Origin of the sequence: Rhodovulum sp. MB263 (assembly GCF_002073975.1) — a bacterium.
GTDB lineage: Bacteria > Pseudomonadota > Alphaproteobacteria > Rhodobacterales > Rhodobacteraceae > Rhodovulum.
The window spans coordinates 113,297-170,967 of sequence record NZ_CP020385.1 but is presented as its reverse complement, the minus strand read 5'-3'; the positions used below and the strand labels follow the sequence as shown (position 1 = coordinate 170,967).

The following is a 57,671-nucleotide window of genomic DNA, read 5'->3' as shown; positions in this document are numbered from 1 at the left end:
GAGCCATCCGCCCCGATCCCGAGCCGGCCGCCGGTCACATCCGCGCTGCCGCCGACCGCGACATCGACATCCGCCGCGCCGCCAGAGACCGCGAGATCGCCCGAAAGCGCCCCGCCTTCCAGGCTGGCACTGCCGCCCGAGACCGTCAGGCCGGTCAGGCTGCCCGCCGTCACCGTCAGCGTCCCGTCCGACACCGTCACATCCTGCAGGCTGCCGCTGCTGCGCGCCGTCCCGCCGGTCACGCTCAGATCGCCCGAGATCGTCCCGGCATTCTCGAGCGTACCCGAGCTGCTGACATCGGCCGCGATCTCGGCGCCCGCATTGTTGGTCAGGCGGCCCGCCGAGGTCACGGTATCGGCCTCCAGCCGGCCGTCATTGGTCACGCTGCCGCTGGCCGAATTGTCGAGCGCGGCCAGCTTCAGCGTCGAGCCCACACCGATCGTCACCGTTCCGGCATTCTCGAGCGTGGTCGCGGCGCCGATCATGCTGTCGCTCGCGCCGATCCCGAGGCTGCCGGTCGCGGTATTCTCCAGCACGTTCGGGGTCGCGCCGCCCAGCGTGATCACATCATCGCCGCCATCATCGGTAACGATCCGACCGGCATTCCGGATCGGCTCGTCGCCGCTCTGATCGCTGTCCGCGGCAATCGAGCCGCTGCCGGTGAACTCGATCAGCCCGCCCTCGCGGTTCTCGATCGCGCCGGCATCGGTCACGCTGGCGCCATCGCCCACGGTGATCGTCCCGCTATTGTCGAGCGTGTTGCCGGTGCCTTCCAGCGCCGCCCCCGCGCCCAGCCTCAGCGTGCCGGCATTCCCGATCCGCCCGGCCTCGAGCCGGCCGCCCGCACCGATCTCGACCGTGCCGCTGTTCGACACCTCACCGATCCCGGTGAAGGACAGGCCCGCGCCAAGCTCCAGGCTGCCGGCATTCTCGACATCATGGCCCGCCCCGTCGAGCGAGGCCACGATCCGCGTCCGCCCGCCAGTGTCGGTCCGGAGCGTGTCGTTCAGATCGTTCTGAAGGTCGAGCTCGCCCTTGTTCACCACCGTCCCGACGAAGTCGATATCGCCCGACATCGAGGCCCCGTCGCTGATCGTGATGGTCCCGGCCGTCACCGTCAGCGCCCCGTCCTCGGCCGCGATCCGGCCATTATTGGTGAAGCCGCCGCCATCGGTCAGGGTCAGTGCGGTCTCCGACCCGCCCCGGGTCTCGATGCGGCCATCATTGGTCACATCCCCCGCAACCGTGGTCGTGCCCGACAGCCGCAAGGTCCCCTCGCCGCTGCCCGTATCGCCCTCGATGGTCAGATCGTCGCCGAACTGCCCGCCCTCCGAGACCAGGACCCCGCCGCTGCCGACGGTGCTCTTGCCCTCGACCGAGCCGCTGTTGCTCGCCGTGCCCCCGGTGACGTCGAGCGAACCGCCGATGCTGCCCGTATTGTCGAGCCGACCGCCCCCGACCGAGATATTCCCCGAAAGCCGCCCCTCATTCGAGAGCGACCCGCCCTCGACAGAAACAGCGCCGCCAATGGTCCCGCTATTGCCGACCGCGCCATCGGCAAGCTGCAACCCGCCGCTGACGCTGCCGCTGTTGTCATAGCGCCCGCCGGTGACCGAGACCCCGCCCGAGACCGTCCCGGCCGTCCCGGCGCTGCCGCCGGAGACCGCAAGCCCGCCCGAAAGCGTGCTGCCCTCTCCCGCCTCGAGCCGCCCGCCCGTGACGTCCACCGCTCCGGTGACGGTGCCGTCGATATCGGCCTGCGCGCCTTCGGCATTGACCAGATCCGCTTCCAGACGGCCCTCCGCGCTCACGTTCAGCTGGCCGCCGTCGCGGTTCCGGAAGGTTCCGCCCTGAAGCGTGCCGGCGCCGATGGTGGCGCTGCCGTCATTCACCGCCGCGGTGCCATCGGCCAGCGTCAGCCGGCCCGATTGCAGGTCGAACCTGCCGCCATCCGCGATCCCGAGACCGCCGCCGAGCGCCAGATCGCCCGTCACCCGCGCCTCCGAGCCGCTGCCCGCGGTCAGCGCCCCGTCGATCCGGCCCGAAACCGAGGCCAGCGCCCCGCCCGTCGCCGCCACATCGCCGGAGACCGTGCCCGAGGACAGGAAGCTCCCGCCCGAGGCCGCCACCGAGCCGCCGATCGTGCCGCTGTTGTCGGTCCGGCCGCCCGTCACCGTCACATCGCCGGTGATCGTGCCGCTGTTGTCGGCCTGGCCCGCGCTGCTCAGCGAGGCCAGCCGCCCCGCCGTCTCGAGCCGCCCCGCGCTGCCGACCGTGGTCTGCCCCGCGACCGAGCCATCCGCCCCGATCCCGAGCCGGCCGCCGGTCACATCCGCGCTGCCGCCGACCGCGACATCGACATCCGCCGCGCCGCCAGAGACCGCGAGATCGCCCGAAAGCGCCCCGCCTTCCAGGCTGGCACTGCCGCCCGAGACCGTCAGGCCGGTCAGGCTGCCCGCCGTCACCGTCAGCGTCCCGTCCGACACCGTCACATCCTGCAGGCTGCCGCTGCTGCGCGCCGTCCCGCCGGTCACGCTCAGATCGCCCGAGATCGTCCCGGCATTCTCGAGCGTACCCGAGCTGCTGACATCGGCCGCGATCTCGGCGCCCGCATTGTTGGTCAGGCGGCCCGCCGAGGTCACGGTATCGGCCTCGAGCCGGCCGTCATTGGTCACGCTGCCGCTGGCCGAATTGTCGAGCGCAGCCAGCTTCAGCGTCGAACCCACACCGATCGTCACCGTTCCGGCATTCTCGAGCGTGGTCGCGGCGCCGATCATGCTGTCGCTCGCGCCGATCCCGAGGCTGCCGGTCGCGGTATTCTCCAGCACGTTCGGGGTCGCGCCGCCCAGCGTGATCACATCATCGCCGCCATCATCGGTGACGATCCGACCGGCATTCCGGATCGGCTCGTCGCCGCTCTGATCGCTGTCCGCGGCAATCGAGCCGCTGCCGGTGAACTCGATCAGCCCGCCCTCGCGGTTCTCGATCGCGCCGGCATCGGTCACGCTGGCGCCATCGCCCACGGTGATCGTCCCGCTATTGTCGAGCGTGTTGCCGGTGCCTTCCAGCGCCGCCCCCGCGCCCAGCCTCAGCGTGCCGGCATTCCCGATCCGCCCGGCCTCGAGCCGGCCGCCCGCACCGATCTCGACCGTGCCGCTGTTCGACACCTCACCGATCCCGGTGAAGGACAGGCCCGCGCCAAGCTCCAGGCTGCCGGCATTCTCGACATCATGGCCCGCCCCGTCGAGCGAGGCCACGATCCGCGTCCGCCCGCCAGTGTCGGTCCGGAGCGTGTCGTTCAGATCGTTCTGAAGGTCGAGCTCGCCCTTGTTCACCACCGTCCCGACGAAGTCGATATCGCCCGACATCGAGGCCCCGTCGCTGATCGTGATGGTCCCGGCCGTCACCGTCAGCGCCCCGTCCTCGGCCGCGATCCGGCCATTATTGGTGAAGCCGCCGCCATCGGTCAGGGTCAGCGCGGTCTCCGACCCGCCCCGGGTCTCGATGCGGCCATCATTGGTCACATCCCCCGCAACCGTGGTCGTGCCCGACAGCCGCAAGGTCCCCTCGCCGCTGCCCGTATCGCCCTCGATGGTCAGATCGTCGCCGAACTGCCCGCCCTCCGAGACCAGGACCCCGCCGCTGCCGACGGTGCTCTTGCCCTCGACCGAACCGCTGTTGCTCGCCGTGCCCCCGGTGACATCGAGCGAGCCGCCGATGCTGCCCGTATTGTCGAGCCGACCGCCCCCGACCGAGACATCCCCCGAAAGCCGCCCCTCATTCGAAAGCGACCCGCCCTCGACGGAAACAGCACCGCCAATGGTCCCGCTATTGCCGAAGCTGCCTTCTTTCTGGGTCAGCGAGGCGATGGTGCCCGCATTCGAGCTGCCGGTCCCCGAATTGACCACCGCCCCGGCAGAGCCTTCCTCCAGCACGAAGCGCCCGGCCGAGGCGATCTCGATATCGCCCAGCCTCCCGCCTCCGGCCAGGGTCAGGCTGCCGCCGGTGACCGAGGTGCCGCCGGTCAGGCTATTGTCGCCGGTCAGCCGCACCGTGCCATCGGTCTCGAGCGACAGCCGCCCCGCCGCGCCATCGGCCAGAACGCCGCCGAAATCGGTGCCCTCGCCCAGCGAGAGGAGCGCATCGCCGCTATCGGTCAGGATCCTGCCCGACCCGGTCAGCGCCCGGATCCCGACATCGTAACCGGCGAGATCCAGCGCCGCCCCGGCGCCGAGCCGGGTGCCCTGCGCTGCGGCGAACATCCCCGCCGCGGCCTCCGAGCCGATCTCGAACCGGGCCAGATCGAAGCCGAGCGAGACGCCCTCTTCCAGCGTCACCGAGGCCATGTCGAGCCCGATCACGGCATCCTCGCCCTCGGCCGAGAAACTCAGATCGCCCGACAGCGCCATCGCGCCGGTCAGGCTGAGGGTCGAGCCCGCAGCCGCACTGATCGCGCTTTCGCTGCCCGCCTCGGTCGTGACACTGCCGCCGAAGCCATCGGACAGATCGGCGACCAGCGTGCCGCCCGCCAGCGTGAGCGCATTGTCGTTCAGCGCGCCCCCGGCATCGGACAGGCCCAGCCGTCCGGCCTCGATGCGGAACCCGCCCCGATAATCCGAAAGCGGCCCCGACAGCGTGAAGTCGCCGCCGCCGGTCAGTGCCAACAGGCTGTCGGAGCTTCCCTTAAGGCTGCCCCCGAAAGCCAGGGTCTCGGCCTCGGACAGGGCGATATCGAGCCTGTTTCCGCCCAGATCGGCCGTGCCCGTGCCGTCAAGCCCGCCCACGGTCTCGTCGCCCGCCAGCGTCCAGAGCCCGCCACTGCCCAGGGTCACGTTCTGTCCCGCGCTCAGCGCCGCGCCATTGGTCATGAGGCTGCCCCGGTCAACCGAGACATCGCCCGAACCGAGGTTGCCGCCCGCCGCGACCGTCAACGCTCCGCCCGAGACGCGCGTGCCGCCCGCATAGCTGTTCGCCGCGCCCAGCGTCAGATCGGTGCCGTCCCCGACCGTCAGCCCGCCCGAGCCCGAGATCGCAAGCCCGAAGCTCAAGGCCGGGCCGCCCGCCACCGTCAGGCTGCCGCCCGCAAGCTCGAGCCCGCCGCGCGCACCCTCGGCCGAAGCCAGCCCGCCCACGGTCTCGTCCTGCTCGATGCGCAGCACCGAGGCCGCGCGGCCGTCGATCCCGCCCGCAAGGGTCACGCTGCCGCCATCCGACAGCGCCGCACCGCCGGTCGCGACCACCGTTCCCGCCTCGATCACGGTGCCGCCGGTCTGGCTGTTGGTACCCGACAGCGTGATCTCGCTGTCCCCGGCCGCCCGCAGCCGCAGCGCCCCGGCGCCCGAGATATCGCCCGCCAGCCCGGTATCGACCGAGGCCTCGACCAGCAGATCGTCCTCCAGAACGAAGGCCAGCGTCTCGTCCATGAAACCGCCGCTGCCCGCGACGGTCAGGCGCGCCGCCGTCTCGGACGCATCGTCGGGCAGGGCAAAGGTCAGCGTGCCATTGGTCAGAACCGCATCGGAATTCCCGGTCAGCTCAAGCGCGCTCAGCGTGGCGCGCCCGGTCTCGAGATCGAGCGGCCCCGTCGCGGCCTCCTTCAGGACGACCCCGACCGGCACGCCGTCAAGGCCCGGCGCATCGCCCTCGATCGGGTTGTCCTCCCCATCGGCCCAGTTCTCGGGATCGGCCCAGATCCCCTCGTCGCCCTGGCCGCTCCAGTAAAGCGTGCCGGCCCCGGCCGCCGCCGCCCCCAGCGACAGCACGGCCGCCAATGCGGTGGTGCTGCGCAGGGCCTGCCTCAGAAAACGCCGAAATTGCGGCTGAAACGGCTGACTATCGCCCTCGACCCGGCTCAAGCCGGCCTTCTTTACAAATACCATAACAACCCCTTGGTGAACCGACCGAATTACAAATCCCTGGACCCTGTGGACCACCGCGACATTTTGCTCCGGTCTGGTCTTAATCGTTAAGGCGGCGGGGACAACCCATCGCCCGAATTTCATCTTTTTTATGACCTTATTTGCCTACAATATACTTTTGCGCGAGCCAACTGCGTCAAACTCAACGCAGTTAACCCCCCCTCTCCCGGCCCCTCGGCCCGGGCTTTCAGCGCAGGTCGAATCCCACCAGCGCCAGCGCCGCAGCCCCCAGCGCGGCCCGGCGCCCCGGCGGAAAGACCTGATCGGCGCGCCGCCCGATCTGGGCGCGCAGCCCCGGCACCGGCCCGTCGCTCGCCACCGCCAGCAGCAATTGCGAGGTGTCGCGCGCGGGCCCGGCCAGCGTCACCGGCACCTCGAATTTCGCCCGGTTCCCGGCAAAGGACAGGAAGCGCTGCAGGTCCTGCACAACGCCGTTATTGTCGATCAGAAGCAACAAGACATAGCGCCCGCCGACCCCGCGCAGGCTGCCGGTCAGCCGCCCGCCCGACACGATCTCGGCTCGGTCGAGCCCCAGCCCCAGCCGCGTCGCGGGATAATCGGGACTGTCGCGCAGCAGCTCCAGAACCGGGCATTGCCGCGGATCGATCAGGCGCCGCCGCTCGGCGGTTCCGGCCAGATCGCCCGTCAGAAGCCGCCCGGCATAGTCGGCCATGCCCGCCTCGGAGGCCGCGATCAGATCGACCCCGGCCCCGCCCTCGGCATCGCGCCGGGGCAAGGCCAGCAGGCAGTCCGGGGCCGGGGTCTCACGGATACGGCGAATCAGCGCCGCCGCCGCCAGATCGCGGGCGCGCGGCTCGGACGGACCGGCGGCCGGACGCTGCGCGATCCCCGTCCCGGATCCGGCGCCCGTCTCGACACCGCCACCGGCGCCATCGCCGGTCCCGACCGGGGTGAGTCGCTCGGGCGCGACCGCGACCGCCGCCGCTCCCGCGCGCGCCATCACCGGCGAGAGCCGGTGCGAGGGCACGGGTTGCGGCAGGCGGCCCGCAAGCGGGGCCTCCGCTGAGGATGCGGCAGGCGGCGGGCCTGCCTGCGAGGAAGCGGGCGGCCTGCGCGCGGCGCGGGGCTCGGGACGGTTGTCGGGTCCGGTCGCGGGGCTCGGGCCTTCCCCGCTTTCAGGGTTCTCCTCGCCCGGCCCCAGCGCCGGATCGGCGGCATTGGCGCGGCCCTCGCTCAGCCGCAACCCGGCCAGCGTGTCGCTGTCCAGCCGCTCCAGCGTCACCTGAAACCGCGGCGCGGGCCGGGCCGGCGCCACCGGCTCGCGCCCCAACCAGACCGCAAGCGCCGCCCCCAGGACGCCATGCGCGGCCAGCGCAGCAAGCCCGGCCAGAGCCCAGCCCCGCCGGGGCTCGGGTCCATAGGGCAGATAGCTCATTGCCCCGCCCTACCCGCGCGCACCGTCACCAGCACCACGTCGCGCCCCTCAAGCCCGGCCGAACCCAGCAGATGCAGCAATTGCCGCGCCGGGGCGCTGCGATCGATCAGCAGATGCACCCGCGAGGCACCCGCCAGCGCCCCGGGCAGCCCGGCCAGCGTCACCGCCTGCCCGTCCAGCGCTAGCCGGCCATCGGGCGTCAGTTCCAGCAGCGGCCGGGGCAGCCGCGCCGGGTCGAAGGCGCGGGTCTCGGCCAGCCGCACCCCGGTCGGCGCGTCGCGGTTCCAGAGCCCGCCGCTGACCAGAAAGAACAGGATCAGCAGCAGCACCAGATTGACGATGGCAATCGCCGTATCGGGCCCGCTCCGGCGTCGCCGCACCGGCAGGATCGTCCGTCCCCGCATAGGCTCAGCCCTCCCCGCCAAGGCCGAGCCGGACCTCGGTCAGCCCCGCCGCCCGCAGCCGGTCGAGCGCGGTGGTCAGATCCTGCACCCGCGCGCCCGGCCCCGCCAGCAGCACCACCGGCGGCACCGGATCGCGCGTCGCCAGCGCCCGCGCCAGCGTACCGATCTCGTCGAAACCGAAGCGCTGGCCACCCGCGGTCAGGCTGCCCGGCCCGATCTGCCAGAGCCGGGTGCCCGCGGGCAGCACCGCCCCCGCCGCCTCGGCGCCCTCTCCCCCCGGCACCCGGGTCTCGGCCAGCCGGTTGCCCGCCGCCTGCGCCAGCGGCAAGAGCGCATAGGGTGTCAGCCCCGAGGACAGCATGAAGAAGATCAGAAGCTGGAACATGGTGTCGGCCAGCGCCGTCAGCGCAAAGCGCGGGCGCCGCGCCCTGCGGGGCCCCCCAAGCAGCGGTGGCCGCGCCATCGCGGTTCAGACCCCGCCGTCAGAATCGACCCGGCCATAGATCGCGGCCGAGATCGCCGCCTCGAGCAGCGTGCGCTCGGCCTCGATCCGGCCCTCGAACCAGGTCGCCAGCGCATTGGCGATCAGCGCCAGGGCAAGCCCCGCCGCAGTCGTGGTCAGCGCCGTCCAGATCCCGCCCGCAAGACTGGCCGGATCGGCCGCATCGGCGGCCAGCGACAGCGCCGAGAAGGCGTCGATCATGCCGACCACGGTGCCCAGCAGCCCCAGCATCGGCGCCGAGCTCACGATCAGTTCCAGCGCGCGCATCCGCTCGCCCATCCGCGCCAGCTCGATCAGCGCGGTCTGGCGGCCCAGCTCCTCGGCATAGCCGGTCTCGCCCGGCCGCGCCTGCGCCGCCGACATCACCGCGCGCAGCACCCGGCCCAGCACGGCCCGCCCGGCCACGGCCCGCTCCATCGCCTCCTCGACCCGGCCCGACAACCAGCAGTCCAGCACCGTCTCGGCCAGCGCCCGGCGGCCGACGCCCATGCGGCGGAACTGCCAGGCCTTCCAGATCGAGATCGTCAGCGCCATCACCGACAGCACCCCGAGCGCGGCGAAGACCGCAAGCGTGGCAGGCGTCAGCAGACCGGACTCGGACAGGTTGGGCATGGGAGATTCTCCTCAGGGCGCGGCGGGGGGAAGGGGCGGAGGGCCGGGAATGTCAGAGACCGAACTGGATCGCGCCGCGGGCGCGGGTCTCGAGCCCCTCGAGGCAGACCGCGCTTTGGGCGCCGTCTTCCGACCGGACGCAGCCCGGCGCGGCATTGACCACGATCCGCGAAATCGCGTCGCAGGGCTGGTCGGGCATGTCGAACTGCACGACGCGGGTCTTGCCCGGAGCCATCGCCCCGAAATCGAGCACCAGAAGCTGGCTGACGATCCCTTCGGCATCGAAGATCGCGACCTCATAGGCGATCTCGGACAGGCCGGTCTCGCTGCGATTGGTGGCGACATAGGTCAGGCGGCAGGCGCCGGCGGGGGTATCGGCGGCGGCGTTCAACTCAAGCAACATCCCCGAGGCAGCCCCGGAGGCTCCCTGGGCAAGGACGGGCCCGGGCGCTGCCAGGAGCAGGGCCAGGACCAGCGTGCTCGGCAGCGGAACGAAACGCGGAATACGGATCATGAAAGCCTCTCGGATCGGGCGGGTCGCGCAACCTTTGCAAAAGAAACCGGCGCCCGAGTCAACCGCAACCGCGCCGCAGAGGGGCCGGGATCAGCGGTAGACACCGATCAGATAATGCGCGCTGTCGACCTCTTCCGGCAGGGGGTACCCGGCCGCGGCCTCGTGGCGGAACGGCGGGCGCGGCGGTGGCGCCATATCGGCCGCCGCATCCGGGCGGGCCGCCAGCCGGGGAAGATCGATCGAGACAAGCTCGGGGCCGTCGCCGCGTGGCTGCAGGGCGGATCCCGGAAACGCCGGCCTCATCGGCGCAGCCCTCTCGGGCAGGACCGCCTCGGGCCGCGCCGGTTCGGTGGCCCCGCCCCTCGGCCCTGCCCCTGCGGGAACCGCCGGGACCGTGCGCCGCAGGAACACCGGCAGCGCCGGGTCGCCCGGCTCGGCGCGGGCAAGGCGGGCGCCCTCGACCGGTGTTCCGGCAGGCAGGACGGCCGCAGGCACAACCGCAGCGGGCGCCGGAGCCGCCGTCCGGCGCTCCGAAACCAGACCATGGCCGAGAGCCAGAGCGAGGCCGCCCGCGACCGTCAGGCCGACCAGCAGCGAAGCGAGTGCAGTCATGCGTATCATGCAGCAATGGCTAGCAGATTCCTCCGCCGCGCACAGCCGCCAAGCGCCGGACCCAGGGCCGGTCGGCCGGTCTTTGCCAATCGCCGCCGCGGCGGGGGCTTGCCTTGGCCCCTGCCCCCGTGCTTTGCCCGAAGACGCCCGCGCCCCGAGGAATGCCGATGCCCCGCGCCCCGCACGCCTGTCTGGTCCCGCTTTGTGCCCTGCTCTCGACCCTGCTGGCGGCCGCCCCGGCCATGGCCGGGTTTTCGGTCTGCAACCGCAGCCTCGACGAGGTCAATCTCGCCCTCGGCCAGCCCGGCGATGACGGCTTCGGGACCTCGGGCTGGTGGCTGATCGGGCCCGGCGAATGCGCAAGCCCGCTCGACCGGCCGCTCGGCGCGCGCTTTCTCTATGTCTTCGCGCTGGACGCCTTCGGCCGGGTGCTGCTGGAGGGCGCCACTCCGATGTGCGTCGGCCCGGGCCGGTTCGAGATCCGCGGCGCGACAGATTGCCTGACCCGCGGCTATCTCGAGGCCCGCTTCCGCGAGATCGATACCCGCAATGCCGACGATTTCACGCTGACGCTGCATCCTGCCCCCGACTGAGCGGCCCCCGGTGAGCCGCCGGGCGATCGGCCCTGAGTGATCGGCCGCGCGAAGGCGGCACACGCCCCGGCTGCATCCCGGGCGGAATCGCGCTATGGACGCCACAGCAACGAAGGCAGGACGAGAGCCGGGATGAGGATCGGAGAACATGCCAGGACAGGCTGGCCCGCTGCGGCGGGGCTGGCCCTGTGGCTGTTGCCCGCGATCGCGCTGGCCAGCGAAACCCCGGGCGCGGCCGCCGCCCCGGCAGACAGCGCGCCCGTTCCGCGCCGCGTCGCCCCCGTCCGGCTGGCCCCCGCCGCGCCCGCCGCTCCGGTTCTGAGCGCGCGCCCCGAGACCCCGGCGGTCGAGATCTTCACCCCGCCGCCGCGCGAAAGCCTCGCCGCCCTGCCCCGCGCCGAGGGCCTGCCCGAACCCTCGGTCATCGTCGGGCTGATCGCGCCCGAGGCCGACGATCTGCCGGTCTGGTCGGACCTCGCCACCCGTACCCGGCTGAGGCAGGACGACCCCGAAGCCTTTGCCCGCCTGGTCGCGGCAGGCGCGCTCGATCCGCCCGAGGACGCCCTGCCCCGCGCGATCCAGACCGAGCTGGCGCGGATGAACTGCTATCGCGGCGGCATCGACGGGCTCTGGGGCGAGGGCTCGCGCGCGGCCGTCGCGCGCTATTTCGCCGAACGCGGGCTGGGCCCGGCGCCGGGCGCGCCCTCGCCCGGGCTGTTCCGCCGGATCGTCGCGGCCGAAGACGTGGCCTGTCCCGCCCCGCCCGCGCCCGCGGCCGCGCGCACGGCGACGCCGCGGCGTCAGAGCGCGCCCGAGCCATCCGACGGCCCGCCGCCGCAGATCCGGCTGGCGCCCGCGCTGGGGGTGTTCCGGTGAACCCGCCCGGTTTCGGCGTCGATCCCGCCTTCCGGGCCGCCGCCGCCCGCGCCCGGGCCCGGCGGCGGCGGCGGCTGGTGCGGCCGGTTCTTCTGGGCCTGCTTGCGCTGGGGCTGAGCGCGGCCGGATGGCGGCTGAGCCGCGACGGTCCCGCAACGCCGCCCCCGGCCATCGCGACCGGCGACGATCTCGCCATGGTGCCCGAGGCCGAGCCGGATCCACAAACGCCTGCGCCCCCCGACCCGTCGCTGGCGCTGCGCGGGCTGCCGCGCGATCCGATGGTGCTGCGGCTCTCGGCCGGGCCTTCGGCCCCGGCCCGGACCCTGCCCGGGCCACCGGGCTTTGCGCCGGGGCGCGCGGGCCCGCCCGCCCCCGACCGGCTGACCCTGATCGAGGCCGGGCTTGGCGCGGGCAACGGACCGCGCGCGCTCGATCCGCCCTCGAGCCGCGAGGATCTGGCGCTTTACCAGGCTCGCCGCAGCCGCGCCCTGGCCCGGGCCGGAGGCCTCAGCATCCCGCCCGGCACAACGCCCGGCACTGCACCCGGCGATCTTGCCCTCGGCCTTTTGCCCGAAGCCGCCCGGCAGCCCTTCTTCGCCGACAGCCTGCTCCGGCTCGGCCCCGGCATCGATCTGGCCGCGGCGCTGAGCCGGGCCGGGCTCGGGCCCGAGGCTGGCCGCGCCGCAGCCGGGGCGCTGCCGGCGCTGTCCGGGCAGCCGCTCCTGGCCGCGCTGCGGCTCCGTCCCGGCGGCCCCCGAACCCAGGCCGGGCCCGAAACCGGAGCCGAAACCGGGGCCGAGCTGCTGCAACTGTCGCTTTACGGCGCCGAGGGCTATCTGACGACGCTGGCCCGGCTTGGTGCCGGGCGCTATGCCCGCGCCGCCGATCCCTGGGCCGAGCGCGATCTGGCCGCCGAAAGCCGGGCCGCGCCCACGGCCCCGCCCCGGCTGCTCGATGCGGTCTACAGCGCGGCACTCGGCGCCGGGCTCGGCCCCGACCTGACCGGCGAGATGATCGTGCTGCTGGCGCAGCGGATGGATCTGGGCCGCCCGGCCGCGCCCGAGGACCGGCTGCGGGTGCTTTACGCGACCCGGCCGGGGCCGGGCGGCGCGGCGCGGCTGTTCTATGTCGGGCTTGAAGGGCGCAGCAGCTGCTATGTATTGCCGATGCCAGAAGGCGGCCATGCCTGCGCCGGGGCCGGAACGCTTACCGGAGCCACGGCCGCGATCGACGGCGATGCCGCGGTCGAAACCCTCGTCGCCCGCATCGTCCATGTCGAAAGCGGCGGGCGGTCGGATGCAAAGAACCCCAGATCCAGCGCGCTCGGGCTTGGCCAGTTCATCTCCTCGACCTGGCTTCGGATGATGCGCGAGCACCATCCCGAGCTGACCGCGCGGATGGATCGTGCCGCGCTTCTGGCGCTTCGGACCGATCCGGTCCTGAGCGTCGAGATGGTCTATGCGCTGGCCCGCGAGAATGCCGCCTATCTGGCCGCCCGGGGCCATGGACTGACCCCGGGCCGGCTGTATCTGGCGCATTTCCTCGGCGCCGAGGGCGCCGACCGCGCGCTTTCCGCCGATCCCGGGGCCGGGGTGGCCGAGGTCATGGGCACGGCCGTCGTCGCCGCCAACCCGTTCCTGACCGGCAAGAGCATCGGCGAGCTGCTGGCCTGGGCCGACCGCAAGATGACCGGCACCGCCCCCGCCGTGGTCTCGCCCGAGATCCGCCGCTACCGCGAGACCGTCGACGCGATCCTCGCCACCGGCTGACACCCGGCCGAGACGCTGCCCGAAACGCGACCCGAGGCGCAGTCCGAGATGCGGGGCTCAGAGCCGCCGCATCACCTCGCGCATCACCCAGAGGCTGGCCGTGTCGCGCGCCTGCGACTGCGCCGCACGCGCCGCCGCCACCCGTCCGGTCTGCGCGGCCGCGTCGGCGGCGAACGTGCCGCCCGGGCTGACCTTCAGCGCCTCTTGGGCAAGCTTGCCGCCCATCTCGGACAGGAACGGATAGGCGCGGTTCGACATCTGCCCGCCATGGCTGTCCACCAGCCGGACCGCGCCGCGCAGGCGCTGGCCCATCCAGCGGCTGTTCTCTCGCGCCAGCGCCCCAAGGGCCTGACCGCTGACCTGGTTGATCAGGGCCGCCCGCAGCGCCTGTTCCAGCGTGGCGTCGTTGACATAGATGCCCTCGAAGGTCTCGGCGCCGGTGTCGATCCCGAGGCTCATCGCCGCGGTCATGGTCGGCGTCGCCCCCGCGGCCGTCGCCACCCCGGTGATCTGGCGGGTCCCCAGCGGCAGCAGGAACAGCCCGCCCTTGATCGCCGCCTTCGAGGCCGAGCCGGTATCCTGATAGGTCGCGGTTGCCGACAGCCCCGCCCCCGCACCCGAGGCCACGGCGATGGTGGTGCCGCCGGTCGCGACGGTGGCGATCACGCCTAGCGTCAGCACCGAGGTATCGCGCACCCCCTTGGCCACCTTGATCGCGGTTTCGGCATGGTCGATGGCAACCTGGTTGATGTCCTGGGCCGAGCGGTAGACCGACTGATTGGCGCTCATCAGCCGGTCGGTCTCGCGGCGGATCCCGATCAGATAGGACTGCGCATCATCGACCGCGCCCAGCATCAGGGTGGCGAAGCGGCGGCCCTCGATCTCCTCGATCTCGGTCTTGCGCGCCAGCATCCGGTTGACGTCGGTTTCGACATTGGCCAGCTCGCGCGCAAGATAGAGCTTCTGGATCAGGCTGTCGCGCGAGGTCACGACACGGGTCGTCTCGTTCATCGCCTTGAGTCGGGCATAATGGGCGATCAGGCGCAGGGCGGCCTGCTGGTCATAGCTCCAGCTGACGCCCGCATCGTCGACAAAACATTGGGTCACGCGTTTCCTCCTTCGAAACTGTAGGCCAGTGCGCCGTCTTGCAGCAGGATCTCGACCCGCGCGATGCCCTCGCCTGACACCATCCGCCCCAGCACCTCGCGCGAGAGGTCGGGCAGGATGGTATTGGTGATGATGTTGTCGATCATCCGACCGCCGCTGTCGGGGTCGCGGCACTGATCGACGATATGGTCCATGACGGCGTCGCCATAGACAAGCTCGGCGCCATGGGCGCCCCGCATCCGGGCCTCGACCGCCGCAAGCTTCAGCCGGACGATGGCCGCCAGCCCCTCGGCCGAGAGCGGCAGATAGGGGATCGAGACCACCCGGCCCAGCAGCGCAGGCGGGAAGATCTCGAGCTGGCGCGGCTTCAGCGCCGCCGTGACCTCGTCGAGATCGGGCCGAGTCCGGCCCTCTTCGGCCATCGCCATGATGGTGTCGGTGCCGACATTCGAGGTCAGCAGGATCAGGGTGTTGCGGAAATCGATGCGGCGGCCGTTGCCATCCTCCATCCAGCCCTTGTCGAAGACCTGGAAGAAGATCTCGTGCACATCGGGATGCGCCTTCTCGACCTCGTCGAGCAGCACCACCGAATAGGGCTTGCGGCGCACCGCCTCGGTCAGCCGCCCGCCCTCGCCATAGCCGACATAGCCGGGCGGCGCGCCCTTCAGAAGGCTGACGGTATGGGCCTCCTGGAATTCGGACATGTTGATGGTGATCATGTTCTGCGCGCCGCCATACAGCGCCTCGGCCAGCGCGATGGCGGTCTCGGTCTTGCCAACGCCCGAAGGCCCGCACAGCATGAACACCCCGATCGGTTTCTCGGGATTGGCCAGCCCCGCGCGCGAGGTCTCGATCCGCCGGGCGATGGCGGCCAGGGCATGATCCTGCCCCACCACCCGCTCGCGCAGATGATCCTTCAGGGTCAGGACCGCCTGCAGTTCGTCGCGCACCATCCGGCCGGTCGGGATGCCGGTCCAGTCCGAGATAACCTGGGCCACGGTCTGGGCACCGACATGGGGCTCGACCATCCGGGTCTCGGGATCGCCCGCCTGAAGCGTGGCCAGCCGCTCATGCATCTCGGCCCGCAAGGCGTCGAGATCGAGCGGCGCGTCGTCCTCGCCCACCTCGTCCTCACCGGCCGCGCCCTCACCCGCGCCCGCGATCCGGGCCCGCAGCCCGAGGATCTGCTCGACCAACACCTTCTGCTCGTCATGAAGCTCTTCCAGCCGGACCAGATCCGCGGCGGCTTCGGCGCGTTCGGCCTCCAGCTCGGCGATCCGCTCGCCCGCCTCCTCGCCCAGATCCAGCGCCGCGCGCTTGGCGGCGATCTCGCTGTCGAGCGCGTCGATCCGGGCCTTCAGATCCTCGATCCGCGCGGGCACCGAGGCCTGGCTGACCGCGACCCGCGCCGCCGCCGTGTCCAGCAGCGAGACCGCCTTGTCGGGCAGTTGCCGGGCCGGGATGTAGCGCTGCGACAGCTGCACCGCGGCCACCACCGCCTCATCCGAGATCCGCACGCCGTGATGGGCCTCCATCGGGCCGAGAATGCCGCGCAGCATCGCGCAGCAGGTCCCGACATCGGGCTCGTCGACCGTGACCGGCTGGAAGCGCCGGGTCAGGGCCGGGTCCTTCTCGATATGCTGGCGGTATTCCGACCAGGTGGTCGCGGCGATGGTGCGCAGCGTACCGCGCGCCAGCGCCGGTTTCAGCAGGTTGGCGGCATCGCCCGTGCCCGCCTGCCCGCCCGCGCCGATCAGGGTATGGGCCTCGTCGATGAACAGGATGATCGGCACATCCGAGGCCTGCACCTCGTCGATCACCGATTTCAGCCGCTGCTCGAACTCGCCCCGCATCGAGGCCCCGGCCTGCATCGACTGGATGTCGAGCATGTAAAGCCGCGTGCCCTTCAGCCTGGGCGGCACCTCGCCCGCGGCGAGCTTCTGGGCAAAGCCCTCGACCACGGCCGTCTTGCCGACCCCAGCCTCGCCGGTCAGGATCGGGTTGTTCTGGCGGCGCCGCAGAAGCGCGTCAATCACCTGACGGATCTCGTCGTCGCGGCCGACGACGCGGTCGAGCCGCCCGGCCTCGGCCTCGGCGGTCATGTCCTGCGCGAAGCGGCCCAGAGCCGACTGCCCACCGCCACGCCCGGCCGCCCCCTCGGCGCCCTCGCCGCGCGCGGTCAGCCCCGAGCCATCCATCGGGCGCATGCCCTCTTCCTCGGAGGCGGCCCAGAGGCTGCGCGACTCCTGCCCCAGCCGCTCGACCGGGATCTCGGCGAAAACCTTCGACAGCTGCAGCAGATGGCGCTTGAGCCCCGGATCGTTCAGAAGCGCGGTCAGCACATGGCCGGTCCGGATCTGGGCCTCGCCGAAGAACAGCGTGGCATAGGTCCAGGCATGGTTCAGCGCATCCGACAGCACCTCGGAAATGCCGGGGGTCTCGGTCACGTTCTTCTGCAAGGCGGCCATCGCCCCGTCGAGATCGCGCAGCACCCGGCCGCGGTCGAGCCCCAGCTCGTTCAGCGTGACCGAGATGTCGGCATTCTGGTTCGAGACCGAATGGAACAGCCAGTGGCAAAGATCGACATGGCGGTTCTTCTCGCCCCGGGCATGGCGCATGCCCTGCAGGAAGGCGTCGTATCCGGCACGGTTCATCTTGCCGGCATAGGTCTCGATGGTGATCTCGGTCATGTCTCGTCAGGCTCTTTCGGGTCTTCGTGTCAGGCCGCGACGGCGGCGGGGGCCGCGGCGGCAGGCCGGGCGGCGTCTTCCTCGCGGTTCAGGTCGAACCGCGCGATATGGACCATCTGTTCGGGGTTCTCGGGATCGGGCGCGAGGCAGGCCATCCAGCCCAGCCGGGCCGAGCGGCCCAGCACGGCCGGCACCACCCTGGGCTGCGGCAGCCAGAGCGCGGCCTCGATCTCGAGGCTGTCGCCCAGATACCAGCGGCAGATCTCGGCCAGCTCGCGATTGTCGGGGCCGCCGGGCAGGAAGCGGTCGAAGGCGGCCATGTCGGGCACATGCAGATGCACCCGGATCCGGTCGCTGATCGTGCGCGCCCGCGCACCCAGATGGGCGTCGCGCCCGATGCGCGCCGCCCCCAGCCCCAGCCGGGTCTCGGTCCCGGGCTCGAAGTCGAGCCAGCCCGGCACCATCTCCTCGATCCCGACCCGCGCCCGGCCCTCGAAATGCAGCCCCAGCATCTGGCGCAGGCGGACCGGGCTTTTGACCCGCCCCGCGGCCAGCGGCACCAGCCGGGCCAGCGCGGTATCGGGCAGCCTGCCCCGGTCGCGGAAGGCCGGCGTCGCGGTCCCGGCAAAGGCCAGCAGATAGCCCTGGAAACGGTCGTCGGGATGGTCGAACTGGGTGATCGGGCGGGCATCGGACCAGGCCCGGAAGAACAGCTCCTGAAACCGTTCGGTGAAGATGTCGGTGAAGGCGGTGAAGCTCTCGTCGCCCGCCTCGAACCAGCGCTGGACCTCTTCGGTCCAGGCCAGGGGCAGCGCACCGAAGGCGCCGTAAAAACCCAGGAACTGCGCCCTGTAGGACGGCCGGGCGCGCCCGTCCCGCCCCGCCCGCGACAGATCCGAGGCCGGGAAGGCCAGGAACGGATCCTGCCCCAGCCGGACCACCGCCTCGGCGGCGCGGGCATTGCGCCCGATCCGGGGCGCGTCGGGGGCGGCGCGTTCAAGTGCCCGGAGCGCCGCGAACAGCCCCACCCCCTCGGCCGCTGTCGCCTCGGCCGCGCGTCGGTCGGAAAAGCTCTCGCCCGCCGTCACAGGATCGGCCCGCTGCCCGAGCGCGGCGGCCAGGTCCGGATCGCGCCGCGCTGCACCGAGGCGACGCGGACCTGGGTGAAGCTGTTCACCGCGGCATATTCCGACAGGAAGCGGTCGAGCACCGCGCCGATCAGCATCACGCCCGTGCTCTCGTAATCGCTTTCATCGAAGCTCAGCGAAATCTCGGTGCCGCGCGCCAGGTGATAGCCGTCGGCCATGGCGACCGAGCGCGTCACCGGCCGGGTCTCGACCGAGCGCAGCCCGCGCACCCCGGCCTCGGCCGCGCTGTCCGAGAAATCGGCGAACAGCGCCAGCATCTCGCGCAGCGCCGCCGCGCTGTCGCCGTCCTGTCGCCCGCCCAACCCGAACTGGTTCAGCGACAGATACGAGATCAGCCGCCAGTAGACATCGCCCGCCCCCGCGCGCGGACCCGCGCCCGGATCGGCCCGGCCCAGCGGGTTGCGCGGCGGCGTCGGCCCGGCCCGGCAGGCCAGCGACACGGTGACATCGTCGGTCATGTGGAAATCGCCCTCGCTGCCCGCGATCGGCAGTTCGGCGGGAAGATGCCGGTTGGAACAGAGCGCGCGGACCTGCAGCCGCTGGATATCGTCGCCGCCATCGGGCTCGTAGATCGAGATGAAGGTCTCGGTGCCGCGATAGCGATTGCGCGCCGGGCCGAAGCGAAGCTCGCGCGCGGTCAGGCGCCGGGGCTTGCGCCGCGCGGTGTAGTAAAGCGTCCGGCGCGGATCCTGCCCGCCCTCGGGCAGCGCGTAAAGCGGCTGCACCCGCTCCTTGCTGCGATGGGTGGCGTAATGGGCCTGCACATCGAGAATATCGAGCAGCTCGTAATGGGTCACGGGCGTCGCATTTGGCGTGACCACATATTCATGCTGCTTGCGGTCGATCCGCACGGTCGAGGACATCTCTTCGAACAGGTTCACGGCAGGCGCGCAGTTCAGCGCGATATCGCCCTCGGACAGCCGCTCGGCCAGGCGCGGATCGGCGCGGTCGAATTCGACGATCACCTGAACCTCGGACCCGCGCAGCCGGGGCAGATGCGCGGCCAGCCCGTTGATGCGGAAGCCGAGGAACTTGCGCGGGAAGACGAAATATTCGCGCAGCAGGGCGAAGCCGTCGAACAGCCGCGTGTGATGCGGGAAAAGCCGCTCGTCGGGATCGAAGCCCACCTGTTCCAGACAATCGGGCGGCAGCCGCGCGAAGACCGGATCGCCCTGCGCATCGAGCCAGCGCAGCGAGACCCTGAGGCTGCGCGCGAAGATCTGTTCATACAGCGCCACCGCCTCGGCCATCGGCCCGGTCAGGTGCAGATCGAGCCGGTCGAGCGCCAGCTCGGCAAGCGGCGCCGTGCCGTCGGCCTGCCCCGACGGCGCGATCCGCGCCAGATCGAGCACCAGCCCGGCCCTGGTGCCCTCGGCAATCTCCTGCCCCAGCGCGCCCACCGGCCCCGCGCCCGAGAGATAGCGCAGCCCCGACAGCTTCAGCGGCCAGATCGTCAGCGGCGCCGCCAGCGAGAACCGGCAGGCGATGCGCTTGTCGGCATCGCGAAAGCGCGCATCCATATAGGCGCCGGGCGCGAAGCGCAGCCCCTTGACGATGTCGGAATTCCCGGCCGGAACCGAGGCCTCGACCAGCATCGCCGAGGGCGTGGGCGCCAGCGCATCGGGAAAGACCTGATCCAGCAGCGCCTCGGTGAAGCCGCGGAACTCGTCCTGCAGCTTGAGCTGCACCCGCGCAGCGAGGAAGGCCGAGCCCTCCAGCAGCCCCGCGACGGTGGGGTCGAGATTGTCGGCCATCAGCCCGCCCAGCCGGTCGGCAAGGCCCGGATAGTCGCGGGCGAATTCGGCGGTGCGTTCCTTCAGCAGCGCCAGTTCGCGGTTATAGGTGTCGCGCAGCGCCGGGTTCACGACCGCATCCTCAGGTCCGACATGTCCATCTTGCCCGCGCCCAGATCGACCTCGGCATCGAAGCCCACCGACAGATCGACCGGGTCGCCGGTCAGCTCGCCCTCGACAGTGACCGACAGGCGCTGGCCGCTGTCGCCATTGGCATCGACCACCCGGACCTCGAGCGTACCGGGCAGAAAGCGCGGCTCGTGGCGCAACAGCGACTCGCGGATCGATTCGACGATGGCGGGGCTGTGAAACTCGGCCGGCGAGACCGAGGACAGGTCGCGGAAACCGTAATTCAGGATCGAATTCGCCACATGCGGCGCGTCGCTCAGATCGGTCGCGGCATCGAGCCGGATGGTGTTCAGCAGCGCATCCAGATCGGCCTGCAGATGGGCGCGCAGGATGCTGGCCGAAACCCCCTCGCGGCGCGGCTTCGAGCGGGCCGAGACCTCGGTCTCGCCATTCTCGGCGGGCCGGTTCGCGCGCCGCGCGTCATGTTCCTCATGGGCCGAACGGAAGATCTGGAAGATCGAGATCTTGGCGCGGTCCCGGTCGCGCCAGGCCTCACGGGCCCCGGGCCCGGTCTCCTGCGGAGGTCCGGCCATTGCCTCTCCTGATGCTGGTTGCAAGACCCGGCCCGCGGCCGGTCAGGGAAAAAGGCGGAGGCCGGAAATCCGGCCCCTGCCCATTCTGCGTCCGACGCGTCTTCGCCTCAGGCCGCCCATTCCTTGTTCTCGGCGATCTCCCAGCCGGCGGTGCTTTCGGGACCGGCGCCGCCGGTTTCCTCCTGCATGGTGTAGGTCACCTGGAAGGCACGGAAGTTCAGCGTCAGGGTTTCCTGCACGCGGTCCAGACCGTCCTTCGAGCCGCCGGTGACATAGGAGGTGATCATCACGTCCTTGAGGTCGATCTTGAGATAGTCGACCGGGGCCGAGCCGCCCGACTTGCGCACCACCAGCTGACCGCCGGTGATATGCTCGCCCGAGCAGCAGCGCTTGATCAGGTCATGGGTCGCGGCATCGACATATTTGGTGACGGTGATGTCCTGCACGTCGACCTTGCCGCCGCCGCCGCCGTGACCGATATGGGTCGTGCCGGACTGGCTCAGACCCCAGTTCCAGGACAGCACGTCGATCCAGTCCTTGTGTTTGTCATCCAGGGATTCGCCCTTGATGTTGTTTTCCAGTTTCAGGAAGCAATCGATGGCCATTGCGCGGTACCTCACTCTAATTGCGCGTTCAGGGATGGCGGTCGGGGTCGAGGCCTTTTATTTGCCGATAGGCAGCCTCGACACGAGGCTCATGCCGATATCCATGCCTTCCAGCTGGAAATGCGGCCTGAGATAGAACTTGCCCTGGTAATATCCGGGGTTGAGTTCGTCCTCGATCACTTCGACCTTTGCCCCCGCCAGCGGTTTGCGAGCCTTCTCCATCTCGCTGGCGCTCTCGGGATTGCCCGAGACATACTTGTTGATCCAGGCCTGCAGGTCCTTTTCAAGCTGCAGGCGGTCGGGGCTCTGGCCGATCTTGTCTCGCACCATGACCTTCAGGTAATGGGCAAATCGCGACACTGCGAAAATATAGGGGATGCGCGACGACATGTTGTCCGAGGCGGTCGCCAGGTCGTCGACATATTTCTTGGGACGGTAAAGGGACTGTGCTCCAATGAATGCGGCCTTGTCGGTATGCTGGCGGTGGATCAGCCCGATCAGCCCGGCCTTGGACAGCTCGCCCTCGCGCCGGTCGGTGATCGACACCTCGGTCGGACATTTCATGTCCTTGGCGCCGTCGCCGGTATCGAACAGATGGGTCGGCAGGTTCGCCACCTCGCCACCCGAGGTCACGCCGCGGATCCGCACCGTCCAGCCATATTCCTTGAACGCCCGGTTGATGTTCGCCGCCATCGCATGGGCCGCGTTCATCCAGGCATAGTTCCTGCCGTCATGGCCGTCGGTTTCCTCGACGAAGTTGAACTCCTCGACCACCGAATTCGAGTTCGGCCCATAGGGCTCGCGGGCCAGCACGCGCGGCGCGACCAGCGCCACGAAGCGCGAATTCTCGCTGTCGCGCAGGCTGTTCCACTGCGCATATTCCGGCGTCTCGAAGATCTCGGACAGATCCGGCGGCACCGAGATCTCGTTCCAGCTGTCCAGCCCCAGAAGCTCGGGCGCGGTGCCCGAGATGAAGGGCGCCAGTGAGGCCTCGGAAATCCGGGCCACCGATTGCAGCAGGTTCACGTCGGGCGAGGAATGGTCGAAATAGTAATCGCCCACCAGCGCGCCGAAGGGCTTGCCGCCCAGCGTGCCCAGGTTCTGCTCGTAGATCATCGTGTGCAGGGGCGACTTGTCCCATTTGGCGCCGGGATAGCGCCGCATCATCGCCTGCAGCTCGGATTTCGAGATGTTCAGCACCTTGACCCGCAGCGAGGCGTCGGTCTCGGCATTGTTCAGCGTGTAGGCCAGCCCGCGCCAGGACGATTCGATCTGCTGGAACTCGGCCGCATGCAGGATCTCGTTGACCTGGGCGCTGAGCTTCTCGTCGAGCCGCGCGATCATCGCGTCGAGCGTGTCGATCACGTCCTCGGCGATCAGCTCGCTCGACCCCAGCGCCTCGCGCGCCAGCGCGGTCACCGCATTGTCGACCTCGCGCGCGGCGATGTCGCTGCGCGGCTTGATGGTCTGTTTCAGGATGTCCTGAAATTCCGAAAGCTCGTCGAGCGCGCCAGCGGCTGCGCCCGTCTGCCGTTCTGCATTCTGAGTCATCTACCCCATTCCCCCCGGCAGCTTACGCGTCATCCGACGACGCGTCGTCGCGCGCCGCACTGTCCGCCAGAGCCGCCATCAGCTCGGGATCGGCCAGCAGTCGTTTGATATGTTCCTGGGCGCGGGGCTTGGTGCCCATGTAGCGCTGCAGGTTGGCAAGCTGCTCGCGCGCCTCCAGAAGCTGGCGCAGGGCCGGCACCTGCCGCGCCACCGCCGCCGGTTCCAGATCCTCCATCTTCCCGAACTGGAGGTTCACCGCCAGCTTCTGGCCCGACTCGGGCTCCAGCCGGTTGTCGACGGTGAAGGTGACGCCCGGCGCGACCGAGGCCATGTAATCGTCCAGCGTGTCCTTGGTGACATCGGTGAAGCTGCGATCCTCGACCTCCGGTTTCTCGACCCCCGGATTGTTGCCCGACAGGTCCGACATGACGCCCATCACGAAGGGCAGCTCGACCATCTTCTCGCTATCGTAGGGGTCCTGATACTGGATCTGGACCCGCGGCGGGCGATTGCGCTTGATGAAACCGGAACCGGAGTTCGATGACATTATTTTCCTTCCTTTATCAGTCTCTTGCCGTCATTCGACCGAAGCGCGTCGCCTGTCGTTTGGACCCGTTCCGAGTCGAAGTTGTCAACGCAGAGATGTAGTCTGGCAGAAGATCGGCGGAAATTCGACCATTTGGACATACTCTATCGTCCTCCCTCCGCCGATGGCAGCAAATCCCGAAGGATGGCCGGGAAATCCTTACCCAGATAGGCTTGCGCCCGCTCCAGCAACATGGGTACAGGGCTCGATCGTTCGGTGCGTCGGAAATGGTCCTCGACCGCGCGCAGCGTGCCCTGGGCGGCTTCGGCGCTGTCGATGGACGGCGGTGGCGGGCGCAGGGTCGATTCGGCCCGGGCCGGCGCCGGATCGGCGGGACCGGCCTCCTCGGTCAGGCTGCGCAGCCGCGCGCTGTCCAGCACGAAACCGGTCTCGGGGCCGAAGCCGATCTGCGCCTCGGCCGCGCGGCCGGGCATCAGCACCTCCAGCGCCTCGATCAGCGGCCGCCCGATCAGAAGCCGCGCCTGCGTCACCAGCAGCAGCGCGGGCGACGAGGGTTCGGCGCGGCGGTAATAGGCCTCGCAGGCCTCCAGCAGCCGCCTTGCATGGTCCTGATCGCGCACCTCGGGTGCCCCGGCCGGAAGCTCCCGGGCGCGCGGCGGCACCTGTACGGGCGCGCTGTGCGCCACCGGCTCGGGCGCAGGCGCCTCGGGCATCGGCACCGGGGCGGCCAGATCGGGGCGGACCGAGACGATCGCCTCGCGCATCTCGGCCAGAACGCCCTTCAGCGGGTCCAGATGCGGGGTGAAGGGCGCCTCGGGATCGGTCGCGCAGGCGGCAACGATCCGCGTCACCGCCTCCATCGCCCGGTCGAGCGCGGTGAGGGTCCGCGTCAGCCGCGCCCCGTTGCCCGGATCGGCCAGCACCGCGGTCAGCGAATCGGTCGACAGCCCGCTTTCGCCCTGCAGCGGCGTCGCCTGCCCGGCCGCCACCCGCAGCTTGCGCAGCGTCACCTCGGCGGTTCCGGCCAGCCCGGCCCAGGTCAGCGGCTGGATCACCGTCGCCGGAGCGGCCAGCTCGGCCAGCGCCTCGCGCCGCTCGGCCGGATCGCCCTCGGCCCCGGGATGCACCTCGCGCGGATAGCGTTCCAGCAGCAGCGCCACCGTCTCGAGCGTCTCGGCCACGTCGGGAACCCGCCCCGCCAGCGCCAGCCATTGCACCCGCAGCGCCAGCAGCCGCAGATCGCGACTGCGCCCGAGCAGCGCATCGATCTGGCGCAGCTCCGCGGCCAGATCCAGCGTGCCGGGATCGAAGACCCTGTCGGGCGAGACCGAGCCATCGGGCCGGGTCACCCCCGGACGGGCATAGGCATCGGGAAGACGGCCGAGCGCCGCGAAATAATAGGCGTCGAAATCCGGATCCATCCGCGCATTGAGATCGGGCCCGCAGGGGCCGTCGTCGACCATCGGTTCCGCGAGGGAATCAAGACCCATGAGGCACCCCTTAAAATTTCCGTCGACCGCGCTTTGCGGCCCAAATCCATTGGCAAGACCGTCAGCACAGATATGTAGACGGCCTTGCGCCAGATCAACCTACGCTAATCCGGCATTGCCCCCTGCGCCCGGGCATAGGCCTCGGCAAAGGCATCGAGGAACGCGTCGAGCATGCCATTTTCGCCTTTCCCGGCAAGGGCATCCCAGCGCGCAACATAGCTGTCCCAGGCTCGCGCCTTGCGCGATCCGGCCAGCAGGTTTCCGCCGGTCGCCTCGGCCTCGACCGCCTCGGGTGCCAGGCCGTCCAGAACCGCGGCCAGCGCCGGCTGAAGCGCCGCGAAAATCCCCTGCTGATGGCGGGCAAGATCCGACAGCGCGGTCTCGAACCCCTCGGGCCCGGCCAGAAAGCCGTCGCGCGGCACCAGGAACAGCGCCTCCAGCGCCGCGTCGGTATCGGGCAGGAATTTCATCGGATTGTTGCCGCTGGCGCTGCGCATGGTGCGCTCGCCCGACCGGGTGAACTGCTTGACGCTGGCCCGGTCGCGCAGCATCCGCATCACGCCGCCGGTCGCGACCCGCGCGACCCGGCCCAGATCGCGGGCCAGTGCCTCGGCATCGGCGCCCCTGGCCAGATCCGGGTCAAGCCCCGCGCCCTCGCAGAAGGCCCGCAGGAAGGCCTCTTCGGCACCGGGCCCGGGACTGGCATGGGGCGGCTCGGGATCGCGGCCCGGCGGGTGGAAGGGCTGCGGCTCGGGCGCGACCGGCGGCGTGCCCGAGGGCGGACGCCTCGGGGCCTGCCCTCCGGCGCCTGATACCCCCCCTGCCCCGGCAGGCACGGGGGCAACAGGCGCCGGTGCGACCGGCGCGGCGGGCGCCAGCGACACGAAGCCCTGCAGGCCGTCATCGCGCCCGGACATCCCTGCCCCGCGCCCGCGCCCCTGCACCGGCAGCGCAGACGAAACCGGAGCCGCAGCCAGCGCGCCGAAATCCCAGGGGTCGTCCTCGGCCGGCAGCGCCGCCCCGGCGCCTTCGTTCGCCGCCACGCCCTCGGCCCCGGCCGCGACCGCGATCACATAGGGCCCGACCCGGAACCGGTCGCCCGGCACCAGCGGATGCGGTCCCTGCAACCGGTGGGCATGGCCGTCGAGAAAGGTGCCATTGGTCGAGAGATCGACCAGCCAATAGCGCCCCTCGCTGAATTTCAGGTCGAAATGATGGCCCGAGACATGGCGCGCCGGATCGGGCAGCACCCAGTCCATGCCGCGCCGCCGCCCCACACTGAGATCGCGCCCGTCAAGCCCGATCCAGGCCGGGCCGCCATCGCTCAGCCGGTCGGCATTCTCTATCCGCAAGATCAGCATCATCGGATCTCCAGATAACCCGCCCCCGCCGCTGTTTCCAGAGCCCCCTCCATTCGGTCGCGGCCCCGCGCCCGCCGTTCAGCAGGTCTTCAGCTCCGACCCGGTGGTGATCTGGCCGCCGTGATCGGTGCGCGAGCCGATCCGCGCCACCGCGCGCCCGTCGCAGAAGGCCACGTCCGAACCGTCGACGATGACCGCGCCGCAGCTGATCTTGTCGCCGACCAGCGCCACCGGGCGACCATCGCAGAAGGTCTTGCCCGAGGCGGTCACGATCTGGCCCCTGCCATGCTTCGGACATTCATGCAGATCGCCCAGCCGTGCCACGGGTTTCATCGTCCGGCCCTTTTCATCGCCCTGTCCTCTTCATCCCTCGGCCCTCTCAGGCATCCGCCAGCGGACAATGGCTGACAAAGGGCGTGCCCTCGCCCGCCGCCGCCTTCAGCACCTCGGGGATCGCCGGAACCGCCGCCGCCCCCGGCGAGGCCGCGCCCACATTCAGGACCGGCACCGCATTGACCGCGCCGCCCTCGAGCGTCAGCGCCGCGCCGCCCGCGACCAGCGTGATCTTGGAAGCGTCGATGACAATCTCGCCGCCGGCCTTCAGCGTCAGGTCGCCGCCGGCCCGGACCGCCAGATCGGCCGCCACATCCATGCCGCGCGCCGCCTCGGTCTTCTCGCTGACCGCGCCGGTCACGGTGACGTCCATCCGGCCCTCGACGGTCTCGGTCCGGTTCGCCGCCACCGCCAGCATCGAATCATTCCCGACCGAGACGGTATCGTCGAACTCGACCCGCCGCTGCGCCGAATTCTCGACATGCACATCCAGATCCTTCTGCGCATGCATGTAGATGAACTCTTCGCCGGCCTGATCCTCGAAGGTCAGCTCGTTGAAGCCCTCGCCCTCATGGCTCTTGGTCTTGAAGACCGAGCGCGACTTGTTCTGGGGAAGCGCGGCGGGCGGGGCATTGCGCCCGTTATAGACGCAGCCCGTGACCAGCGGCTTGTCGGGATCGCCATCGAGGAACTCGACCACGACCTCCATGCCGATCCGCGGGATCACCATGCCGCCCCAGCCCGGCCCGGCCCAGCTCTGGCTGACCCGGCAACGCATCGACAGATCCTCGTCGAGATCCCAGTGAAAGCGCACCAGGATCCGGCCATATTCGTCGCAATCGACCTCGCCTTCGCCCGCCACGGTCGCGGTCTGGGGGCCGCGCACATCGGCCCGCGGGGTCTTGCGCTCGGGCATCAGGGGCGCGTCGGCGGGCATCAGCACATATTGCCCGGTATAGGCATAGCCATCGCTGCCCTCGCCGCCCGAGCCGTAATTGTCCGAGGTATAGCTGTGGGTCGCCACCAGACAGAGATACTCCTCGCCGGTGCCGGGCACGTCATCGCCCTCCAGCGTGACCCGCATCCCCGCCGCCAGCGCCGGAATGTCGCCCACCGCCGCAAAGCGGCGGTCCTGGCCGCGCTCGGCCCCCAGCCGCAGCTCGGCCACCTGCTGGCCACGGCCCTGATCAAGGTAATCGCCCGGCCAGTCGAAGCTCTCGATCTGGCCATGCTCGAAACCCGCATCGCCCGTGCGGTCGGTCTCCATCGCCGCGACCGGGGTCTTGAAGTTGTAATCGGTCAGCCGGATCGCGCCGGTCGTGATCCGCCGCGCCGGGCGCCACTCCCAGAAATGCTCGACCTCCTCCTGATGATGCCCGTCGACCGGCCGGAACGGCCGCGCGCCGATCGAGCCATGGGCCTCGGCCATGTCGGTCAGCACCATCTCGTGGCTGCCCGGCGCATGGCGGAAATGATAGGAGATCCCGTGCCGCTCCATCATGCGGCAGGCGAAAGCCAGATCGGTTTCGCCATATTGCACGGTATATTCCAGCTCGGGATAGTCGCCCGACAGCTCGACCGAGAGCCGGCCCGCCGAGGCATAGGCCTCGAGCAGCTCCTCGAGGATCTCGACCACGGTCCTGTTATGGAAGATCCGCTGGTTGCGCCTGAGGCCGGCCAGCCAGAGCCAGGGCCTGAGCCGCAGCCGGTAGCGATGCCCGTTCTCGCCCGCCCCGAGCCAGCGCGCCTCGGTCACCAGCCCGTCGAAGGCGCGGTCCTCGCCGTCATGGGTGACAAGCGACACCGTGGCATGGGTGCCCAGCAAGCTGTCGAAATCGAGATCGGCGCGGGCAGCAAGGCAACCGACCTCGAAATCGAACAACCCGTTGACCCGCTCGCTGCCCTCGACGCGCTGAAGCACCAGCTCGTTCTCGCCCAGGGCGGTCTCGAGCCGCCCCATCCGGGCCTTCTGATCGAAAAACGCAGCCATTCCCGCTCCCACTCGTCTCAACCTGTCCGCGTGCAGAAAGCTATCGTCCCCACGTCCGGGCGCAAGGGCCGGAGGCAGAAAGCCGCCGATGCGGCCTCATCCCCTTCCCGCCTGTCCCACCGGCCCGTCCCACTGGCCCGTCCCACTGGCCCGCGTCCCACCGGCCTGCCCCGGTCCTCAGCCCTCGGGCCGTTCCAGCAGCCGCTCCAGTTCCTCCATCGCCCGCTCGACCAGCTCGCGGTCGACGCCGGTTCCGGCCAGCCGGATATACCAGCCGCGCGCATCCTCCCCGGCCTGCATCCTGAGCCCGCCCGAAATCCGCCGCACCGCCCCCTGGCGTGCCCGCTTCGGCGGCCGCCCGCCCCGGCGCGGATCGGTCGCGGTCTCGACCCGGGCCAGCGCCTCGGCGATGATCTCGGCCTCCTCGGCCGGATCGGAGGGCACCCGCTCGGCCAGCGCCTCGCGCAGCCGCGCCTCGGCCCCGTCGCGCAGGGCCGCCGCCAGCTTCAGCCCGTCCTTCTCGCGCAGAAGATCGGGAAAGCTCAGCATGTCGCCCAGCTCCTCGAAGATCAGCGCGAAGGAGCGGATCTTCGAGCGCTTGGCCTTCGAGGCCATCGGATAAAGCGCGTTGACCGCGGCCTCGGTATTGACGAAGGCGCCCTGCTGCACCGCGATCACCGCAATCCGGCCGCGCTCGAAATGGCTCAGCGTGGCGCGGATCTCGTTTTCCTCGATCATCGCGGCGAAGGTGCCGCCCATCTCCTCGGGATCGCGCAGAACCGCCTTGATGCGGTCATAGCGGCTGTCATTGGTCAGCGCCTTGAGATCGCGGAAGGCCTTGAGGCGGCGATAGCCCGACAGCAGCCCATAGCGGAAGCCGCGGCCATCTGGCGCCATCTCGAACACCTCGACCGGAAGCCGTAACCCGTTCTTTGCAATCGAGGATTTCAGCTCTTCCAGCTCTTCGGCATCCAGCACGACCCGGTCGCGGACCAGGGCATCGGCATCGATCTCGTCCAGCGGCAGCTCGAGCATGACCAGCCCCCGGCCCTCGGCCTCGCGCAGCCGCCGGGCATCTGTCCGGTCGCGCGCGGTATCGGCGCGTTCCTCGGCCGGACGGGGCTCATGGGCGCCCGCGCTCTCGGCCGCGACCTGGGCGATGGGGGCCATCGACCGGGCCGAGCCCCCTGCCCCGGTTTCGCGGCGAAACTCCTCCTCGATCCGGCTCAGTTCCTCGGCCGAGGGCGCTTGCAGCTTGCGGCGTTTGGCCATGTCACTTCTCCTCCGTCGCGGCATCCGCCATCCGGGCATCGCGCCACCAGGTGCCCAGGATCACTTCCTTGACCTCGGCCCAGGTGCGGTCGAAGGTCTCGCGCCCCCGGACATAGGTGTCGCGGTTGAAGTCGCGGTAATCGGTCTCGTAGATCCCCGAGACCTGCTCGCCCGCCTGACCCACCATCGCCGTCAACTCCTGGCGGTAGGTGGTCATGAAGTCGCCGAAATAGGCCTGGATGACATTGGCCAGATCGGTCTGCTGAGCGGCATCGAAGCGGGTCACCAGCGCCCGGACCGCGTCCCATTCGAAGCGGATCTCGGGCAGCCCGTCGGCCCGCCGCGCCCGGTTTTCGCCTTCCTCGATCGAGGCGAAGGTCGAATAGATCATGTCGAAGAACCGCCCCGTCGAATCGAATTCGAGGAAGGAGGCGCCAAGCGGCACCAGCAGGATATCGGCCGCCGACAGCGCGTTGATGGTCAGGTAGCCAAGCGCGGGCGGGGTGTCGAGCAGGACGATGTCATACTCGTCCAGCATGCCGCCCTCCTGCAGCGCGTTCAGAAGCGAATCCCAGAGCGGCCAGGACCGCATCTGCATCCGCCAGACCGGCACCTGGAACTCGGCCCAGTACAGGTTCAGCTGCGCCCCGATCAGGTCGATATTGGGCCAGTGGGTCGGCTGGACCAGGTTTCGCGGCGAAACCTCCAGCGCCGCGGTCAGGGTTTCGTCAAAGCCGAAGGGCGCCTCTCCGGCCGCCTCGCGGACCCGGTTTTCCGCCTGCAGATGCTTGGCATAGTCGCGGGCGAGCATCGGGAAGACGGTCTGCCATTCATCCTCGACCTGCCCGCCCATGATCGAGGTCATCGAGCCCTGGCTGTCGAGATCGATCACCAGCACCCGGTAGCCGTCGAGCGCGGCCGACATCGCCAGATGGGCACAGGTCGAGGTCTTGCCGACGCCGCCCTTGAAATTCGCGACCGCCACGACCTTGGCGGGCAGGCCCTCGGGCCGCCAGGCCTGGTATTCGCGGTCCTTGGCGCCTTCCTCGGCGAAATGCGCCCGCAGCCTGAGCACCTCGTCCAGCGTGTACCATTTGGCGCCGCCTTCGCCTTCGCCCTGGGGCAGGTCGGGATTCTGGCGCAGTACCCGGCGCAGATGGGCCGGGTTGACCGGGATCAGGTAACGGCAGACCTCCCAGGTCGAGAATTTCCTCAGCCGCTTCTTGCCGTCCGGCGCATAGCCGCGCCGGGCAAGGTCGTCGCGACCGCGGGCAGCGAAGGCGGCCGCCTTGGCAAAGCGCGGCGTGTCGATCGGCGCCGAAAGCTTGGCCGCAGCCGCAGCCGGGTCGATGTTGAAATAGGGGGGAAGGTCTGGCTTGCTGGGAGCGCCGGTTTTCTTTGCCATGGTGCCTCTGCATGTTCGCTGTTTTTCGCGATACGCGGCAAACTATGGCACATCCTTGCCCCGTTGGGAATCGGTTGGGCCATTCCTCTTCTGAAAAAGAGGGAAAACCGCAACATCAGCAGGATCGTTTTACGAGTCTTTTCAGGTTTTCTGAATCTTTGTCTCGGATAATTTCCATGAAATCCAATACCTAAGTGGTAGATAGGTGCCCGGATGCAGGCGGATGGGAGGCCGGATGCAGGGCGACAGGCACCTGTTTGCGGGATATCGGGCGCCGATTCGCGGGGAAGGGCCCGCCGCATGACTCGGGGGCCCCTTGTTTGGCCATGTTAGGCTCTGTTTTCCACTGTCGGGCCCCGTCCGGGCGACGGAGCCCGGCGCGGCTTTCCCGCAAACGGGTACCTTCCGACCTCGGCGATGAGCCCAAGGTACCCGTTTGCAGGAAAGGGGTACAGGTGCCAGAGGTGGGCTTGCCTGCGGACACCTTTTGACCGATCATGGCCGCAACCGGGACAGGTCGACGCGAGTCGCGCGATCCCGGAGACAGTGACGAGGCATCCGACGGGGCAGGCGCGCCCCGCGAGCGAGGGCGGGATGGACGACATTCCACGCGACCGGCTGACCGGTCCGCTGCGGCGGGGGGCGGTCAAGAAGCATGTGGCCGCGATCCATGTCTCGGGCAAGCTGACGCTGTTGCAGCGCAAGCTGTCGAATGTGCTGCTTCTGAATGCCTATGACACGCTGATCTCGCAAAGTCGCCACCAGATCGACGCGCGCACGCTGTGCCTGATGATCGGCTACAATTCGAACGACATGGAGACGCTCAAGCAGTCTCTGCGGGGCCTGGCCGAGACCGTGGCCGAATGGGACATGCTTGATGCCGAGGGGCGGCAGGAATGGGGGGTCTCGGCGCTTCTGTCCTATGCCAAGCTCAAGGGCGGGATCTGCGAATATGCCTATTCGCCGGCGCTGGCCGAAAAACTGCACGACCCCAAGGTCTTCGCGCTGATCAACCTGAACATCCAGCGGCGCTTCACCTCGGGCCATGCCCTGGCGCTTTACGAGAATTGCTACCGCTTCATCCGTACCGGCAGCACCGGCTGGTGGTCGCTCGACCTGTTCCGCCGCCTGATGGGGGTGGCCGACAGCCCCTATTACGAGGTGTTCAAGCATCTCAATGCCAAGGTCATCAAGCCGGCCGTGGCCGAGGTGAACAAGACCTCGAACATCGTCGTCACGCCCGAGCTGCGCAAGATGGGCCGGAGCGTGACCGATATCCGCTTCCGCATCGCCGAGAACCCGCAGCTGGCCATTCTCGATCTCGACGATGGCGAGGGGCTGCGGAATTCCGAGGTCTATGCCCGGCTGCGGGCGCTGGGGGTCAGCGACCGGCTGGCGCGGCAATGGATCGCCGAGCACGGGCAGGATTATGTGCGGCGCAAGCTCGACTACGTGGCGGGGCAGGGGGGGGTGAAGAACGCGGTGGGCTATCTCACGGTGGCGCTGCGCGAGGATTACGACGAGCGCGCGCCCGAGCCGGAGGTTTCGCCGCGAAACCCCGGGCCGCCGCGATCCTTCCGGGCCCGGCGGCTCGAGCGGATCCGCGATCTGGCGGCGGCGCGCAAGCCGACCCAGCGCGATGCCGACAAGCGGCTGTTCATGGCCCGGCTCGATGCTGCTGCGCGCGATGATTTCGAGCGTCACGGCTGGATGTCGGCGCTGAATGCCGAGGCCATCGCCGCCTTCTGGGAAGAGCTGCATCCGGGCGCCTTCGACGGGCTCGACTGACGAGATCGACTGCGCCCAGGGCTCAGAACGGGTTCTCGATCGGAACGCCGGTCGGTTCGAAATCCGGGACATTGCCGGTGACCACCGTCGCGCCGTGGTGAAGCGCAGTCGCCGCGATCATCAGGTCGGCGCCGGGATGGCCGATCTCGGCCGAAAGCCGGCCCCAGATCCGCGCCTCGGCCGCGCCGAAGGGCAAGAGCCGGTCGGCGAAGACCAGCATGGTACGGTCGAGCCAGACCCGCAGGTCGCGGGCGAAACCGGGATCGCGGGTCTCTTGCTGGCGGATGCCGCGTTCGATCTCGCCCAGGGTGATGACGCTGAGATAAAGCTCGGGCTCGGGCCGCGCGGCCAGCCAGGCGCGGACCTGCGGCGCGCGCTCGGGACGGCGCACCGCGGAAATCACGTTGGTGTCGATCAGATACATCAGAAGCGGACGTCGCGCGGGCGGACCTCGGCGCGCTCGATCTCGCGGGCCTCGATCCCGGGGGCAGGGAAGGCCAGCAGATGCTCGGCAAAGCTTTCGCGGGCGGCGGCGGCGCCTTTCAGCAGGCGCCGGTAATCATCGGCCGACAGCACCACGACCGCGGGCTTGCCGCGGCGGGTGACCTCCTGGGGGACCCCGGCCAGCGCTGCCTCGACCACCGCGCTGAACCGGTTCTTGGCATCCTGCAATGTCCACATCGGACGGGCCTCCGCATTATCTGGCTAGATAGATGGCTAGACGGGGGCGGTCTGTCAAGGGGAGGGCCCGACATGACGGGCCCTCCGGGGCGGGACGATGGGGGCGATCAGCGCCAGCCGAGCTGGGGCGCGACATGGGTCAGGATCGCCTCGATCACATGGGCATTGTAATCGACGCCAAGCTGGTTCGGCACGGTCAGCAGAAGCGTGTCGGCCTCGGCGATGGCCTCGTCCTTCTCCAGCTCGGCCGCCAGCCGGTCGGGCTCGCCGGCATAGCTGCGCCCGAAGATCGCCCGCGTCGTCTCGTCGAGCTGGCCGACCGAGTCGCGACTTTGCACGCCCCGGCCGAAATAGGCCCGGTCGCGGTCATCGACGAGGGCGAAGATCGAGCGGCTGACCGAGACCCTGGGCTTGCGGCTGTGCCCGGCCCTGGCCCAGGCCTCGCGATAGGCGCGGATCTGCCTGGCCTGCTGCACATGGAAGGGTTCGCCGGTCTCGTCATCCTTCAGGGTCGAGCTTTGCAGGTTCATGCCCATCTCGGCCGCCCAGATCGCGGTCGCGTTCGAGCCCGAGCCCCACCAGATCCGGTCGCGCAGCCCCTCGGAATGGGGCTCGATGCGCAGCAGACCGGGCGGGTTCGGGAACATCGGATGCGGATTGGGCTGGGCGAAGCCCTCGCCCTTCAACAGATCGAAGAAGATCCGCCCGTGTTCGCGGCCCATATCGGCATCGGTCCCGCCCTCGGCGGGCGCATAGCCGAAATGGCGCCAGCCCTCGATCACCTGTTCGGGCGAGCCGCGGCTGATGCCGAGCTGGAGTCGCCCGCCCGAGATCAGGTCGGCGGCGCCGGCATCCTCGACCATGTAGAACGGATTTTCATAGCGCATGTCGATCACGCCGGTGCCGATCTCGATGCTTCGGGTCCGGGCCGCGACGGCGGCCAGCAGCGGGAAGGGCGAGGCGAGCTGGCGGGCGAAATGGTGGACGCGGAAATAGGCCCCGTCGGCGCCGAGATCCTCGGCGGCCTCGGCCAGCTCGATCGACTGGATCAGCGCGTCGGCAGCCGAACGGGTGCCCGAGCTTGGCGCGGGCGACCAGTGGCCGAAGGACAAAAAGCCGATCTTCTTCATGGCGATACTCCTGTGCTGCGATGGCGTCGGAACGCCTCTCTTGCCGCCGATCTAGGGTCGGGTGGCGGCCGGGGGCAGTCCCCATCGCCGAACAGGGGCCGTGCGTCTCTGCAGCGGGCCTAGCTGTCGAGGGTCAGCACATAGCCCAGCCCGTGCACGGTGGTGATGCGCACCTCGCTGCCCTTGAGCCGGCGCCGCAGCCGCGAGATCAGCACGTCGATGGTGCGGTCGCCATAGACCCATTCGCGGCCGCAGGTCGCCATGCTGATCTGCATCCGGTCGCGCGGCTTGCCGATATTGCGGATCAGGCAGATCAGCAGCCGCGACTCGGCGGGCGAGAGCACCTCGATCCGGTCGGCGACCCAGAGCCGGCGCGACACCGCATCGAGCCGGAGCGCGTCGCCCAGCCGGAAGGTGGTCTGGTCCTCGGGGGTGCGGCGGGCGCTGAGCCGGGCCTGGATGCGGGCGCGCAGCACCGCGGGCTCGACCGGTTTGCAGACATAGTCGCTGGCGCCCATGCCAAGCCCCAGCACCTGATCTGTGGGCGCATCGAGGCTGGAGAAGACGATGAAGGGGATCTTGCGGTCCTGCTGCAGGAGAGGCGCCAGCAAAAGCCCGTCGGTATCGGGCAGGCGGCGGTCGAGGATCACCAGGTCGAAGCCGTTCCGGGCGATGGCATCGCGCGCGGTCTCGCCGTCGCCCGCGTTGTGGAAGCGGTGCCCGAGCTGGGTGACGATGTCCTCGACCATCACCTGTACCAGCACATCGTCATCGACGAGAAGGATGTCGGCGGTCGCGCTCATGCTTTTGGGGTCTCATCGGAAGGGCCGCCCAGATCCGGACGGCTCGGTTCCGGGGCGTTCAGATCGTCCGGGGCGGCGGCCAGCACCCGGGCGCGGGAGAGGGCGCGCATCCGGGTGCTGGCGGCGGGTGAATCGAAGGCCAGCTCGACTGCGCGGAGCGCGGCGTTCAGTTCGGTCCGGCCGAAGATCGCGGCGCCATTGGCCAGCTTGTGAGCCAGAGCGGCCAGCGCGGTGTCGGGCTGGCTGTCATCGCTGGTCGCGAGCTGGGTCCGGAACGTCTGCCAGCCCGTCGAGAAGACCTCGGCCATGCGTCGCTGCGCCTCGGGCGAGAGCCCGTCGAGCAGGGCGCTTGCGCGGGTCGGGCGGGTGCCGCTGCGGATCGCGCGCCCCAGCGCCCCGGCATCGAGCGGCTTTTCCAGAAGCGCGGTGAACAGCGCGGCCTGACCGTCGGCCTGGCGCACCAGATCGACATTGGCGCTGAGCAGGAAGACCGGACGCTCGCCCAGCGTGCCGCTCTGCCGCAGCGAGCGGGCGAAATCGACGCCATTGCCGTCGGGCAGGCGGTAATCGACGATGAAGAGGTCGTAATCCTCGGGATGCGCCTGGCAGAGCGCGCCCGCCTGCCGCAGCGAGCGGGCATGGTCGACGGACAGCCCCATGCGTTCGAGCATGGCCAGGGTGACGAGGACGCCGACCGGGTCGTCGTCGATCAGAAGGCAGCTCTTGCTGGACAGCGTGCCGGCGGGGCGGGCGGGCAGCTTGGCCGGGGCAGGGGCCTCTGCCGCGACCAGCGGCAGCCGCACCTCGATCCTGGCGCCGCCGCCGGGCCCCGCGGCCGAGCCGCCCGAGATGGTGCCGCCATGGGCCAGCGTCATCCGCTGGGCGATGGCCAGCCCCAGCCCCGAGCCCGACTGTCCGGTCGGGCGCGGCCGGAGCGCGGTGGGTGCGGCGATCAGCATCTCGCGGATCGGGGCGGGCAGGCCGGGGCCGTGATCGGTGACGGCGAAGACCAGCTCGTCGCCCGAGGGCCCCTCTTCGCGGCTCAGCTCCAGCGCGACGCCGCGCCCGTCATCGTGGCGGATCGCGTTCTGGATCAGGTTGCCGAGGATCTGCTGCACCATCGACCAGTCGAGCGCGACCTCGTCGGGCAGATCGGCCGACAGCGACAGCATCAGCGGCACGCCCTGCTGGCGGGCGAGGATATCGCGGCTGCGCACGAGGTTTTCCAGCATCTCGGCCAGCGCCACCGGCGCCGGGCGCGGCTTCGGCGCCTGCTGTTCGAAGCGCGAGAAGCTGAGCACGTTCTCGAGCGTGGCGCTGAGCCCGCGGGCCGAGATGTCGAGCAGCTCGGTCAGCCGGGTGCGTTCCTCGACATCCTGCGGCGGCACGTCCCGCAACAGCTCGGCCGCGCCCAGCACGCTGTGAAGGGGGGTGCGGATCTCGTGGCTCATGGCGGCCAGAAACAGCGACATGGTGCGCTCGGCCTCGCGCGCCAGCTCGATCGCGCGCTGATGGTCGGTGACGTCGTTCATCAGCACGATGCGCCAGCGGTCGAGCTTGTAGACGGTGTCCTCGACGGTCTCGAGCCGGATGTCGAAGCAGCGGCTGCCCGACTGGGTCTGCAGCCAGATCGCGCTCCACCGGCTGCCTTCGGTGGCGAGGATCTCGTCGACGATGGGCTGCAGCTCGTCGCGGCGCGATTGCAGCGCCAGCCGGTAGACCAGCGCCCCGGCCTCGTCGAGCCCGAGGAAGGTCTGCATGGCGGCGCGGTTGGCGCTGATCAGCCGGCCGTCCTCATCGGCGATGAAGACCGGGCCGCGCAGGCTTTCGAGCACGCCGAAAAGCTGGTCGCGCTCGCGCGTGAGGCGCCGCAGCCGGTCGGCCATCGCGGCCTCTTCGGTGCCGGTCTCGGACCAGGGCGCCAGCATCGCCAGTTCGACCTCGTCGAAGAAGAGATCGAGCCGGGCAAGCAGTGCCTCGGGCGCGGGCAGGGCAGGGGCGTCGTCCCGATGGGCGGACAATTCGCGGAAAAACCCGAGATAGGCGCGACGGTAATATTTCAGCAGCCCATGGTTCAGCCAGAGCGGCACCCCCGAGCGGCGGTGCCGCCAGGCGACCTCGCGCAGCCCGGCGAAACGGGGATCGCTGCCATAGTCGTTATGCCCGTTGGCGCCGCCATCCTGCGTGGGCACGGAAAGGCTGGCGACGAGGCAGGCATTGATGATCTCGACCGATTCGACCCAGGCCGCCCGCATCGAACTTGTCTGATCCGTGAAGCCGTTGGCCGCACCAAGCCGCAGAATCTCGTCGACCAGCTCGTCGCTGGCACCGGACAGAACATCACTGAGGCGGTCGGCAGGCCAGGATGACGGGCCTGCCGAGGGAGGGGCAGTCGGGGGCATGGCCGCACTCGATCACAACTGCGACAATTTGGCAATCGCTCTCGCGCGGCCGGGTCGGGAACGCGACGCTTTGCGCCGGTTCCGTTTACGACGCGTTTACAATTCCTTACAAAACCGAAGCCTCTGTGCCCCTTCGAACGGCTATGCTCCGTTCGACAATTCCCCACGTCCGAGAGGATCGGAGGCACGTATCATGACAGTCAAAGCAAGTACGCTGGTGAAGCTGGCGGGTAGCCTGTTGGTTTTGGGAGGGGCGGGATTTCTGGTCGTGACCTCGCCCTGGACCTGGTCGGCACTGAACGGCAGCCGCGAGCTGCCCGCGCTGGAAGGCGCCGATCTCGAGAATGGCCGCACGGTCTTCCTGGCGTCGGATTGCGCCACCTGCCACGCCACCCCGGGCTCGGAAGATGAGACCCATCTGGGCGGGGGCCGGTCGCTCGACACCGCCTTCGGCATCTTCCACATGCCCAATATCTCGCCCGATCCCGAAACCGGCATCGGCAGCTGGACCCTGGCCCAGTTCGACCGCGCGCTGCGCGAGGGCGTCGGTCCCGACGGGCTGATGCCCGATGGCCAGAACCTGTACCCGGCCTTCCCCTATACCTCGTATCAGCGGCTGACCGGCGAGGATTCGCGCGACCTTTACGCCTATATCATGTCGCTGCCGGCGGTCCGCTCCGAGGTCCCCGATCACGAGCTGAACTTCCCCTACAACCTGCGTCGCGGCGTCGGGGTCTGGCGCCTGGCCTTCCTCGACGGCGAGGCCCTGACCCCCGGCGAGGTGCCGGACGGCGTCGACCCCGATGTATATCACCGGGGCGAATACCTGGTCGAGGGCGCGGGCCACTGCGCCGAATGCCACTCGCCGCGCGGCCCGATGGGCGAGGTGATCACCGACAAGCGCTTTGGCGGCGGCCCGAACCCCGAGGGCACGGGCTGGTTCCCGAACATCTCGCCCGACGAGACCGGGATCGGCTACTGGTCGGTGGCACGGATCGCCAATTACCTGCATACCGGCAAGAACCCGATCGGCCGGATGGCCGATGGCGACATGGCCGAGGTCGTGGCCAATACCTCGCAACTGCCGTTCTCGGACGTGCAGGCCATGGCGGTCTATCTGAAATCGGTGCCTCCGGTCGAGAACCGGGCGCCGGGCCAGCCCGCGCCGAACTATGCCGATCACGTGGTGATGCTGGATCAGGCCGTCGGCAAGGCGCCGCAACTGCCGGTCTCGCCCGCCTCGGCCATCGCGGAAGGCGACAGCGCCACCGTGGTCGAGACCAAGAATGTCTGGATCGGCGCCGACATGGTGGCCACCGAGAACCAGCCCGACGGCAAGATCCTGGGCGGGGCTGTCGCCGAGATCACGGCACGCGACGGCGACAAGGTGCAGCTGACGCTGCGCGGCTGGCAGATGGAAGACGCGCCGACGGTGCTCTACCAGGAGAAGGGCCAGCGGGTGATGATGGCGATCTTCGACGATGCCGCCGCCGCCACCGTGACGCGCGGCGAGGCCGAGGTCGCGGCCGATACCGGCCAGAGCTGGGTGCCGGCCGAGGTCACGCTCTGGAGCGATGCCGCGGGCATGAATACCGACCGCGCCGCGGTCTGGGCCTATGGGCAGGATACCTTCCAGACGGCCTGTGCCGCCTGCCACGTGCTGCCGCAGAAGACCCATTTCACGGCCAACCAGTGGATCGGGACGCTGAAGGCGATGCGCCGCTTCACCTCGTTCAGCGATGACCAGTACCGGCTGATCCTGGCCTATCTGCAGAACCATTCGAAGGATCTCGACGTCAGCAAGGGGTCGGTGCAATGACCGCGGCCCTTGTCGACATGGGCGAGGAGGAGGCCGCCGACCTGGCCTTCATCGCCGAGTTCCTCGCCTCGCTTCTGCTGACCCCGCCCGACCGCGACAGCCTGCAGTCGCTGCGCTCGATGCAGGGGCAGGTCTCGCTGGGCCGCATCGGCGGCTATCTCGGAGAGGAGACGGCGGTCGACGCGATCCGCCAGATCCTCACCGCCGGACCTGTCGAAGAGGTCGCGGTCTCGCTCGAACGCCGCCACACGGCGCTGTTCGAGGGCATCTTCCGGCAGCGCAGCCTGCCGCCCTATGCCAGCCCCTGGGACGGGACCGGACGGCTTTGCGGCCCCGCCGTGGGGCGGATGCAGCAGATCCTGCGCGATCTCGACGTGCATCTCGAAGGCAGCTCGGAGATGGCCGACCATCTCGGCGTCGAGCTGGCGGCCCTGGCCGAGGCGCTGCGGCGCGGCCGCCCCGATATCGCGGCGCGCCTGCTGGACGAGCTTGACTGGTGCGAGCGCTTCGCCGCCGCGCTGATCAAGGCCGACGATGCCGGTTTCTACGGCGCGCTGGCCCGGCTGGTGCTGGCATTCAAGACCCTGATGACGGCCGAGGAGGCCGCCGCCCAACCCCTGCACGACCCCGCCGCCACGGCGCGGATCTGAAAGGACAGGCCATGACTTCGATTTCCAATTCTTCCCTGCCCCTTTCGAAGCGCAGCTTCCTGAAAGGATCTCTTGCCACCGGACTCGGCTTTGCCGGGCTTCCGCTCTTCGCGCGCGGCGCCGCCGCCCAGACCGCCAGCCAGGGCATCGTCTCGGGCTGTCACTGGGGCGTCTTCTACGGCATGGTCGAGGACGGCCGCGCCGTCGAGTTCAAGCCCTGGGAGGGGGACCCCGCGCCCTCGCCGCAGCTGCCGGGCGTGCTCGATTCGCTCTATTCCGAATCGCGCATCCGCTATCCGATGGTGCGCCGCGCCTGGCTCGAACAGGGCCCCGGCGCCGATCCCGACGGCCGCGGCTCGGGCGATTTCGTCCGCGTCAGCTGGGAAAAGGCCATCGAGCTGGTCGCGGGCGAGATCACCCGCGTGCGCGAGACCTACGGCCATCCGGCGGTCTTTGCCGGTTCCTATGGCTGGAAGAGCCCGGGCAAGCTGCATAACTGTCAGACCCTGCTGCGCCGGATGCTGAACCTGACCGGCAGCTACACCAACTCGGTCGGCGACTATTCGACCGGGGCGGCGCAGGTGATCCTGCCCTATGTCTCGGGCTCGATCGAGGTCTACGAGCAATGCACGACCTGGGACAACCTCGCCAAGAACTGCGAGCTGATGGTGTTCTGGGGCGCCAACCCGCTGAACAACTCGGAAATCTGCTGGCAGGTCGCCGATCACGGCTCGTTCCGGGGCGTCGACCAGATCAAGGAGGCGGGCGTCGAGTCGATCTGCATCGACCCGGTCCGCACCGAGACCGCGCAGCATCTGGACAGCGAATGGATCGCGCCGCGGCCGCAGACCGATGTGGCGATGATGCTGGGCATCATGCATACGCTGCATGCCGAGGGGCTGCATGACCAGGCCTTCCTCGACCGCTATACCGTCGGCTTCGACAAGTTCCTGCCCTATCTGCTGGGCGAGACCGACGGCACGCCGAAATCGGCCGAATGGGCGTCGGAGATCTGCGGCGTTCCGGCCGAGAAGCTGCGCGAACTGGCCCGCCGCTTCGCCGCCAAGCGCACGATGCTGGCGCTCGGCTATTCGACCCAGCGCCAGCACCATGGCGAACAGGTCCACTGGGCACTGATCACGCTGGCCTCGATGCTGGGTCAGATCGGGCTGCCGGGCGGCGGTTACGGGCTGAGCTATCACTACGCCTCGGGCGGCGCGCCGACCCATACCACGCCGATCCTGAAGGCCATCGACGATGCCTCGGGGATCAAGGTCGATGGTGCGGCCTGGCTGGCGGCCAGCGGCGCGGTCTCGATCCCGGTCTCGCGGCTGGTCGAGACCCTGCTGAACCCGGGCAAGGTGATGCAGTTCAACGGCCACGAGATCGAGCTGCCCGAGATCAAGCTGGCCTATTGGGCGGGCGGCAACCCGTTCTCGCACCACCAGGACCGCAACGAGATGCTGCGCGCCTGGCGCCGGCTCGACACCTTCATCGTGCATGACATCCAGTGGACCGCCTCGGCGCGCCATGCCGATATCGTGCTGCCGGCGACCACCTCCTATGAACGCAACGACATCGAGCAGGTCGGCGACTATGCGCTGAGCCATATCGTTCCGATGAAGAAGATCGTCGAACCGGTCTTCGAGGCGCGGAGCGATTATGACATCTTCGCCGATATCGCCGACAAGCTGGGCCGGGGCTACGAGTTCACCCAGGGGCTCAGCGAGATGGACTGGATCCGGGGCTTCTACGAGGCCGCCAAGATCGAGGCCCGCGCCAAGGGCATGGAAATGCCCGTCTTCGACGCGTTCTGGGACAGCAACAAGCCGCTGGCCTTCCCGCTGGAGGACGCCCAAAAGGACTGGGTACGCCATGCCGATTTCCGGGCCGATCCGCTTCTGAACGCGCTTGGCACGGCTTCGGGCAAGTTCGAGCTCTATTCGACCGCCATCGAGAAATACGGCTATGACGACTGTCCGCCGCATGCCACCTGGATGGAACCGATCGAGCGGCTTGGCGGACCGACCACGGTCTTCCCGCTGGCAGTGGCCTCGAACCACCCCGACCTGCGGCTGCATTCGCAGCTTTGCGGCACCGCGATCCGCGAGACCTATGCGGTTCAGGGGCGCGAGCCGTGCTGGATGAACCCGGCCGATGCCGAGGCGCGCGGGCTGAGCGATGGCGAGGTGGTGCGGGTCTTCAACCAGCGCGGCCAGATCCTCGCCGGGCTCGTCATCACCGACGTGATCCGTCCCGGCGTGATCCGGGTCAGCGAGGGCGGCTGGTTCGATCCTGTCGAGCCGCGCAAGATCGGCAGCCTCTGCGCCTATGGCGACATCAACAACCTGACCACGGGTGTCGCCACCTCGAGACTGGCCCAGGGCAATTGCGGCCAGACCGCGATGGCCGAGGTCGAACGCTTTGAAGGCCCGTTGCCGCCGGTGACGGTCTTCAGCCAACCCGCCTGACCCGGACCCTGATCCGGATCCGGGCGGACCGGACAGGCCCGTCACTCCCACTCCCCCGACGGGCCTGTCCTTCCTCATGAGAAGGCTTCGGCGATGCGTTTTGGTTATATCGTTTCCGAGGAACGCGGTGCGGCCAGCATGGTTCTGGCCGAGGCCGCGACGCAGCTTTCGGCGCGAGGGCTCCGGCTGGCGGGGGCGGTGCAGCACACCGCTTCCGCGCCCGGGCCCCATCCCTGCGACGGCGACCTGAAGGTACTGCCCGACGGTCCGGTCTTGCGGCTGTCGCAGCCGCTGGGGCGGGGCTCGCGCGGGTGCCGGATGGATGCGGGCGCGGTCGAGACCGCGGCGGCCGAGGCCGCGCGCCATCTCGACGGGGCGGCGCTTCTGATCGTCAACAAATTCGGCAAGCTCGAGGCGGCGGGGCATGGCTTCGTGCCGCTGATCGCCGAGGCGCTGGGGCGCGGCCTGCCGGTGCTGGTCGGCGTGAACGGGCTGAACCTGCGCGCCTTCGAGAGTTTCGCCGAAGGTCTGGCCGAGCCGGTCGCCGCCGAGAGCGGCGCGGTGCTGGCTTGGCTCGGCTACCCGCCCGTCCTCGCGGCGGCTGCGGTTTCGGCCCGCGCTTCGGCCTGAGCCCTTCGCGGCATCTGCTGGATCGGGTCGGGGATGAATGTCCCCGCTCCGATAGCATACGTAGCGGTGGCGGGTCTGTCCCACAGGCCCTCTTTCCGTTGCGGCGACTGAACCCCGCCGTCAAAGCCTCGGGATAAAAACCCCGGGGTCCGGCCTCGCAAATTCGCTGGGGTGCAAGCCCGTCGCGCCAGTCAGACGCCCGATTCCGGGGGTATCAGCGGGCCTGTCCGGCGGCTCCCGGCGCAGAGGGCGCGGTGTCCGTTTGTCGGGAAGATCTTCCCCAGCAGGGTTTTGCAGTCCTTCAAACCTCCGGCCTCCCGCAGGACGCCCCGCAGCACGCCATGGGGGTATCATCGGCGCGCGTCCTGCGACGGCCGATTGTCTGGCATCGGGCCCCGCGACCCGGGCGGTTCCAGGGGGTCGCACGCTTGATCCGGGGAAAGGGACAGGGTCCATGACGGCCGATCAGGCAGGCGGAACACCCGCCTGCGATGCGGTCTTCCCGGCGGCCGGCGCACTGGCTGCGACCGTCCCTCCTCGGGCGCAGGGCCTGCCTCCCGGGGCCGTCCGTTCCGGCCCGGGGGCCTTTTCCCATGGTCTGTCTTCCAGCCTCCAAGCGCCTTCCCGCCGTGGAATGAGCAAGATTATGCCCGTTCTAAATCCGCTGGGGGAGACGGGTTAAATTCCGTGCCGGGGACGCTAGCTTCGCCCCCGGAACGGAGGATGAATGACCTGTAAGACAGCCGGTTACGGCCTGATCCTTGCGCTGGCGGCGACTTCTGCCGGGGCCGAGACCCTGACCTTCTCGCCCGCCGCCGGCAGCGCGCGCAGCTATCGTGTCGAGCTCTCGGTCCGGTCGGTCGAGCCGGACAGCCGGACCGTTCCGCTGGACGACCAGAGGGTGTCCTTCCTGGCCCGGATCCGCGCGGCCGAGCGCGATGGCGACAGTGTCGGCCTGACATTGAAGCCGCTCTGGCTGAAGACGCAGCTGGGCGACGAGACCATGACCACCGCGGGTCCGATCCCCGACCGCGTGCGGGCAGGCTTCGAGGCCGGGTTCGGCGCAAGGCTGGATCTTGCCACCGGCGCGCTCGGCGAGGTCGTGCCGCTGGGCGACATCGAGGCGGGCGGCCCGACGCTTGGCGGTCTGCGCGAGCAGTTCGCCGCCGCCTTTCCGCCTGTCCCGATCGAGCTTGCCGAGGGCTGGAGCACCACGGTGCCCCGCTATGGCGGGGTGCAGGATGTGACGATTACCGTCGATCACGTGACCGCAGACCGCGTCTTCCTGCGCTACGAGGGCGAGGATTACATCGCGCGGCTGGCCGGGCTGGTGGTGGTCGACCGCGACGAGGGCTGGGTCGAGCGGGCGGCGATCACCACCGACCGCCGTCTGGTGCCGGGCACGGATGAGGACGGCTCGCTGCGCGAGACCGTGGCGATCGCGCCGCAGGGTTATCCGGTTACGGTGCAGGCCGATACCAGCCTGCGCCCGGCTGAATGGCGCGACATGCCCGAGCGTATCGCGCCGCCCGCGCCGCTGGCCAGCGAGGCCGAGGTGTTTCCCGGGGGGCCGGGGCGTCTGGTCGAGGGGCCCGGCGGGCTGATGCTGGAATTCGATCACCGCGCGGCCCAGTGGCGCAATATCGGGCGGTTCGAGCTTTCCGGTCTGCGGCTCTTTGCCGGAGACCGGGCGCTGGACGTGCCCCTGACGGCGGAACCGCCGCTGACGCTGCCGAACTGGCGCGCCCCCGAGGGCTTGTCGCAGGTCTCCCGCAGCCTGCTTGATGCAACGACCCTGCAGGATGTCAGCCAGGATCTGGAGGCAGCGACCGAACTTCGGGCCGATCTCGACTGGTACCCGGTCGCGCCCTTCGTGATGAGGCTGGTTCCCGACGGGACCGGCCATGCCGAGGCCAGCCGGGACGGGGCGCGCGCGGTGCTGGCTCCGGCGCCGGAGGGCTATGTGCTGACGCTTTCGGGCCAGCAGACCGACCTCTTTTCCTGGGCGCTGCCCGAGGGAACCGGGGCGCAGGGCATGATCTTTGCGGCCGATCGCGGCCCCGACTGGCTGACCCCGGGCGAAAGTCTGGCCCGGCGCATCGCCTCGCCGGATTACAGCGCGATCCGGGTGCTTTTGCGCATGGATGCGCCGCCCGAGGAAATGGTGGTGCGCGTCGAGCGCTATGCCGACACGCCCGCCGCCCGCCGCGAGATGCGCTTCCTGACCGAGGAGGGGCGGCGCCTCGATCCCGATACCGCGCCCGAGCGGCGCCCGCTGTTCCGGGGCGCCCCGCCGCCCGCGCCCGACGAGGTCATGCCCGAGGGGCTCGACACCGGCGCGCTGCGCCTGCCGCTGGCCCCGGCCCAGGCCGCGGAGTGCACGGCCAGCCTCGCCCCGCCCGCGACCGAGGGCGACGCGGCGCTGGTCTTCGTCCGGCGGGCCGCAGAAGAGGCCAGCCTGCTGGAACTGCAGACCGGGGATGGCCAGCGTCGGCATTTCTATGGCCTCGGACCTCGCCAGGTGACGCTGTCCTGCGACGCTACCCTTGCCTGGACCGAGGCCGGGCAGCAGTTGTCGCCCGACCGGCCCTGGCAGATCGATCCGGCGGCGCTCGGCATCGCCGAGGACATGACCCTGGCCGAGGTGATGGAAGGCCTGCGCTTCGTCGATGCAGAGGGCGTGCCGCTGGCGCTGAGCGCGCCCGGGGACGGCGCGCTGTCGCCTCAGGACAGCATCGCTCAGGCGCTGTTTCCAGATGGCACGCTGCGGGTCGCCGGAACCCCCGCGAAGATCCTGCGCGCGGTGCGAAAGCCCGAACCGGTGACGCGCAGCTTCCGGGTCAGCTTCCCCGATCTGCCCGTGCCGGAGAGGGCGGCGCCATGATCCGCGGAACCGCCACGGCACTTGCCCTCTTGCTGGCCGCGCCGGCGCTCGCCGCGCCGGAAACCGCTGCGCCGAAAACCGGCGCGCAGCCATCCGGTCCGGGGGGCGCCGCGGACGGGCAGGGGGTGGATATCAGGACCGAGCTCTGGCCCTCGGGCAAGATCCGGAGCGAACGCCATTTCGTCGACGGGCGGGAAGTGGGCCTGTCGCGGCGCTGGTCCCGCGAGGGCGCCCTGATCCGCGAGACCCGGTTCTCGGATGACGGCAAGGTTCTGCATGACCGCCACTGGAAGGACGGCACGCTGGTCCATGAGCGCATGCCGGTGACCGTCGAGGGCCATGGCGCGGGCGAGAAGATCGTCGAGCGCTATGGCAGGATCACCGAAACCGATATCCGGGCCGAGGGCTACCGGCTGACCACCCGCCATCGCGGCGACGAACTGATCGACCGGTCCGAGGTGATCGACGGCCGGATCCAGGGCCGCTACCTGCATACCGGGCGGATCGACAACGATGTCACCCGTGCCACCTATGTCGACAATCAACCCCATGGCCTGTTCACCCGGACCTGGCAGGGCGAGACGCTGGAGCGGGGCCTGTACGATCACGGCACCCGCATCGGCGAATGGCTGCGGGTCGAGCGCTACGGCACCACCATCCATGAGGTCTACGACCCGGAGGGGCGGCTTGACGGCCCGCGCCGCGAGATCGGCGCGAACGGCCAGCTGCGGCGGCTGGAAACCTATGTCCAGGGCACGCTTGACGGCCCCTGGGAAGAGCGCGACCGCGAGGGCAGGCTGCTGTCGGGCGGGGCCTGGTCCGAAGGCCAGAAGACCGGGCCCTGGCGCGAAGCTGTGCCCTATGGTGAGGAGTACTGGCAGGGCAGCTATGTCGCGGGCGCGCGGAACGGTCCGTGGGAGCGGCGCGACGCGCAGGGCTATCGCCTCGAGCGCGTGCGTTATCAGAACGGCGCCCGGGACGGGCTGCGCTATCTCTTCCGCCCGGATGGCGCGGTCGGCGAGGTGCAGTCCTGGAAGGCGGGCGAAAGGCACGGGCCCACCACCTATTACGAGGACGGCCGGCCGGTCGGGCGCGATTTCTGGCGCGACGGCCGGTCGGTGGCTGGCGGCCGCGCGATGGAGGCGGAATGAGCCCCCTGCGCGCGACCCTGACCTGCCTGCGCAAATCCGTCCGCTTCGGCGGTCGCGCTGCGCGGGCCGAATACTGGTGGTTCGGTCCGGCCTGCCTGCTGGCGCTATGGGGCGCCGCCGCGCTCGACCCGGTCCTGTTCCCGGCGGATCCTGACCGGGGGCTGCCCGATCGCCGGCCGCTGTCGGTCTTTGTCTCTTTCGTCCTGACGCTGCCCGCGCTGGCGGTCGGTTGGCGGCGCCTGCATGATGTCGGGCGCGCGGGCTGGTGGCTGCTGCTGCCCGGTGCCGCGACACTGGCCTGTCTCGTGCCGGCCGTCGCGCTCCGGGGGGTGACGCCTCAGCCGGTGGCCGGGCTTCCGATGGCCGGGCTTCCGGGGGCCGGAACCGACCGGGGCGGGCCCGATCTCATCCTGAACGGCGTGGCTCTGGTCGCGCTGCTGTCCTGCCTCTGGCTGATCGTGCAGCTGGCCCGGCCGGGAGAGCCCCATGAAAACCGCTTCGGCCCCGTGCCCGAAGCCTGACCGATGTTTCATCCAAAGAGGAGAAGAAGATGATGAAAAACCTGGTCCTGCCGTTCTTTGCCGCCACCGTGCTGGCAACCGCCGCCCATGCCGACGAGCGCGAGGCGGCCGCGGTTTCGGCCTTCGAATCCTACTGCCTCGCCTCGGGCGGCGATCTTGGCAAGGCTGTCGAGGCGCTGGACGCGTCCGACAGTTTCGAAGATGGCCGCAAGAGCGGTGCGGGCAGTTTCGTGCATGCCAGCTATGTCGGGCCCGACGGGATCAATGCCTCGGTGATGATCGGGGCCAGCATGTCCGATGACAAATGCTCGATCATCCTGAAGAATGTCGCCGACCCCCTGGCGCTGGCCGACAAACTTTCGCTGGACATGGCCAAGGCCGCCGAGGCCGAGCCGGTGAAATGGGAGGCGTTCGGCGATTACGGCAAGGGCGCCTTCGGCTATCAGCGCGATGACGGCGATGTGCTGGTGGCGCCGATGACCACCGGGATCTCGGACGATATCGTGCATATCAATTTCTACCCCACCTGAGGCCCACAGCAGCCAAGCTCGCTGTCGGGGGGGTGTGACCGGCGCCGGTGCGCCGGTCATGGCCTCAGGGCTTCGGCTCGTCGGGGTCTGAGGCCCGGGCATAGGGGGCGAAGGGCGCGCGGGCCGGATCGGCGGCCAGTGGACGGCCCAGCATCGGGAAGGCGCGCTGCGGGCAGCCGTCGCGCGGACAGATCTTGCAGCCCGCGCCGATCGGGGTCGCCGCGGCAGGATCGGTCAGATCCAGCCCCTTCGAATAGACCAGCCGTCCGGCATGGGCGATATCGCAGCCAAGCGCCACGGCGAAGGCCTTGCCGGGCGCGCCATGGCGGCCGCGGCGGCTCTGCACCATGCGGGTGAGCCAGAAATATCGTCGCCCCTCGGGCATCTCGGCGATCTGGGTCAGGATCTCTCCGGGCCGGTCGAAGGCCGAATGCACCCGCCACAAAGGGCAGCTTCCGCCGACCTTCGAGAAATGGAAATCGGTCGCCGACTGGCGTTTCGAGATATTGCCCGCCCTGTCCACCCGCAGGAAGAAGAACGGCACCCCCCGCATGCCGGGGCGCTGCAGCGTCGAGAGCCGGTGACAGGTGGCCTCGAAGCCCATGCCGAAGCGGTGGCCGAGCCAGCCGATATCGTAGCCCGACTCTTCGGCCGCGCGCCAGAAGGCGCCATAGGGCATCACCGCCGCCCCGGCGAAATAATTGGCCAGCCCGATCCGGGCCAGCCGCCGTGCCTCTTCGCCCGAAAGCGCACCCTCGCCGACCAGCCGGTCGATCTCGTCCGCGGCCTCGATCAGGCCGATTTGGGTCGCCGCCTGGAACGCCATCTGACCGGGGCTCAGATCCCGCGACAGGCTCAGCTCGCGCCGTTCGGGGTCGAAATGGCGCAGATCGCCGCCATCGCCGTCGCTTCGGCGCAAGACGATGCCGTGGCGGGTCTTCAGATGGGCGGCAAGCCCCGGCAGCGGATCGCCCGGGACAAGCTCCGGAACGAGGCCCGCATGGCCCCCGGCCAGCGCCTCTGACAGCGCTTCCGCCCGGGCGTCGAGCGCGTCGAAGAAATTGCGGTTGTCATAGAAGAAATCCCGCACCTCCTCGAACGGCGCGGGCACCGGCATGGCATCGGGCGCGCCCTGCGCCAGCGCCAGCGCGGCGGCACGGTCCTCGGCCTCGCGCAGCCGCCGGTGCAACGCGACGACGCGGCGGGCCAGGGCGGGCGCGTTGTCGACCAGATCGCGGATCTCGGAGCTGCCGACTGCCGGCTCGCCGCCCTGCACCGCTTCGCGCAGCTCGGCCAGCAGACGGGCATCGCCCTCTTCGGAAAAGACCTGGATGTCGAGCCCGAAGGCCGCGTTGATCTTCAAAAGGACCTGCACCGTCAGCGGGCGCTGGTTGCGCTCGATCTGGTTGAGATAGCTGGGCGAGAGGCCGAGCCGCCCGGCCAGGGCCGCCTGGGTCAGCCCCCGGCTCTCGCGGAGCTGGCGCAACCTGCCGCCGAGAAACGCCTTCTTCACGCCGGTCGCGCCCCGCGCTTCGCAAGCTTCGCAAATCGCGCCGGGAAATTCGCATGTCTTCGCATTCGCGGCCCTTTCCGAGGGTTCTACCCCTGAATTAGGCCCGCGAAAGCGTCGGCGCAATGCAAGGATTGCAAATCTCCTTATGGCCAGAGCCGGATGACCGGGATGCCGCAGGTGAAGGCGGAGAGGGGCGGTCGCGACTGCGTCGCGGATTTGGATGCCCGAGTGTCAGGCCAGGCTGGCCCAGAGCATCCAGATCACCGACAGGCCGAGGATCAGTGCCATGACGCGGTTGAAGGCGCGCATCTGCCTGTGTCCGATCCGGGCGCCGCCCCAGGCCCAGGCCGCCAGAGACAGCCAGCAGATCGCGCCGAACAGGAGGGCGAAGACCGCCAGCCCCGTTGCGCGATCCTCGAGCGGCAGCACGAATGTCGACAGCGACGAGACCGATGCCAGCCAGGCCTTCGGGTTCAGCCCCTGCACCACGGTTCCCGACCAGAAGCCCGGCGCCTGTCGGATCTCGTCGCCCTGGATCCTGCCCTCGTCGCGCAGCAGGGACCAGGCCATCCACAGGAGATAGACCGAACCGATGACCGTCATCGGCCGGGCGATGGCCAGGATCCAGCCGGTGCCGGCCAGAATCCCGGTGCCGAAGACCAGGAACAGCGCCAGAAAGCTAGCCGTCGCGCCACTGACGAAGCGCAGTGCCCGCCCCGAGCCATAACGGGCGCCGGTCATCGCCCCGATGATGTTGACCGGCCCCGGCGTGGCCGAGGCGGCCAGCGCAAAGCCCGCCATGGCGAGCAGCGTCTCGAGCGGCGGCATCAGCGCAGGAGCGGCAGGCGGCCGCAGATCCGGTCCACCGCCTTGCGCGGCCCGGCAATCAGGATCGCCTGCGGGGCGTGGTCCGGCAGGGGGGCTGCGGCGATCCGGGCGGAATAATCGGCATAATCCCGGGCCTCGAAGGCCGCGCGCATGTAGGCAAGGCGCAAGGGCAGCCCGGACGCGGCCTCGAACAGCGCGGGCAGATCGGCTGCCGGGGCGCCGAGCACGGGCAGCGCGACCGTGGTGATCCCGGCAAGTGCGATGCCGTCCTGCGTGGGCGTATCGGCCCCGATCAGATCGGGGCGCAGCCGCCCCAGGCTCATGCCCAGAACGGCGGCGAAATTGGCCTTCAGTCCGGTGGGCAGGGTTTCATCGAGAATGATGACCGGTTTCAATGACATGGCAAGTTCCTTTCGGAGCCTGCCCTGCCATGCGGGACGCGCCTGCGTCTTGGACGAAATTGACCTGTCAGTGCCGGATCAGGGCGCCGGGCGTCACCCCGTAATGACGGCGGAACTGGCGGATCAGATGAGCCTGATCGCAGAACCCGGCCCCGGCGGCGGCTTCGGCGGCGGACACCCCGTCGAGCAGCAGGCGCCGGGCGTGATCCACTCGGATGCGGAGCACATGGCCATGCGGGGTCAGGCCGGTGGCGCGGCGGGTGCTGCGGATCAGGTAGGAGGGATTCAGCCCGACCGCCCGGGCCAGATCGCTGAGGCCGAGATCGTCGCCCGCGGCGACGGCGGCCTCGATCCGGTCCAGCATGGCACGGATGGCGGCGGGCTCCCGGCCGGGCCTGCGCAGCTCGGCGCGGCCGTAATGGGCAAAGGCCTGCGCCAGAACCTCATGCACGGCCTCCTCGGTCGCGAGCCTGCTGTCGGCTGCCGGGGCATCGTTCAGCCCCTGCGCCAGCCGGGCCAGCGCCCGGGTCAGGGCGAAATCGCGATCCCTGGGGGCGATCTCGGCAAAGCCGCGAAGGCTGCGCAGACCCAGCACCGAGCGCACCGCCGCCTCCGGCGCATAGAGCATGTTGTAGCGCACAAGTCCCACCGCCGCGTGGCCGGTATGGGCCTCTTCGGGGTTCATCAGCGAGAGCGACCCGGCGGGCAGCACCATGTTCTCGCCCCGGCAGAGATAGCCGCCCGCACCCTCGGAAATCGCGCCGATGGCAAAGCCCTCATGCGCGTGGCGGGAAAAGGTCTGGGTGCTGAAGGCGGCTTCGAAAAGCTCGATGCCGCCGAGCCAGCTGAGATGGTGATATCGGTTGCGCTGCATCCCGCCCGCATATCATTCCTGTGCCTGTCCCGTGAAGGGCGGCTCTGGCCCCGGAGGCGGACCTCGCGGCCGCGCCGCCCGGACCGGCGGGCCTAGAGCAGAAGCGACATCGGCTCTTCGAGCCCCTTCCGGATCTCGGCCAGAAGCTGGGCCCCGAGCGCGCCGTCGACCGAGCGGTGATCGACCGAGAGCGTGAGGCTCATCACCGGGGCCAGCACGATCTGATCGCCCCGCCCGACCGGGCGCCGTTCGGCCGCGCCCGCCGCGAGGATGCAGCTTTGCGGCGGGTTGACGATGGCCGAGAAGCTGCGCACCCCGTACATGCCGAGGTTCGAGACCGAGAAGCCGCCGCCCTGATAGTCCTCGGGCTTCAGCGTGCCGGCGCGGGCGTGGGCGGCCAGCGCCTTCATCTCGGCCGAGAGCGTGCCGAGGCTCATCCGGTCGGCGCCGCGCAGGATCGGCGTCATCAGCCCGCCATCGGTGGCGACCGCGACCGCGATGTCGATATCCGAGAGCTGCCAGATCTCGTCGCCGCGCCAGATCACATTGGCCTCGGGCAGGCGGGCGAGCGCACGGGCCGCGGCCTTGACGATGAAGTCATTGACCGAGATCCGCGCGGCGCCCTCGCGGCCTTCGTTGACCTGCGCGCGCAGCGCCATCAGCGCCTCGAGATCGACCTCGGCCTCGAGGTAGAAATGCGGGATCGTCTGCTTTGCCTCGGACAGGCGGCGGGCGATGGTGCGGCGCATCTGCGAGACGGGCCGTGCCTCATAGGGGCCGAGACCGGGCGGGATCGGGGATGGCGTCGCGGCCGGTTCCGGTGCAGTTTCGGCCATGGTTTCGGCTGGCGCGCTGGCAATCAGCCGCTCGATATCGACCCGGACGATGCGGCCCTTCGGCCCCGAGCCCGACAGCCCGTCGAGCGTCAGCCCGGCCTGCGTCGCCAGCCGCCGGGCCAGCGGCGAGGCGCGGGGGCGGTCGGGCTCCGCCGCCGGACCCATGGCGGGGGCCGTCGCGGCGGGGGCCGAAGCAGGAGCGGGGGCAGGGGCGGAAGCAGGGGCCTCGGGGTCTGGTGCCGGCAGGGTTTCGCCCTCGGCCAGCAGCACCGCGATCACCTGGCCGACATCGGCCCGGGCGCCCGCCGCGACGGCGAGCCGGCCGACGCGCCCCGGGGCCTCGGCCTCGAGCTCCATCGTGGCCTTGTCGGTCTCGACCTCGGCCAGCGGCTGGCCCTTCTCGACCCGGTCGCCGGGGCCGACCAGCCATGCCGCGATGACGGCATCTTCCATCCCGGCCGAAAGCGCGGGCAGCGTAAGCTCGGTGGCCATGTCTGTCTCCTTGTCTGTAGGGGCGGGGTCTGTGCGCTCAGGCCTCGGTCATTCGGCGGCGAGCGGCAGGCCCTGGGCGGCCATCGCCGCCCGGATCGCTTCGGCGATATCGGCGGGACGGGCACAGGCCGCGGCCTCGAGCACCTTCGAGATCGAGGGCGAGGCCTCGCCGCCCGTCACCCGCTGCACCGGCTGGTCGAGCCAGTCGAAGACCCGGCGCTGCAGTTCGTCGGCCAGCATGCCGCCATAGGAGGTGCCGCGCGCGCCCTGCTCGACGATCAGCACGTTGTTGGTTTTGCGGATCGAGGCCTCGATGGTCTCCCAGTCGAGGCTGGCGCGGTCGAGGCTGCGCAGATCGATGATCTCGGCATCGACGCCCAGATCCTCGACCACCTGGCGGGTCTTCTCGACCATGGCCAGATAGGTCAGGATCGTCAGCCGCGCGCCCGGGCGCACCACCTTGGCCTTGCCGAGCGGGATGCAGTAATCGAGATCGTCGACGGGGCCCGCGCCTTTCGAGGCGTAGAGATCGACATGTTCGATCACCAAGACCGGGTCGTCGCAGCGCAGCGCCGAATTCATCAGCCCGACATAGTCGAAGGGCGTCGAGGGCGCGACGATGCGCCAGCCCGGGGCGGTGGCGAAGATGCCCGCCGGGTCCATCGAATGCTGCGAGCCGTAGCCCGTGCCCATCGCGACCTTGGTGCGCAGCACCAGCGGCATCGGGCTGTCGCCGCCGAACATGTGCCGGGCCTTGCCGATCTGGTTGAAGACCTGATCGGCCGCGACCCACATGAAATCGGGATACATGAATTCGATCACCGGGCGCACGCGGCCATCGGCGGCCATGCCGGCGGCCAGCCCGGTAAAGGCGTTCTCGGCGATGGGAGTGCCGAGGCAGCGGTCGGGGAAGTCCTGCGACAGCCCCCGCGTCGCGCCGTTGGTGCCGCCCTTCAGCCGGTGCACATCCTCGCCCAGCACGACGATGCGCTCGTCGGTGTCCATCCGCCGGTGCATGACATTGGCCACCGCGTCGATGAACTTGGCATTGGCATCGAGCGCGCCCGAGAAGCTGTCTTCTTCCTCGTAGCGGGCGCCGTCCATCTCGCTCAGATCGCCGCGCAGCCCGGCATCGCGGAAGCTTTCCTCGGGCCAGAGCGCCGGAATGACCCGGGTCTTGCCGTCGACGGTCTCGGTCAGCTCGCCCGCGATCTCTTCCATCATCGTCTCGCATCGGGCACGCAGCCCCGCCACCGCGTCCTCGCCGATGATCTGACGGGTCTGCAACAGCCCGGCCAGCCCCTCGATCGGGTCGCGGGCGCGCCATTCGGCCTCTTCGGCCTTGTCGCGATAGCCGAAGGCCGAGCCGGGCAGGGGGCCGTTCTGGTGGAAATAGCGGTAGAGATCGGCCTCGATCACCACCGGGCCCTCGCCCGCGCGCATGATCCGGTTGGCCTCATGCGAGGCGATCAGGACCGACAGCGCATCCATCCCGTCGACCTTGAAGGCGGGGATGCCGAAGGCGAGGCCCCGCGCCGAGAGCCGCGGCTCGGCGGTGGCCTCGCTGACATGGGTCGAGACGGCATAGCGGTTGTTTTCGATGAAGAAACAGATCGGCAGTTTCCAGGCGGCGGCCAGGTTCATGGTCTCGAGAACCGAGCCGATATTGACCGCGCCATCGCCGAAATAGGTGTAGACGACATCGCCGGTCCCGGCCTGCTGATGCGCCCAGGCCGCGCCCGCGGCCATCGGCACGCCGCCGCCCACGATGGCATTGGTGCCAAGGTTCCCGGCCTCGGCCCAGCGAAGATGCATCGACCCGCCGCGGCCCCGGCAGAAGCCCTGCGCAAGGCCCATGATCTCGGCGAGCGTCTTCTTCGACAGATCGCGGATCTCGCCGTCGAACTCGGCCTCGGGGTCGATCCCCGCCTCGGCGACATAGGCCAGTGCCTTGGCCAGGAACTGGTGATGCGCCCGATGCGAGCCGTTGACCTGATCGGTCGGCCGCATCGCCAGCGCCGAGCCGACGGCGCCGCCTTCCTGCCCGATGGCGGAATGGGCGGGGCCATGGACGAGGCCGCGTCCGGCGAGGTCCAGCACCTTCTCCTCGAAGGCGCGGATCAGGCAGAGCTGCGACAGCATGGTGCGCCCGGTCTCGGGGTCGAGCGCATTGCGGTCGGCATCGGTCGCGCGGATCTCGCGCCAGGGGGCCAGCGGGGTGAGGTCGGTGAAATCGGGCATGAGGGGGCTCCGGGAAATTGGGGTCAGGCGGCGAGGAAGCCGCCATCGACGGGCAGCACGGTGCCGGTGATGAAGCTCGCGCGGTCCGAGGCGAGGAAGAGGATGGGGGCGACCAGCTCGGCCTGCGTCCCGATCCGGCCCAGCATGGCCCGGTTCAGGAACCAGTCGGCACCGCCGGGGCGGGCGAGCTGGGCATTGGCCATCTCGCTGTCCATGATGCCGGGGGCGACGGCGTTGACGCGGACCCCGTGCGGGGCCAGATCGCGCGCCATGGCCTGGGTCAGCGAGCGGATCGCGCCCTTCGAGGTCACGTAACCGGCGGTCGAGCCGCCGGCGACGAAGCCCGCGACGGAAGACAGCTGCACCACATTGCCGCGCCGGGCGATCAGGGCCGGGGTCAGGGCGCGGGCCACGTTGAAGGCACCGCCCAGATTGACCGCGATCACCCGGTCCCAGACCTCGGCCTGGGCGGGGTCGTCGAAGGCGGCGCGGCCCGCGACGCCCGCATTGCTGACCAGAACGTCAAGCCCGTCAAGCGTTGCGGCCAGCGCCTCGACGGCCGCGCGGTCGGTGACATCGAGCGGGATCGCGCGGGCCTTCAGCCCGCGGGCGGTCAGGGCATCCGCGGTTGCGGCAAGCGTTGCCGGGTCGATATCGGCCAGAAGCGTTTCGGCCCCGGCCTCGGCGAAGCCCTCGGCAATGGCGGCGCCAAGGCCCCGGCCCGCGCCTGTGACAAGCACCCGTTTTCCTTGGAAATCGGTCATGGGTCTCTCCTCAGGCCATGTGCAGGCCGCCATTGACCTGCAGCGTCTCGCCGGTGATGAACCCGGCCGCATCGGAACAGAGAAAGGCGATGGCGGCGGCCACTTCCCCGGGCTGGCCGAGCCGCTTCAGGGGCGTGTTGGCCAGCGTCGCCTCTGCCCGGGTCTTCATGTAATCGCCGATCATCGGGGTCTCGATGATGCCGGGCGCGATGCCGTTCACGCGGGTCTTCGGCCCCAGCTCATGGGCGAGGCTGCGGGTCAGCGACACCATCGCGCCCTTCGAGGCGGCGTAATGCGCATTGGTCAGCGCGCCGCGATAGGCTGCCATCGACGAGAGCGTGACGATCGAGGAGCCCTCGGTCAGATGCGGCACCGCGCGGCGCAGAAGGTAGAACACCCCGTCGAGATTGATCGAGAGCGTCCGGCGCCAGGCGGCATCGGTCATGTCGGCGAAGGGTTCGGCCAGGTAGATGCCGGCCGATGGCACGATATGGTCGATGCCGCCGAATTCGGCCACGGCCTCGTCGATCAGCGCCTGGGCCGCGTCGGGATCGGCGGCGTCGATCTGCTGGCAGATCCTTGCGCCCGTCCCGGGCAGGGTCGCGGCGAAGGCCTCCAGGGGCGCGAGGTCGCGGTCGGCCAGCAGAAGATGTGCGCCGCCCGCGGCGAAGATCCGGGCGACCTCGCGGCCGATGCCGCCATTGGCGCCGGTCAGGATCAGCGACCGTCCGGTGAAATCGAATGAGGTGGTTGCGCGCGCCCGGGGCGTGCTCTGGCGGTCGGGCATCGCCGATCCTCCCTGATGGCTGCCTTTGGTCGGGACAGTTGCATAAATTGGTCGGACCAGTCAACATGGCTCCTGCGTCCTTTTGCGGGAAGGGAGGCCGGGCAGGGTGACTTCATCCCACAGGGCAAGGATGTTAGGCTTGCCCGCCCCGGTCTGACCGGTTGGACGGGACATGGCGGAGAAGGGGACAAGCATGGGCAGGGACCTGCCGGACGACATCGCGGCCCGGCTGGGGCAGCGGATCGCGGGCGGCGAATTCGGCGCGGGCGCGCGGCTGCCCAGCGAACGCGCGCTGGCGGCCGAATATGCGGTCTCGCGCGCGGTG

At 69.8% G+C, this 57,671-nt stretch carries 47 protein-coding genes (2 of these 47 running past the window's edge); 13 read left to right on the top strand and 34 right to left on the bottom strand.

Annotated elements, in window-relative coordinates; genetic code table 11:
• The 7 genes from B5V46_RS18890 to B5V46_RS18860 all read right to left on the bottom strand — a co-directional run.
• Positions 1–5,855 carry the 5' portion of a hypothetical protein gene (locus B5V46_RS18890; RefSeq protein ID WP_080618236.1) on the bottom strand. The gene continues 2,383 nt to the left of window position 1, outside the view, so 5,855 of the gene's 8,238 nt are visible here — the first part of the coding sequence; it begins with the start codon at positions 5,853–5,855; the stop codon falls past the left edge of the window.
• Positions 5,856–6,105: 250 nt separating this feature from the next.
• Entirely contained in the window at positions 6,106–7,314 is a 1,209-nt protein-coding gene (locus B5V46_RS18885; RefSeq protein ID WP_080618235.1) for a hypothetical protein, read from the bottom strand.
• Positions 7,311–7,718 (bottom strand): biopolymer transporter ExbD, encoded by a 408-nt coding sequence (locus B5V46_RS18880; protein ID WP_080618234.1) that lies wholly within the window; start codon positions 7,716–7,718, stop codon positions 7,311–7,313. The genes B5V46_RS18885 and B5V46_RS18880 overlap by 4 nt, the downstream gene beginning before the upstream one ends.
• A 4-nt stretch (positions 7,719–7,722) precedes the next feature.
• The gene (locus B5V46_RS18875) at positions 7,723–8,181 is read right to left on the bottom strand and encodes a biopolymer transporter ExbD (protein WP_080618233.1); all 459 of its coding nucleotides are present in this window, start codon (positions 8,179–8,181) and stop codon (positions 7,723–7,725) included.
• A 6-nt stretch (positions 8,182–8,187) separates the two neighbouring features.
• On the bottom strand, positions 8,188–8,832 hold the full coding sequence (locus tag B5V46_RS18870; protein WP_080618232.1) for a MotA/TolQ/ExbB proton channel family protein: 645 nt from the start codon (positions 8,830–8,832) through the stop codon (positions 8,188–8,190).
• 52 nt (positions 8,833–8,884) lie between these two features.
• Positions 8,885–9,346 (bottom strand): hypothetical protein, encoded by a 462-nt coding sequence (locus B5V46_RS18865; protein WP_231119334.1) that lies wholly within the window; start codon positions 9,344–9,346, stop codon positions 8,885–8,887.
• 90 nt (positions 9,347–9,436) lie between these two features.
• The gene (locus B5V46_RS18860; RefSeq protein ID WP_080618231.1) at positions 9,437–9,958 is read right to left on the bottom strand and encodes a hypothetical protein; all 522 of its coding nucleotides are present in this window, start codon (positions 9,956–9,958) and stop codon (positions 9,437–9,439) included.
• Positions 9,959–10,125: 167 nt separating this feature from the next.
• Here B5V46_RS18860 and B5V46_RS18855 point away from each other — a divergent pair, with 167 nt between their 5' ends.
• From B5V46_RS18855 to B5V46_RS18845, 3 genes are all read left to right on the top strand, one after another.
• Positions 10,126–10,551, top strand: coding sequence for a DUF1036 domain-containing protein (locus tag B5V46_RS18855; protein WP_196774417.1), 426 nt, complete (start codon positions 10,126–10,128; stop codon positions 10,549–10,551).
• A gap of 132 nt (positions 10,552–10,683) precedes the next feature.
• Positions 10,684–11,427: a peptidoglycan-binding protein gene (locus B5V46_RS18850; protein ID WP_080618229.1), complete on the top strand. Its 744-nt coding sequence runs from the start codon at positions 10,684–10,686 to the stop codon at positions 11,425–11,427.
• The gene (locus B5V46_RS18845; RefSeq protein WP_080618228.1) at positions 11,424–13,196 is read left to right on the top strand and encodes a hypothetical protein; all 1,773 of its coding nucleotides are present in this window, start codon (positions 11,424–11,426) and stop codon (positions 13,194–13,196) included. Before B5V46_RS18850 ends, B5V46_RS18845 begins: the two co-directional genes overlap by 4 nt.
• Positions 13,197–13,253: 57 nt before the next feature.
• Here B5V46_RS18845 and B5V46_RS18840 read toward each other — a convergent pair whose 3' ends face one another.
• The 14 genes from B5V46_RS18840 to B5V46_RS18775 form a co-directional block, all read right to left on the bottom strand.
• Positions 13,254–14,303: a hypothetical protein gene (locus B5V46_RS18840; protein ID WP_080618227.1), complete on the bottom strand. Its 1,050-nt coding sequence runs from the start codon at positions 14,301–14,303 to the stop codon at positions 13,254–13,256.
• Positions 14,300–16,993 (bottom strand): type VI secretion system ATPase TssH, encoded by a 2,694-nt coding sequence (gene tssH / locus B5V46_RS18835; protein ID WP_080618226.1) that lies wholly within the window; start codon positions 16,991–16,993, stop codon positions 14,300–14,302. Before tssH ends, B5V46_RS18840 begins: the two co-directional genes overlap by 4 nt.
• A 29-nt stretch (positions 16,994–17,022) precedes the next feature.
• Positions 17,023–18,081 (bottom strand): type VI secretion system baseplate subunit TssG, encoded by a 1,059-nt coding sequence (gene tssG / locus B5V46_RS18830; protein WP_196774416.1) that lies wholly within the window; start codon positions 18,079–18,081, stop codon positions 17,023–17,025.
• Positions 18,078–20,006 carry a type VI secretion system baseplate subunit TssF gene (gene tssF, locus B5V46_RS18825; protein WP_080618224.1) on the bottom strand — a complete coding sequence of 643 codons (1,929 nt, stop codon included), beginning with the start codon at positions 20,004–20,006 and terminating at the stop codon, positions 18,078–18,080. The genes tssG and tssF overlap by 4 nt, the downstream gene beginning before the upstream one ends.
• The gene (tssE, locus tag B5V46_RS18820) at positions 20,003–20,596 is read right to left on the bottom strand and encodes a type VI secretion system baseplate subunit TssE (protein ID WP_080618223.1); all 594 of its coding nucleotides are present in this window, start codon (positions 20,594–20,596) and stop codon (positions 20,003–20,005) included. Before tssE ends, tssF begins: the two co-directional genes overlap by 4 nt.
• Before the next feature lie 107 nt (positions 20,597–20,703).
• Entirely contained in the window at positions 20,704–21,201 is a 498-nt protein-coding gene (locus tag B5V46_RS18815) for a type VI secretion system tube protein Hcp (protein WP_080618222.1), read from the bottom strand.
• A 57-nt stretch (positions 21,202–21,258) separates the two neighbouring features.
• Positions 21,259–22,752 (bottom strand): type VI secretion system contractile sheath large subunit, encoded by a 1,494-nt coding sequence (gene tssC / locus B5V46_RS18810; RefSeq protein ID WP_080618221.1) that lies wholly within the window; start codon positions 22,750–22,752, stop codon positions 21,259–21,261.
• Between the two features lie 22 nt (positions 22,753–22,774).
• Positions 22,775–23,299 carry a type VI secretion system contractile sheath small subunit gene (gene tssB / locus B5V46_RS18805; RefSeq protein ID WP_080618220.1) on the bottom strand — a complete coding sequence of 175 codons (525 nt, stop codon included), beginning with the start codon at positions 23,297–23,299 and terminating at the stop codon, positions 22,775–22,777.
• Between the two features lie 143 nt (positions 23,300–23,442).
• Positions 23,443–24,789 (bottom strand): ImpA family type VI secretion system protein, encoded by a 1,347-nt coding sequence (locus tag B5V46_RS18800; RefSeq protein WP_080618219.1) that lies wholly within the window; start codon positions 24,787–24,789, stop codon positions 23,443–23,445.
• Positions 24,790–24,893: 104 nt separating this feature from the next.
• The gene (gene tagH, locus B5V46_RS18795) at positions 24,894–26,153 is read right to left on the bottom strand and encodes a type VI secretion system-associated FHA domain protein TagH (protein ID WP_080618218.1); all 1,260 of its coding nucleotides are present in this window, start codon (positions 26,151–26,153) and stop codon (positions 24,894–24,896) included.
• A 75-nt stretch (positions 26,154–26,228) separates the two neighbouring features.
• The gene (locus tag B5V46_RS18790; RefSeq protein WP_080618217.1) at positions 26,229–26,483 is read right to left on the bottom strand and encodes a PAAR domain-containing protein; all 255 of its coding nucleotides are present in this window, start codon (positions 26,481–26,483) and stop codon (positions 26,229–26,231) included.
• A 46-nt stretch (positions 26,484–26,529) separates the two neighbouring features.
• Positions 26,530–28,473: a type VI secretion system Vgr family protein gene (locus tag B5V46_RS18785; protein WP_080618216.1), complete on the bottom strand. Its 1,944-nt coding sequence runs from the start codon at positions 28,471–28,473 to the stop codon at positions 26,530–26,532.
• A gap of 177 nt (positions 28,474–28,650) precedes the next feature.
• Positions 28,651–29,745: a ParB/RepB/Spo0J family partition protein gene (locus B5V46_RS18780; protein WP_080618215.1), complete on the bottom strand. Its 1,095-nt coding sequence runs from the start codon at positions 29,743–29,745 to the stop codon at positions 28,651–28,653.
• Position 29,746: 1 nt separating this feature from the next.
• Entirely contained in the window at positions 29,747–31,150 is a 1,404-nt protein-coding gene (locus B5V46_RS18775; protein WP_080618214.1) for an AAA family ATPase, read from the bottom strand.
• 594 nt (positions 31,151–31,744) lie between these two features.
• On the opposite strand from B5V46_RS18775, the gene B5V46_RS18770 reads away from it, so the two are divergent.
• Positions 31,745–32,938, top strand: coding sequence for a replication initiation protein (locus tag B5V46_RS18770; RefSeq protein ID WP_080618213.1), 1,194 nt, complete (start codon positions 31,745–31,747; stop codon positions 32,936–32,938).
• A gap of 22 nt (positions 32,939–32,960) precedes the next feature.
• On the opposite strand, the gene B5V46_RS18765 is transcribed toward B5V46_RS18770, so the two are convergent.
• The 5 genes from B5V46_RS18765 to B5V46_RS18745 form a co-directional block, all read right to left on the bottom strand.
• Positions 32,961–33,362, bottom strand: a complete 402-nt coding sequence (locus B5V46_RS18765) for a type II toxin-antitoxin system VapC family toxin (RefSeq protein WP_080618212.1) — start codon at positions 33,360–33,362, stop codon at positions 32,961–32,963.
• Entirely contained in the window at positions 33,362–33,619 is a 258-nt protein-coding gene (locus B5V46_RS18760; RefSeq protein WP_080618211.1) for a type II toxin-antitoxin system Phd/YefM family antitoxin, read from the bottom strand. The genes B5V46_RS18765 and B5V46_RS18760 overlap by 1 nt, the downstream gene beginning before the upstream one ends.
• A 107-nt stretch (positions 33,620–33,726) precedes the next feature.
• On the bottom strand, positions 33,727–34,749 hold the full coding sequence (locus B5V46_RS18755) for an LLM class flavin-dependent oxidoreductase (protein WP_080618210.1): 1,023 nt from the start codon (positions 34,747–34,749) through the stop codon (positions 33,727–33,729).
• A gap of 119 nt (positions 34,750–34,868) precedes the next feature.
• Positions 34,869–35,552, bottom strand: coding sequence for a response regulator transcription factor (locus B5V46_RS18750; protein ID WP_080618209.1), 684 nt, complete (start codon positions 35,550–35,552; stop codon positions 34,869–34,871).
• Complete coding sequence (locus tag B5V46_RS18745; protein WP_080618208.1) at positions 35,549–37,954, bottom strand: ATP-binding protein; 2,406 nt, start codon at positions 37,952–37,954, stop codon at positions 35,549–35,551. The genes B5V46_RS18750 and B5V46_RS18745 overlap by 4 nt, the downstream gene beginning before the upstream one ends.
• 193 nt (positions 37,955–38,147) lie before the next feature.
• Here B5V46_RS18745 and B5V46_RS18740 point away from each other — a divergent pair, with 193 nt between their 5' ends.
• The 8 genes from B5V46_RS18740 to B5V46_RS18705 all read left to right on the top strand — a co-directional run bounded on the left by B5V46_RS18740 (position 38,148) and on the right by B5V46_RS18705 (position 48,610).
• Entirely contained in the window at positions 38,148–39,773 is a 1,626-nt protein-coding gene (locus tag B5V46_RS18740; protein WP_080618207.1) for a c-type cytochrome, read from the top strand.
• On the top strand, positions 39,770–40,423 hold the full coding sequence (locus tag B5V46_RS18735; protein ID WP_080618206.1) for a molecular chaperone: 654 nt from the start codon (positions 39,770–39,772) through the stop codon (positions 40,421–40,423). The genes B5V46_RS18740 and B5V46_RS18735 overlap by 4 nt, the downstream gene beginning before the upstream one ends.
• A gap of 11 nt (positions 40,424–40,434) precedes the next feature.
• Positions 40,435–42,894 (top strand): trimethylamine-N-oxide reductase TorA, encoded by a 2,460-nt coding sequence (gene torA, locus B5V46_RS18730; protein WP_080618205.1) that lies wholly within the window; start codon positions 40,435–40,437, stop codon positions 42,892–42,894.
• A 93-nt stretch (positions 42,895–42,987) separates the two neighbouring features.
• A complete protein-coding gene (locus B5V46_RS18725; RefSeq protein ID WP_080618204.1) occupies positions 42,988–43,524 on the top strand; it encodes a DUF2478 domain-containing protein in 537 nt (178 codons plus the stop codon).
• Positions 43,525–44,251: 727 nt separating this feature from the next.
• A complete protein-coding gene (locus B5V46_RS18720; protein WP_080618203.1) occupies positions 44,252–46,408 on the top strand; it encodes a hypothetical protein in 2,157 nt (718 codons plus the stop codon).
• On the top strand, positions 46,405–47,559 hold the full coding sequence (locus B5V46_RS18715) for a toxin-antitoxin system YwqK family antitoxin (protein ID WP_080618202.1): 1,155 nt from the start codon (positions 46,405–46,407) through the stop codon (positions 47,557–47,559). The genes B5V46_RS18720 and B5V46_RS18715 overlap by 4 nt, the downstream gene beginning before the upstream one ends.
• On the top strand, positions 47,556–48,080 hold the full coding sequence (locus B5V46_RS18710) for a DUF805 domain-containing protein (RefSeq protein ID WP_080618201.1): 525 nt from the start codon (positions 47,556–47,558) through the stop codon (positions 48,078–48,080). Before B5V46_RS18715 ends, B5V46_RS18710 begins: the two co-directional genes overlap by 4 nt.
• A gap of 29 nt (positions 48,081–48,109) precedes the next feature.
• Entirely contained in the window at positions 48,110–48,610 is a 501-nt protein-coding gene (locus B5V46_RS18705; RefSeq protein WP_080618200.1) for a hypothetical protein, read from the top strand.
• 64 nt (positions 48,611–48,674) lie between these two features.
• On the opposite strand, the gene B5V46_RS18700 is transcribed toward B5V46_RS18705, so the two are convergent.
• From B5V46_RS18700 to B5V46_RS18665, 8 genes are all read right to left on the bottom strand, one after another.
• Positions 48,675–50,123 (bottom strand): short-chain fatty acyl-CoA regulator family protein, encoded by a 1,449-nt coding sequence (locus B5V46_RS18700; protein WP_080618199.1) that lies wholly within the window; start codon positions 50,121–50,123, stop codon positions 48,675–48,677.
• A gap of 231 nt (positions 50,124–50,354) precedes the next feature.
• Positions 50,355–50,951: a LysE family translocator gene (locus B5V46_RS18695; protein ID WP_080618198.1), complete on the bottom strand. Its 597-nt coding sequence runs from the start codon at positions 50,949–50,951 to the stop codon at positions 50,355–50,357.
• The gene (locus B5V46_RS18690; protein WP_080618197.1) at positions 50,951–51,352 is read right to left on the bottom strand and encodes a DUF2000 domain-containing protein; all 402 of its coding nucleotides are present in this window, start codon (positions 51,350–51,352) and stop codon (positions 50,951–50,953) included. Before B5V46_RS18690 ends, B5V46_RS18695 begins: the two co-directional genes overlap by 1 nt.
• Before the next feature lie 67 nt (positions 51,353–51,419).
• On the bottom strand, positions 51,420–52,226 hold the full coding sequence (locus tag B5V46_RS18685; protein ID WP_080618196.1) for an AraC family transcriptional regulator: 807 nt from the start codon (positions 52,224–52,226) through the stop codon (positions 51,420–51,422).
• Between the two features lie 92 nt (positions 52,227–52,318).
• On the bottom strand, positions 52,319–53,554 hold the full coding sequence (locus B5V46_RS18680) for a dihydrolipoamide acetyltransferase family protein (RefSeq protein WP_080618195.1): 1,236 nt from the start codon (positions 53,552–53,554) through the stop codon (positions 52,319–52,321).
• A 48-nt stretch (positions 53,555–53,602) separates the two neighbouring features.
• Positions 53,603–55,795: a thiamine pyrophosphate-dependent enzyme gene (locus B5V46_RS18675; protein ID WP_080618194.1), complete on the bottom strand. Its 2,193-nt coding sequence runs from the start codon at positions 55,793–55,795 to the stop codon at positions 53,603–53,605.
• 23 nt (positions 55,796–55,818) lie between these two features.
• Positions 55,819–56,559 carry an SDR family NAD(P)-dependent oxidoreductase gene (locus B5V46_RS18670; protein WP_080618193.1) on the bottom strand — a complete coding sequence of 247 codons (741 nt, stop codon included), beginning with the start codon at positions 56,557–56,559 and terminating at the stop codon, positions 55,819–55,821.
• Positions 56,560–56,569: 10 nt separating this feature from the next.
• On the bottom strand, positions 56,570–57,346 hold the full coding sequence (locus tag B5V46_RS18665) for an SDR family NAD(P)-dependent oxidoreductase (protein WP_080618192.1): 777 nt from the start codon (positions 57,344–57,346) through the stop codon (positions 56,570–56,572).
• A 193-nt stretch (positions 57,347–57,539) separates the two neighbouring features.
• On the opposite strand from B5V46_RS18665, the gene B5V46_RS18660 reads away from it, so the two are divergent.
• Positions 57,540–57,671: the 5' end (the start) of a FadR/GntR family transcriptional regulator gene (locus tag B5V46_RS18660; protein ID WP_369822858.1), read on the top strand. 573 nt of this gene lie beyond the right edge of the window; only the first 132 of its 705 coding nucleotides appear in the window; the start codon lies at positions 57,540–57,542; its stop codon lies off the right edge, out of view.

Coding starts and splice junctions, on each gene's coding strand:
- B5V46_RS18885 (WP_080618235.1), bottom strand. CDS start 7,314: ATGAGCTATCTGCCCTATGGACCCGAGCCCCGGCGGGGCTGGGCTCTG.
- B5V46_RS18880 (WP_080618234.1), bottom strand. CDS start 7,718: ATGCGGGGACGGACGATCCTGCCGGTGCGGCGACGCCGGAGCGGGCCC.
- B5V46_RS18875 (WP_080618233.1), bottom strand. CDS start 8,181: ATGGCGCGGCCACCGCTGCTTGGGGGGCCCCGCAGGGCGCGGCGCCCG.
- B5V46_RS18870 (WP_080618232.1), bottom strand. CDS start 8,832: ATGCCCAACCTGTCCGAGTCCGGTCTGCTGACGCCTGCCACGCTTGCG.
- B5V46_RS18865 (WP_231119334.1), bottom strand. CDS start 9,346: ATGATCCGTATTCCGCGTTTCGTTCCGCTGCCGAGCACGCTGGTCCTG.
- B5V46_RS18860 (WP_080618231.1), bottom strand. CDS start 9,958: ATGACTGCACTCGCTTCGCTGCTGGTCGGCCTGACGGTCGCGGGCGGC.
- B5V46_RS18855 (WP_196774417.1), top strand. CDS start 10,126: ATGCCCCGCGCCCCGCACGCCTGTCTGGTCCCGCTTTGTGCCCTGCTC.
- B5V46_RS18850 (WP_080618229.1), top strand. CDS start 10,684: ATGAGGATCGGAGAACATGCCAGGACAGGCTGGCCCGCTGCGGCGGGG.
- tssH (WP_080618226.1), bottom strand. CDS start 16,993: ATGACCGAGATCACCATCGAGACCTATGCCGGCAAGATGAACCGTGCC.
- tssE (WP_080618223.1), bottom strand. CDS start 20,596: ATGGCCGGACCTCCGCAGGAGACCGGGCCCGGGGCCCGTGAGGCCTGG.
- B5V46_RS18815 (WP_080618222.1), bottom strand. CDS start 21,201: ATGGCCATCGATTGCTTCCTGAAACTGGAAAACAACATCAAGGGCGAA.
- tssC (WP_080618221.1), bottom strand. CDS start 22,752: ATGACTCAGAATGCAGAACGGCAGACGGGCGCAGCCGCTGGCGCGCTC.
- tssB (WP_080618220.1), bottom strand. CDS start 23,299: ATGTCATCGAACTCCGGTTCCGGTTTCATCAAGCGCAATCGCCCGCCG.
- B5V46_RS18800 (WP_080618219.1), bottom strand. CDS start 24,789: ATGGGTCTTGATTCCCTCGCGGAACCGATGGTCGACGACGGCCCCTGC.
- tagH (WP_080618218.1), bottom strand. CDS start 26,153: ATGATGCTGATCTTGCGGATAGAGAATGCCGACCGGCTGAGCGATGGC.
- B5V46_RS18790 (WP_080618217.1), bottom strand. CDS start 26,483: ATGAAACCCGTGGCACGGCTGGGCGATCTGCATGAATGTCCGAAGCAT.
- B5V46_RS18785 (WP_080618216.1), bottom strand. CDS start 28,473: ATGGCTGCGTTTTTCGATCAGAAGGCCCGGATGGGGCGGCTCGAGACC.
- B5V46_RS18780 (WP_080618215.1), bottom strand. CDS start 29,745: ATGGCCAAACGCCGCAAGCTGCAAGCGCCCTCGGCCGAGGAACTGAGC.
- B5V46_RS18775 (WP_080618214.1), bottom strand. CDS start 31,150: ATGGCAAAGAAAACCGGCGCTCCCAGCAAGCCAGACCTTCCCCCCTAT.
- B5V46_RS18770 (WP_080618213.1), top strand. CDS start 31,745: ATGGACGACATTCCACGCGACCGGCTGACCGGTCCGCTGCGGCGGGGG.
- B5V46_RS18765 (WP_080618212.1), bottom strand. CDS start 33,362: ATGTATCTGATCGACACCAACGTGATTTCCGCGGTGCGCCGTCCCGAG.
- B5V46_RS18760 (WP_080618211.1), bottom strand. CDS start 33,619: ATGTGGACATTGCAGGATGCCAAGAACCGGTTCAGCGCGGTGGTCGAG.
- B5V46_RS18755 (WP_080618210.1), bottom strand. CDS start 34,749: ATGAAGAAGATCGGCTTTTTGTCCTTCGGCCACTGGTCGCCCGCGCCA.
- B5V46_RS18750 (WP_080618209.1), bottom strand. CDS start 35,552: ATGAGCGCGACCGCCGACATCCTTCTCGTCGATGACGATGTGCTGGTA.
- B5V46_RS18745 (WP_080618208.1), bottom strand. CDS start 37,954: ATGCCCCCGACTGCCCCTCCCTCGGCAGGCCCGTCATCCTGGCCTGCC.
- B5V46_RS18740 (WP_080618207.1), top strand. CDS start 38,148: ATGACAGTCAAAGCAAGTACGCTGGTGAAGCTGGCGGGTAGCCTGTTG.
- B5V46_RS18735 (WP_080618206.1), top strand. CDS start 39,770: ATGACCGCGGCCCTTGTCGACATGGGCGAGGAGGAGGCCGCCGACCTG.
- torA (WP_080618205.1), top strand. CDS start 40,435: ATGACTTCGATTTCCAATTCTTCCCTGCCCCTTTCGAAGCGCAGCTTC.
- B5V46_RS18725 (WP_080618204.1), top strand. CDS start 42,988: ATGCGTTTTGGTTATATCGTTTCCGAGGAACGCGGTGCGGCCAGCATG.
- B5V46_RS18720 (WP_080618203.1), top strand. CDS start 44,252: ATGACCTGTAAGACAGCCGGTTACGGCCTGATCCTTGCGCTGGCGGCG.
- B5V46_RS18715 (WP_080618202.1), top strand. CDS start 46,405: ATGATCCGCGGAACCGCCACGGCACTTGCCCTCTTGCTGGCCGCGCCG.
- B5V46_RS18710 (WP_080618201.1), top strand. CDS start 47,556: ATGAGCCCCCTGCGCGCGACCCTGACCTGCCTGCGCAAATCCGTCCGC.
- B5V46_RS18705 (WP_080618200.1), top strand. CDS start 48,110: ATGATGAAAAACCTGGTCCTGCCGTTCTTTGCCGCCACCGTGCTGGCA.
- B5V46_RS18695 (WP_080618198.1), bottom strand. CDS start 50,951: ATGCCGCCGCTCGAGACGCTGCTCGCCATGGCGGGCTTTGCGCTGGCC.
- B5V46_RS18690 (WP_080618197.1), bottom strand. CDS start 51,352: ATGTCATTGAAACCGGTCATCATTCTCGATGAAACCCTGCCCACCGGA.
- B5V46_RS18685 (WP_080618196.1), bottom strand. CDS start 52,226: ATGCAGCGCAACCGATATCACCATCTCAGCTGGCTCGGCGGCATCGAG.
- B5V46_RS18680 (WP_080618195.1), bottom strand. CDS start 53,554: ATGGCCACCGAGCTTACGCTGCCCGCGCTTTCGGCCGGGATGGAAGAT.
- B5V46_RS18675 (WP_080618194.1), bottom strand. CDS start 55,795: ATGCCCGATTTCACCGACCTCACCCCGCTGGCCCCCTGGCGCGAGATC.
- B5V46_RS18670 (WP_080618193.1), bottom strand. CDS start 56,559: ATGACCGATTTCCAAGGAAAACGGGTGCTTGTCACAGGCGCGGGCCGG.
- B5V46_RS18665 (WP_080618192.1), bottom strand. CDS start 57,346: ATGCCCGACCGCCAGAGCACGCCCCGGGCGCGCGCAACCACCTCATTC.